Source organism: Streptomyces cupreus (genome assembly GCF_014257025.1).
GTDB classification, from domain to species: domain Bacteria; phylum Actinomycetota; class Actinomycetes; order Streptomycetales; family Streptomycetaceae; genus Streptomyces; species Streptomyces cupreus.
In genome coordinates this window covers 57,672-108,362 of sequence record NZ_JACMSF010000026.1, presented here as the reverse complement: position 1 = coordinate 108,362, position 50,691 = coordinate 57,672, and the positions used below count along the sequence as shown (strand labels likewise).

The window sequence follows — 50,691 nt, the reverse complement described above, 5'->3', positions numbered from 1 at the left end:
TGCCGAGGGCATGCCGCGTCGTTACGCGGACTACCTCGCGGCCGACGGCTTCACCGCCCTGAACACGATCTCGACGATCAGCTCGTTCGTCCTCGGTCTGTCGGTCCTGCCGTTCTTCTACAACATCTGGAAGACCGCCAAGTACGGCAAGAAGATCGAGGTCGACGACCCGTGGGGCTACGGCCGTTCGCTGGAGTGGGCGACGTCCTGCCCGCCGCCGCGGCACAACTTCCTCACCCTGCCGCGGATCCGCAGTGAATCCCCGGCATTCGACCTGCACCACCCTGAGATCGCCGCTCTCGACCAGCTTGAGAACGCCCCTCACGGTGAAAAGGCCCTGGCTGGTGGCAAGGAGGCCGGCAAGTGAAGATCCAAGGCAGGATGTTCATCTGGCTGAGCGTCTTCATCCTCGCCATGGCGATCGTCTATGGCGTGTGGTCGAAGGAGCCGGCCGGTACGACGGCTCTCTTCCTGGCGTTCGGTCTGGCCATCATGATCGGCTTCTACCTGGGCTTCACCGCCCGGCGGGTCGACGCGGGGGCACAGGACGACAAGAACGCGGATGTCGCGGACGACGCCGGCGAGGTCGGCTTCTTCAGCCCGCACAGCTGGCAGCCGCTCTCGCTGGCCGTGGGTGGCGCGCTCGCCTTCCTCGCGGTCGCCATCGGCTGGTGGCTGATGTACTTCTCGGCCCCGCTGATCCTGGTCGGCCTCTGGGGCTGGGTCTTCGAGTACTACCGCGGTGAGAATCGCACCCAGTAACACGCGCCGAGCGCTCGGGAGCCCGGACACTCCGTCAGGAGGGTCCGGGCTCCCTCTTTTGCCACGACTTTCGTCCCTCTTCCGGACTATTCGGCGCGCCGCGCTTGACGTGGCTCCCTAGCGTGAAGTCATGAACACAACTCCGCACACCCGCACCGTCGTCGGCTGCACCCTGCTGGTGATCGCGCTCGGCGCGAGCGTCACGGCGTGCGGTGGGGACGGCCACCCTCTGTCGGCCGCGCCGTACGACGCGGCGGGCCAGATCTCCTTCAACGGCCCCAAGGGCGACGGCAAGAAGGCCGACCCGGACAAGCCCCTTGAGGTCACCGCCGAGGACTCGGACAGCCGTATCACGGACGTCACGGCCGTGGACGGCACAGGGCGCTACGTCAGCGGCGAACTCTCCGCCGACGGCAGCCGCTGGCACAGCACCTCCCCGCTGGCCGCCAACGCCCGTTACACGGTCCGGGTGTCCACCGAGGACGAGGACGGCGCCCCCGGCCGCCGGGTCCTCAGCTTCGACACCGGCAAGCCGCTCACCAAGAAGCGTCTGGACGTCACCTTCGGCCCCAAGGCGGGCACGTACGGCGTCGGCCAGCCCATAACCGCCGAACTGAGCAAGCCGGTCAAGGACGAGGCCCAGCGCGCCATAGTGGAACGCGCCCTCAAGGTCGAATCCATGCCCGCCACCGAGGGCGCCTGGCACTGGGTGGACGACAAGAAGCTCCACTACCGCCCCAAGGACTACTGGCCCACCCACGCCACCATCCGGGTGCGCAGCAACCTGGAGGGCATCAAGGTCAGCGACCGCCTCTGGGGCGGCAAGGCCAAGCCGCTGAAGATCACCACGGGGGACCGGGTCATCGCGGTGACGGACGCCTCGTCCCACTCGATGACGGTCTACAAGAACGGCGAGAAGATCAACTCCATGCCGGTCACCACCGGCAAGCCCGGCTTCGAGACCCGCAACGGCGTCAAGGTGGTGCTGGGCAAGGAGTACTTCGTACGGATGCGCGGCACCAGCATCGGCATAGCGGAGGGCTCGGCGGAGTCGTACGACCTGCCCGTGTACTACGCCACCCGGGTCACCTGGAGCGGTGAGTACGTGCACGCCGCCCCCTGGTCCGTGGGCTCCCAGGGCTCCGCCAACGTCAGCCACGGCTGCACCGGAATGAGCACCGGCAACGCGGCCTGGTTCTTCGAGAACGTCCGAGAGGGCGACCTGGTCGAGGTCATCAACTCGTACGGCAACACGATGGAACCCTTCGGCAACGGCTTCGGGGACTGGAACGTCGCCTGGAAGAAGTGGCGCAAGGGCAGCGCCCTGGTCGCAGGAGAGCCCGAGGGCCCCCGGCCGGAAGAGGCGGCAAGGCTGCGACCCGCGGCGGTGTGACCGACCTGGGGCCCCCGAGCTCCTAGGCGCTCTGAAGCCTCTGGGTACGCAACAGGGAGGCCAAGGCGGCCGCGAACTCCACAGGATCCACCGGCAGGGTCACCGCGGCCTCGGCACGACTCCACGTCGCCAGCCAAGCATCCTGAGGGCGCCCGATCAGCAACAGCACCGGCGGACAATTGAAGACCTCGTCCTTGATCTGCCGGCACACCCCCATGCCCCCCATGGGCACGGCCTCACCGTCCAGCACACAGACGTCGATCCCGCCCTTGTCCAGCTCGCTGAGCACAGCCGCGGGTGTCGCGCACTCGACGAACTCGACCAACGGGACATCAGGGGCCGGCCGCCTGCCGGAGGCCATCCGCACCTGCTCGCGGGTGTTGGAATCGTCGCTGTACACCAGCACCGTAGCGGTCGGCTGCATTGTTCCTCCGTGACGTCAGCGTCGTAAGGACAGGCCCGTTGAGGCGGATGCTACTCCCTTGAACACCACGTCAACACTGGTATGGGGCAGGGAGACACTCCGAACGGCACCCCCCGGAGTGAGGGCGGGATAAGCGACCGACATAATGTCGGTCGTGGCGACAGCAACGACAGTAGAAACCGGGCACGCGCACCCGTCGGTCAATCGGCCGAACCTCACCAGTGTCGGAACCATCATCTGGTTGAGTTCCGAGCTGATGTTCTTCGCGGCCCTCTTCGCGATGTACTTCACCCTGCGATCGGTGACGGGTCCCGAGTTCTGGAAGGAGAAGGCAGACTTCCTGAACTTCCCGTTCTCGGCGACGAACACCACGATCCTGGTGCTCTCCTCCCTCACCTGCCAGCTCGGCGTCTTCGCCGCCGAGCGCGGTGACGTGAAGAAGCTCCGGGGCTGGTTCATCGTCACCTTCATCATGGGTGCGATCTTTATCGGCGGTCAGGTGTACGAGTACACCGAGCTGGTCAAGCACGAGGGCCTCTCGCTCTCGTCCGACCCCTACGGCTCGGTCTTCTACCTGACCACCGGCTTCCACGGCCTGCACGTGACGGGTGGCCTCATCGCCTTCCTGTTCGTCCTCGGACGCACCTACGCGGCCAGGAGGTTCACTCATGAGCAGGCGACCGCCGCCATCGTCGTGTCCTACTACTGGCACTTCGTCGATGTCGTCTGGATCGGCCTCTTCGCCACGATCTACATGATCAAGTAGCCGGGCCCGTTCCCGCGCGCTGCGAGCAGGCAAGCAAGCAAGCGCACATCCCAGAAGCATCGACGCAGAAGATCCTGACACCGGGGTAATCCGTGAAAAAGCTCTCCGCACGACGACGCCATCCGCTGGCGGCGGTCGTCGTCCTACTCCTCGCGCTGGCGGCCACTGGGGGGCTGTACGCCTTTGTCGCGCCCACGGGCAAGGCGCAGGCAGAGGAAACCGCCCAGTCTCTCGCCATCGACGAGGGTAAGAAGCTCTACGCCGTCGGCTGCGCCAGCTGCCACGGAACCGGCGGTCAGGGCACCTCCGACGGTCCGAGCCTGGTGGGCGTCGGCGCCGCGGCCGTGGACTTCCAGGTGGGCACCGGCCGTATGCCCGCCGCGACCTCCCAGGGCGCCCAGGCGCCGAAGAAGAAGGTCGTGTACACGCAGGCCGAGATCGACCAGCTCGCGGCGTACATCGCCTCGCTGGGCGCCGGTCCGAACATCCCGACCGAGGCGGAGTACGGCCCCGAGGGCGCCGACATCGCCAAGGGTGGCGAGCTGTTCCGCACCAACTGCGCGCAGTGCCACAACTTCACCGGCAAGGGCGGTGCGCTGACCCACGGCAAGTACGCGCCGGCTCTTGACGACGTGGACCCGAAGCACATCTACGAGGCCATGCAGACCGGCCCGCAGAACATGCCCTCCTTCCCCGACACCATCCTGTCGGAGCAGAACAAGAAGGACATCATCGCGTACCTCGACGCGGTCAACAGCGACGACACCGAGAACCCCGGTGGTCTTGAGCTGGGCGGACTCGGTCCGGTCAGCGAGGGCCTGTTCGCGTGGGTCTTCGGACTCGGCGCGCTGATCGCGGTCGCCGTCTGGGTCGCCGCTCGGACCGCAAAGGCCAAGAAGTCATGAGTAGCCAAGACATTCCAGAAGAGAACCTGCCCGCAGAGCAGGACGAACACGGCGCGGTGAGCGTCGCGGACGAGAAGGACCCGTTCGCGGACCCCGGCCTGCCGCCCCACGAGCACCGGATCCAGGACGTCGACGAGCGGGCCGCCAAGCGGTCCGAGCGTACGGTCGCCATGCTGTTCACGGTGTCGATGCTGGCCACCGTCGGTTTCATCGCCGCCTATGTGGCGATCCCGGTCGACAAGTCGGTCTACATCTTCCCGCTGGGTCACATCAGCGCGCTGAACTTCGCGCTGGGCATGACGCTGGGTGTCTCGCTGTTCTGCATCGGCGCGGGCGCGGTCCACTGGGCCCGCACCCTGATGTCGGACGTCGAGGTCGCCGAGGAGCGCCACGCCGTCCAGTCGCCGCCGGAGGTCAAGGCCAAGGTTCTGGCCGACTTCGCGGACGGCGCCAAGGAGTCCGCCCTCGGCCGTCGCAAGCTGATCCGGAACACGATGTTCGGTGCGCTGGCCCTGTTCCCGCTCTCCGGTGTCGTCCTCCTGCGTGACCTCGGCCCGCTGCCCGAGAACAAGCTCCGCCACACCCTGTGGTCCAAGGGCAAGCTGCTCGTCAACATGAACACCAACGAGCCGCTGCGTCCCTCGGACGTCGCGGTCGGCTCCCTCACCTTCGCCAAGCCGGAGGGCCTGGAGGAGCACGACCACGACTTCCAGACCGAGATCGCCAAGGCCGCCCTGATGATCGTCCGCATCCAGCCGGACAACATCAAGGACAAGCGCGAGCTTGAGTGGTCGCACGAGGGCATCGTGGCGTACTCGAAGATCTGCACCCACGTCGGTTGCCCGATCTCCCTGTACGAGCAGCAGACGCACCACGCGCTGTGCCCCTGCCACCAGTCCACCTTCGACCTCTCCGACGGTGCCCGAGTGATCTTCGGTCCCGCCGGTCACGCCCTGCCGCAGCTGCGGATCGGCGTGAACGACGAGGGCTACCTTGAGGCGCTCGGCGACTTCGAAGAGCCCGTCGGTCCTGCATTCTGGGAGCGCGGATGAGCACTACAGAGACCACCGAGTCCCGCTCGCGCGGGAAAGCGCCGGCCGGCGAGCGAGTCGCCGACTGGGCGGACGGCCGACTGGGCATCTACGGCCTGGCCAAGGCCAACATGCGCAAGATCTTCCCCGACCACTGGTCGTTCATGTTGGGTGAGGTCTGCCTCTACAGCTTCATCATCATCATCCTCACGGGTGTGTATCTGACGCTGTTCTTCCACCCGTCGATGAACGAGGTGGAGTACCACGGCAGTTACGTCCCGCTCCAGGGTCAGCTGATGTCGGAGGCGTTCAGCTCCACGCTGCACATCTCCTTCGACGTCCGCGGCGGTCTGCTCATCCGGCAGATCCACCACTGGGCCGCGCTGGTCTTCCTGGCCGGCATGTTCGTGCACATGATGCGCGTGTTCTTCACCGGCGCGTTCCGCAAGCCGCGTGAGATCAACTGGCTGTTCGGCTTCCTGCTGTTCGTCCTCGGCATGTTCACCGGTTTCACCGGTTACTCGCTCCCGGACGACCTGCTCTCCGGCACCGGTGTCCGCTTCATGGAGGGCGCGATCCTGTCCGTGCCGATCGTCGGCACGTACCTGTCGTTCTTCCTCTTCGGCGGGGAGTTCCCGGGCGGCGACTTCGTGGCCCGCTTCTACTCGGTCCACATCCTGCTGCTGCCGGGCATCATGCTCGGTCTGGTGGTCGGCCACCTGATCCTGGTCGTCTACCACAAGCACACCCAGTACGCGGGTCCCGGCAAGACCAACAAGAACGTCATCGGCATGCCGCTCATGCCGGTCTACATGGCCAAGGCCGGCGGCTTCTTCTTCCTGGTCTTCGGTGTCATCGCGGCCATCTCGGCGATCGCCACGATCAACCCGATCTGGGCCATGGGCCCCTACCGTCCGGACCAGGTGTCCACCGGCGCCCAGCCCGACTGGTACATGGGCTTCTCCGAGGGTCTGATCCGTGTCATGCCGGGCTGGGAGATCAACTTCTGGGGTCACACGCTCGTCCTGGGTGTGTTCATCCCGCTGATGATCTTCCCGCTGGTCCTGGTCGCCATCGCGGTGTACCCGTTCATCGAGTCCTGGGTCACCGGCGACAAGCGCGAGCACCACATCCTGGACCGCCCGCGCAACGCGCCGACCCGTACGGCCTTCGGTGTCGCCTGGATGACCTGGTACTTCGTGCTGCTGATCGGTGGTGGAAACGACCTGTGGGCCACCCACTTCCACCTGTCGATCAACGCCATCACCTGGTTCGTCCGGATCGCGTTCTTCGTCGGCCCGGTCCTCGCCTTCGTCATCACCAAGCGGATCTGCCTCGGCCTGCAGCGCCGGGACAAGGACAAGGTGCTGCACGGCCGCGAGTCGGGCATCATCAAGCGCCTGCCGCACGGTGAGTTCATCGAGGTGCACGAGCCGCTCAGCCAGGAGCAGTTGCACACCCTCACCGCGCACGAGCAGTACAAGCCGGCCGAGATCGGCCCGTTGGTCGACGAGAACGGTGTCGAGCGCAAGGTGAAGGGCTCCGAGAAGCTGCGCGTCAAGCTCAGCAAGGCGTACTACGGCGAGGAGTCCCAGATTCCGAAGCCGACCGTCGAGGAGTACAAGGAGATCACGAGCGGCCACGGCCACCACTGATCGCTGCGCTCGCCACGCGCGGTAGAAGGGCCCCCGTCCGGTCTTCGGACGGGGGCCCTTCTCCGTGCCCTGAGCTGGATAGGGTGGGGTCACACTCTCTTACGACACTCAGGAGCGGCCTTATGAGCGCTGTGACCCCCGCTGGAGGCGACACCGCGGCGGGCCGTTCCTGGCCCCTGCTGCTGAACGGCCTGCTGGAGGGGCGCGACCTGAGCGCCGACGACACGGCCTGGGCGATGGACCTGATCATGCGCGGCGAGGCCACCGACGCGCAGATCGCCGGGTTCGTGGTGGCCCTGCGGGCCAAGGGCGAGACGGTCGAGGAGATCACCGGTTTCGTCCGCACGATGTACGAGCACGCCAATGTGATCGAGGTTGCCGGCGACACCGTCGACATCGTCGGCACGGGCGGGGACGGCGCCAAGACCGTCAACATCTCCACGATGTCCGCGATCGTGGTGGCCGGCGCGGGCGCCAAGGTCGTCAAGCACGGCAACCGGGCCGCGTCCTCCGCCTCCGGCTCCTCGGACGTCCTGGAGAAGCTCGGGGTGAACCTGGAGCTGCCGGTGGCCCGGGTGCCACGGGTGGCCGAGGAGGCCGGGATCACCTTCTGCTTCGCGGCGAAGTTCCACCCCGCGATGCGGCACGCGGGCGCGGCGCGCGGGCAGTTGGGGATCAGGACGGTCTTCAACGTCCTCGGTCCGCTCACCAACCCGGCCCGGGTGCGGGCGCAGGCGGTCGGGGTCGCCGATCCGCGGATGGCGCCGATCGTGGCGGGCGTGTTCGCCGAGCGCGGCAACTCCTCGCTGGTCTTCCGCGGCGACGACGGCCTGGACGAGCTGACCACGACCTCGACCTCCCAGGTCTGGATCGTCCGCGACGGCAAGGTCACCGAGGAGTCCTTCGACCCGCGGGACGTCGGCATCGACCTCGTCCCGGTGGAGGCGCTGCGGGGCGCGGACGCGTCGTACAACGCGGACGTCGCGCGGCGCCTGCTGAACGGCGAGACGGGCCCCGTCCGGGACGCCGTACTCCTCAACTCGGCGGCGGCCCTGGTGGCCCTCCGGCCGACCGGGGCCCCCCTGACCGAGCAGATCCGCACCGGCATGGCGAAGGCGGCGGAGTCGATCGACTCCGGTGCGGCCAAGCGGACCCTGGAGCGCTGGGTGGCCGCCAGCAACGCCTAGGGCCTGGTCCGGCGGATCATGCCGGCGTCGCGGGGTCTGGCGGCACTCCCCCAGAGGGGGACCCCCAGCGGCGTGTCGTCGGTTGCCGACGCTCCGCGTCGTCGCCCTCCTCAACACGCCGCTTCTTGCAGCCGACCTGATCCGCCGGACAGGCACTGGCGGCTATCGGTCCTCGTCCCGCGATCCGGACACGGGTTGCGGGGCGGTGATCACTTCACATAGGTTCCTGTACCAGGTCATGAGTGACAGTCATGAGGCCCCGGCCGACTGTCCGGCAACCCTCCGTCCGTGGCGGGGTGCCCCGGGTGAAGACCAGGCCGTAGGCAACAAGGTCTACGGCAAGCGCGGACCCCTCGCGAAACCAGGGGTCCTGGGTCGTTCGAGGGAGTCTTCCGTGAGCAAGCGAATGCGATAGGGCCGCCGAGCCCCGCCTCCGCACACCCTTTTCGCTCTTTCCTTCTCCGTCTCTCACGGGAGTTCCGCCATGTCTGTCTCCACCGCTGCCATCGACCGGTCCGTTTGTGCCCCGCTGCCCGTTCTGGGCCGGGATGTCACCGTCCCGCTCGTCACCGGCGGCGAGGTCAGCTACGCCGCGCTCGACTACGCCGCCAGCGCCCCCGCGCTCCAGCGGGTCTGGGACGACGTGGCCGCCTACGCGCCGTACTACGGCAGCGTCCACCGGGGCGCCGGGTACCTCTCGCAGCTCTCCACCGACCTCTTCGAGAACGCCCGCAAGGCCGTCGCCGAGTTCCTCGACTGCCGCGCCGATGACCAGCTGATCTTCACCCGGTCCACCACGGACTCCCTGAACCTGCTCGCCGCCGCCCTCCCCGCCGACTGCCAGGTCTTCGTCTTCGAGACCGAGCACCACGCCTCCCTGCTGCCCTGGCAGGACGCCGAGGTCACCTACCTCAACGCCCCGCGCACCCCGGAGCAGGCCGTGGCGACCCTGGAGCGCGCCCTCGCCGACCGTGACCCGCACGGCCCGGCCCTGGTCTGCGTGACCGGCGCCTCGAACGTCACCGGCGAGCTGTGGCCGGTCCGCGAGCTGGCCGCCGCTGCCCACGCGCACGGCGCCCGGATCGTCCTCGATGCCGCCCAGCTCGCCCCGCACCACCCGGTGTCGGTCCAGGACCTGGACGTCGACTGGGTCGCCTTCTCCGGCCACAAGCTCTACGCCCCCTTCGGCTCCGGCGTCCTGGCCGGGCGCGCCGACTGGCTGATCGCGGCCGAGCCGTACCTCGCGGGCGGCGGCGCCAGCCGCAAGGTCACCCGGCGCGCGGACGGGGGAGTGGACGTGGAGTGGCACGAGAGCGCGGCCCGCCATGAGGCCGGCTCCCCGAACGTCATCGGTGCCTACTCCATCGCGTCGGCCTGCAAGGCGCTGACGGAGGCCGGTTTCGACACCCTCGTGGCCCGCGAGCAGTACCTCATCGGCAAGGTCCGCGAGGGCCTCGCCGAGGTCCCCGAAGTAAGGATCCTCTCCCTCTTCGGCGACGACGCCCCCCGCGTCGGCGTGATCAGCTTCGTCGTGGACGGCTGGAACAGCTCCCACTTCGCCGCCGCCCTCTCCGCCGAGTACGGCATCGGCGTCCGGGACGGCCTGTTCTGCGCCCACCCCCTGGTCCGCACCCTGCTCGGCAGCGACCCGCAGACCCAGGGCGAGTGCGGCGCCCCCGAGGCGGCACCCGGCGAGAAGTCCCTGAACGCCATCCGGGTCAGCTTCGGCGCGGGCACGCCGGACGAGCACGTGGAGCGTTTCGTGACCGCGGTGCGCGAGCTGGTCACCGACGGCGCGAAGTGGAACTACCGCACGGAGGACGGGCGCTGCGTTCCGGCCGTGTGACTAGTTGTCGAGCCCCAGCGCGAACGCGGCCTCAAGATCGTGCTGGGAGTACGTCCGGAACGCCACGTGCGTGTCCGTGCCCTCCACACCCGGGATCTTGCTGATGCGGCCGGGGATGACCTCGGCGAGGTCCTCGTGCTCCTTGACCCGGACCATCGCGATCAGGTCGTAGGTGCCGGTGACGGAGAAGACCTCGCTCACGCTGTCCAGCGAAGCGATCTGCTCCGCGATCTCGGGGATCCGGTCCACGCTGGTCTTGATGAGGACGATCGCGGTGATCACGGCTGGTTCTCTCCCTCGGGGGCGGGCGTCGCTGGGGTGGCCTTCACTCTAGTCGTACGGCCGAACCGCACCCAGGCGAAGCCGCACCCGAGGCCGAAGCCCACGAGATGGGCCAGATAGGCCACCCCGGGCCCGTTCGTGGCCCGTCCCGCCGCCAGCCATTGCAGGGCCGCCCAGAAGGGCAGCACCACCCAGGCAGGGAAGCGCAGCGGCAGGAAGAACAGGAACGGCAGCAGGCTCGTCACCCGGGCCCGTGGGAACAGCGCCAGGCAGGCGCCGAGGACCGCCGAGATCGCGCCGGACGCGCCGACCAGGGACTGCTCGGAGTCGGCGTTGGCGGCCGCGTAGCCCAGCAGGGCGAGATAGCCGCAGCCCAGATAGAAGAGGGTGAACTGAAGACGGCCCATGCGCTCCTCGGTCAGCACGCCGAAGACGTAGAGGAAGAGCATGTTGCCCAGCAGATGCACCCAGCTGCCGTGCACGAAGAGCGCGGTGGCCGGGGTGAGGGTGGCGCGCGCGTCGCCCTCGAACAGTACGGCCGGAACCACACCCCAGCGCCGGAAGTACGCCCGCTGCGCCGCGAGCAGCTCCTCGCCGGTGCCGTAGGCCGGATTCAGCCCCGAGGCCGGGCCGATCACGAAGATCAGCGTGCACAGGGCGATCAGTCCGTATGTCACCGGCGCGGACGGCGTCCGGATCGTTCTGACGGCCTTGGTACTCCAGTTGCTGATCATGAACACAGAGCATGACGTAATGGGACGCAGCCGAACAGACCGCCTCGCCGCTGTGGACGGCCGAGCGGCGAGTACCCGCCAGGCCGTAGGGTTACGAGCCACACGCACCGGGGATGCCGGTGAGTCACCGACACTGGAAGGAAAGAACGGTCGCGATGACGGTTCCCCTGCCGACCGCCACCACGCGGTGGCGCTGCACGCTCTGCGGCAACCTCACCCGTTTCGATGTGACCCGCTCGTCGAAGGTCGTCGAGTACGTCCACCTCGACCTCGCCGGTGAGCCCAAGGTCGAGGAGCGCGAGGTGGTCAGTGAGACCATCGAGTCGGTGCGCTGCCGCTGGTGCAACGCCGTGGACCAGGTGGAACTCGTGGACAGGCCGGGCGCCGGCTCCTGACAGGAGCGGGCCCCGCTCGGGCGATCCCCCAGGCCAGGGGGATCCCGCACAGGCATTGGGGTGAGACGGATGGTGGAGACCGCAGGCGGGGGGCCGGGCGACGGCGCCGCTGAGGTGCTCGACCGTCCGCTGCCCGACGGAGTGCGCAGAAGAGTCGTACAGATCGTCTCCGACGGGTTCGGCGGGCTGACCGTCGGTGAACTGCCCGCCCAGCTGAGGCAGTACGCCCGGTTCGCCCCGAACCGGCGCGCCAAGTTCGCCGGCAACGCCATGGCCGCCGCGCTGGAGACCGATACGCTCTTCCGCCAGCGCATCGGGGAGAAGCTGAGAGAGGCCCAGCCGGAACTCGTCGGCGCCCTCGACTCCGGCTCGCCGCCCCCGGCCGCGGATCCGCTCGATGTGGCGGCCGCGGCCTATGTGCTCCGGCCCACCGGCTGGGTCAAGCTGGTGACCGCGGCCGGCGAGGAGGCCCTGCGGGCCGATGCCGAGCGCGCCGACGAGGAGAGCCGGGCCGAGATTGAGCGGCTGCGCGCCGAACTCGCCCAGGCCAGGGAGCAGACCCGGACCGAGACCGAGCGGCTGCGCACCGAGCTGGACGCGTCCAAGAAGGAAGCGGAATCGCTTCACCGCAAGCTGCGGGCCGCCCTCAGCGACGTCAAGCGCGGCGAGGCCGCGCTGCGCAAGGCGCAGGGCGAGATCGAGGCCGTACGGGCGGAGGCGCACGGGCAGGTATCCGCCGCCGAGAGCGAGACCCGGCGGCTGAAGTCGCGGCTCGGAGAGGCGGAGGCCGCCCTGGAGGCGACCCGCCGGGCGGCGCGCGAGGGCCGCAGCGTCGAGGACATGCGGGTACGGCTGCTGCTGGACACCCTGCTGGACGCCACCCAAGGACTGCGCCGCGAGCTGGCGTTGCCGCCGGTGTCGGTGCGTCCGGCGGAGACCGTGGACGCGGTCGAACCGGGACGTATGACGCCGAAGGACATCGCCGCACGGGCGTTGTCCGAGAACGACCCCGCCATCATCGACCAGCTGCTCGCGCTGCCGCAGGCGCATCTGGTCGTCGACGGCTACAACGTCACCAAGACCGGCTATCCCCAGATGCCGCTGGAGAAGCAGCGCCTCAGGCTTCTCGGGCAGCTCTCCCAGCTCGCCGCGCAGACCGGCGCCGAGGTGACCTGTGTCTTCGACGGGGCCGAGCTGGCCGCGCCGGTGCTGCTGGCGCCGCCGCGCGGGGTGCGGGTGCTGTTCTCCAAGCCCGGGGTCACCGCGGATGAGTTGATCCGTCAGCTGGTGCGCGCCGAGCCGCCGGGGCGTCCGGTCATCGTCGTCTCGACCGACCGAGAGGTGGCCGACGGGGTCGCCCGGGCGGGCGCCCGGCCGGTGGCATCTGCGGTGCTTCTGAAGCGACTGTCCTGAAGGTCAACGTACAGATGCAATGCCCGAATTGACGGAAGCGTCACGCAACGTAGCGTCAAGTGGGTATCACTGCACGTGGGTTGATGGTAAAGAATGCGGACCGTAACCGGGATAAATCGCCCATGGGTTTGAACTGATCACAGCTGTATCACTAGGGTCTGCCTTCGAACCTTCGATCGTAAGATCACTCAGCAGAAGGAGTTCGCCTCCGTGGCGTCCCACCGTCGACCCAAGCAGCCGAGCCGCGCACGTGTGACCGTGCTGACCACCGCCGCTGCTGCCGCCGTGGCCATCAGCTCGCAGGCGGCCAACGCCGCGCCCAGCGAGAAGCCGAGCAAGGACGAGGTCAAGGCCAAGGTCGACAAGCTCTACGAAGAGGCCGAGCACGCCACCGAGAAGTACAACGGCGCCAAGGAGAAGCAGGAGAAGCTCCAGAAGGAGATCTCCACGATCCAGGACAACGTCGCGCGCGGTCAGGAAGACCTGAACGAGATGCGTGACTCCATAGGCCTGGCGGCCGCCGCCCAGTACCGCACCGGCTCCATAGACTCCTCGGTCCAGCTGTTCCTCTCCTCGGACCCGGACGACTACCTCGACAAGGCCTCCACGCTCGACCAGTTGAGCAGCCAGCAGGTCGAGGCGCTGAAGAAGATCCAGGACAAGCAGCGGGAACTCGCCCAGGACCGGGCCGAGGCGACCGAGAAGCTCAAGGACCTCGCCTCCACCCGGGCCGAACTGGGCAAGAACAAGAAGGAAGTTCAGGCCAAGCTCGCCGCGGCGCAGAAGCTCCTGAACTCCCTGACCGCCGCCGAGAAGGCCGCCCTCGCCGCCGAGGAGGAGCGCGCCAGCCGGTCCTCCGCCGACCGTGTCCAGCTCGGCGACGCGCCCACCGGCTCCGGCCGGGCCATGGCCGCCTACCAGGCCGCCCAGAGCAAGATCGGCTCGCCCTACGTCTACGGTGCCTCCGGCCCCTCCTCCTTCGACTGCTCGGGCCTGACCTCCTGGGCCTTCGCCCAGGCCGGCGTCTCCATCCCGCGCACCTCGCAGGCCCAGGCCAACGCCGGCACGCGCATCTACAGCCAGTCCGACCTCAAGGTCGGCGACCTGGTCATCTTCTACGGCGACCTGCACCACGTCGGTTTCTACGCGGGCAACGGCCAGATCCTGCACGCCCCGCGCACCGGCACGGTCGTCCGCTACGAGTCGATCAACAACATGCCGTTCCAGTTCGGCGTCCGCATCTGATCCCCTCCAAGATCAGGACACGGCGGCGCCCGTTCGGGCGAATCGCCGCGACGTGAACTGACCCCACGCCCCGCCCATGACCTGCGTCATAGGCGGGGCGTCACGCTGCGTGGCCGCGGCGGTCGTTGGTCGGTGGCCCGTCGCGGGGCTACTGTCTGGCGCGTTTCCCCCTCGCCGGGGAAGGTCCTTGTCCGCCAGCGAAGGGGTGCGGCTTCCTGTGGGGTCCCATCGTCGCCTTGTACCGTCCGGGTTCGACCGGGGCGCGAGTGCCGCGCTCTGCGTCATCTCAGCCGCCGCGGCCTTCGGAGCCGTACCGGCGTCGGCCGCGCCGCACGACGACACCCGGGCCGAGGTGGACCGCCTCTACGAGGAGGCCGAGAAGGCCACCGAGGCCTACAACAAGGCCGATGAGCGCGCCGACTCGCTGCGGGGGGAGGTCAACAGGGCGCAGGACCGGATCGCTCGGCAGCAGGAGCGCATCAACTCCATGCGGGAGGCGCTCGGTTCGCTGGCCGGGGCGCAGTACCGGTCCGGCGGGCTCGATCCCTCCCTCGCGCTGCTGTTCTCCGACGATCCGGACGACTACCTCGACAAGGCGGCCGTCCTTGACCGGATCAACGCCCATCAGGCGGGCGAGCTGAAGCACCTTCAGGACGCGATGCGCGAGCTCTCCCAGGAGCGCGCCGAGGCCTCCCGCAAGCTCGGTGAGCTGGAGAAGAGCCGCAAGGCCGTCGCCGCGCACAAGCGGACGGTGGAGGGGAAGCTGGCCAAGGCCCGGGAACTGCTCAACTCCCTGACGTCCGCCGAGCGCGCCGCCTACGACCGGGCCTCGCGCTCCGGCCGCTCCGACATGCCCTACCTCGGGGGCGCCGTCCCGACCTCGGGCCGCGCCGCCGCCGCGGTCGCCGCCGCCCGCTCCGCCCTCGGCAGGCCCTACGTCTGGGGCGCCAACGGCCCCAGCGGCTTCGACTGTTCGGGCCTGATGCAGTGGTCCTACGCCCAGGCCGGCGTCTCCCTGCCCCGCACCTCCCAGGGCCAGCGCTTCGCGGGCCGCCAGGTCCCCCTCTCCCAGGCCCAGCCCGGCGACCTGGTCACCTACCGCCCCGACGCCAGCCACGTAGGCATGTACATGGGTAACGGCCAGGTGATCCACGCCCCGTACCCGGGAGCCCCGGTGAGATACGACCCGGTGGGGATGATGCCGGGGGCGACGGTCACCAGGGTGTGACGGGGGCGGCTTCGGCGGGCTCTTGCGGCGGTGTGATCCGGTGGGCCGGGCCGTGGGGGCGACGGTTGCCGGGGGCGGAGGCGACCCGACCTCGGGGGGTCTGGTGCGCACTGAACCGGTGGGGATGGCGCCGGAATCGACCGTCACCAGGGTGTGACCGGGGTCTGACCTCCGTGGGCTGATCGCCGTACGATCGCGTCATGGCTGGTCGACGGCGGGCGTCCGGATCCGGTGTGGTGGTGGTGTGTCTGCTGCTCGTCTCGCTCGTGGGGTGCGGGGGGCGGTCGGTCACCGATGTGGCTCTGGAGTCGGTGCAGAGGGTCCTCGATCGGCGGGCCGAGGCGATCGTCGAGCAGGACGAGTCGGCCTTCGTGCGGACGGGCGCGCAGAGCGGGTTCGACGATCTGCGGGCGGTGCCGTTCGCCGAGTGGTCGTACCGGGTGACCGCGCTTCGGCGCGCCGGTGACACCGCGACCGCCGAGGCCGAGCTGCGCTATCGCATCGAGGGCAACGACCGGGCGCCGGTCACCGCCGCCCGCAGGCTTCGGCTCAGTCTGGACGCCGGCGGCGAGTGGTACGTCGAGTCCGAGCGGCCCGCCCAGAAGTCCGCCGAACAGCTGTGGGACCAGGGCCGCGTGGACGTGGTCCGCGGCGCGCGCAGCATCGTGCTCGGAGTCGGCCAGAGCGCCGAGCGGCTGAGCACCTTCGCCGATCTGGCCGACCGGGCCGTGCCCGCGGTGACGCAGGCCTGGGGCACCGAGTGGCCGCGCCGGGTCGTCGTCCTCGTACCGGAGTCCCTGGAGGGGATGGCGGGGCTGCTCGGCTCGCCCGCCTCCTCGTACCGCGGGATCGCCGCCGTGACCACCGGCGAGACCGGCGCCCCCGCCGGCGCGCCCGCGGACCGGATCATCCTCAACCCGGTCGCGTACGGCGTCCTCGGCCAGAGCGGCAAGCAGGTCGTGCTCACCCACGAGACCACCCATGTCGCCACCCGTGCCCACACCAGCGCCGCCACCCCGCTGTGGCTCTCCGAGGGTTACGCCGACTGGGTCGGCTACCTCGGCTCCGGGCGCACGCCCTCCGACGCCGCGCCGGAGCTGTGGCGGGCGGTGACCGAGGGCGAGATCCCGGCGGGGCTGCCGACCGACGAGGACTTCGGGTTCACCGGGGACTCGGCCGGGCTCGCGCAGGCCTACGAGAGCGGCTGGATGGCCTGCCGGATGATCGCGGACCGCTGGGGCGAGGTACGGCTCGGCGAGTTCTACCGGGCCGTCGGCGCGCACGAGAAGCGATCCGGCGCGGTCGAGGACGCGATGGCGAAGGTGCTCGGGACGACTCTGGCGGACTTCACCGCGCAGTGGCGGGAGTATTTGCGGAGTCAGTTCGCCTGACCTTCGCCGGGCGGATCGAGCAGCTCGATCGCCTCGGCCAGCCACGCCCGCTCCGCCGCACCGGTCGCCCGCGCCACCCGCAGCATGCCCTGCCGGAACAGATCGTCGGCCTCCTCCGCCCGCACCGGCTTTCCGCCCCGGTAGAAGAAGCTCGACGGCGCATCCAGGAACTCCAGTCGGCGGCGCAGTACGGCGGCCTGCTCACGCCGGTCGGGCAGGTGCCGTAGGAACGCGAGCACGGTGTTGAAGCGGACCTGGTCGGTGATCTCGACCTGCTTGGGATGGCGCAGCCGCTCCAGCAGGTCCTCGTGGCCCTTGTCGGTGAGGGAGAGGATCCGGCGCGGCGCGGCGCTCACGCCCGGCTCCGCGTGCTCGTCGAGCTTGCCGGCCTTGATGAGGCGCGTGATCGCCGGATAGAGCGCCCCGTCGCTGACCGGGCGGACGTGGCCGCTCAGCGACTTGATCCGTTCCTTCAACTCATAGCCGTGCAGCGGCTCTTCGGCCAGGAAGCCCAGGATCGACAGCTCCAGCACCGGTTCCTCCTTGCGGGTGTCGTGCCCACCATGCTACCTCTATCCGAGCTACCTCGAATCGATGTAGCTCGGATAGAGGGGGACCCATGGACGCTCACCGCAAGCAGCTCGTCTCGCTCGCCCACCCCGTCTACTTCTCGCTCCTCGCCTCCGTCGCCGCCGGGATCATCAACACCGTCTGGGTCTCCCGGCTCGGCGGCCCGGCCGTCGCCGCCGTGGCCGTCGCGACCAACACCGAGAACGTGCTGCTGGGCGTCGCGCTGGTCTTCGGCTCCGGTACGACCGTGCTGGTCGCGCACGCCAGGGGCGCCCGGGACCCCGCGGCGGTGCGGGCGGCGGTGCGCGGGGGCTGGGCGCTGTACGCGCTGGTCACGCCGGTGGTCGTGTTCGGCGGTCTGCTGCTGCGGGAGCCGCTCGCCCGCCTGGTCCTCGGCGGTGACGGCCCGGCCGTACCGCTCGCCACCGCCTACTTCGCGATCTCCCTGCCCGGCATCGCCGTCTTCTTCGCCCAGACCCTCGTCGACGGCATCCTCAAAGGCACCGGCGACACCCGCACCCCGATGCGCCTCGCCCTCCTGGCCAACGGCCTGATCCTGGTCCTGGACCCCTTCGCGATCCACTTCCACGGCGTCCAGGGCGCAGCCGCTGCCACTGTCCTGTGCCGTTGTGCGGCCCTGGGCGTCGGCCTGCTCGTTCTGCGCCGGGAGCCGTTGCTCCGGGGGCCGCGGGCCTCCTTCTCCCCGCGCCGGACCCTTGCCACCGGTCTGCCCATGGCCGCCGACTTCACCGTCCGTCAGGCGGGCGCGCTGGCACTGGTGGCGATCGTGGCCCGGCTCGGGGTGAGCGCGGTGGCCGCGTACTCGATCGCCTACAAGGTCCTGTACATCGCGACGATGGCCTTCTACGCCGTACGCCAGGCCGCCGCCATCCACACCGCGCACACCCGTGGCGCGGGGCGCGACGAGCGGCGGGCCATCGGGCGGCAGGCGGTGCTGGTGTCCGGGACGGCGGGGCTCGCGGCGGCCGTGCTGCTCGCCGTGACCGCGCCGTGGGTCATGGCGGCCTTCGGTGCCGGACCGGAGGTCGCCCACGAGGGAGTGCTGTTCCTGCGCTGCATCGGGCCGTACCTGCTGCTGATGGCCTGCTTCATCGCGCTCGGCGGGGTCTTCGAGGGCGGCGGCGGTGCGCCGGTGCTGCTGCGGGTGACGCTGCTCGGCACGGCCGTACAACTGCCGCTGGCGTACGGGCTGTCCGGGCTCGGGCTGCCGGGCGTGTGTCTGGCGCTGGCGCTCGCGATGGCGTTGCAGTGGGCCTTGCTCCGGTGGCTTCAGGAGGGGAGCGAGGTCTCCTTGCTGCGGGCGGCCTGAGCGGGCACCGGAGCCGGCTCGGCGGCGGAGACCGTGGAGCGCCACAGAGCGCGCGCGGCCAGGACCGTGGCCAGGACCAGCAGGCCGTTGCGGACGAACATAAGGGCGATGCCGAGGGTGTCGCTGGACACCACATGCGCGAACCAGACCGGGAACTCCAGCACCGTCACCAGACACGCCGCCAGCACCAGAGCGACCGGCCATCCCATCCGGCTGCCCCGGAAGCACAGGCACACCGCGGCCAGACCGACCAGCCACACCATGTACTGCGGGCTGATCACCCGGCTGCTCGTGGTGAACATCAGCACCGCCACCAGGGCCGCGTCCGCGAGCGTGTGCGGCAGGAACCGGGTCGCCCTGAACCGCCACAGCAGCAGCCAGCCGAAGGCGAGGGCGGTGAGCACCAGGGCGCCGGTGCTGACGACGTCCACGTACGGGCCGAGGAACTCCACCGAGCCGTAGTTCAGCAGCACCTGTCCGTCCCAGCCGAAGTGCCGGGCCACATGGAAGACCAGGGCGCCCAGCGACTCCACCTCGGTGCCGCGGTCCCGCTGGAAGGTCAGAAACGCGAACGCGCCCGGCATCATCACGGCGAACAGCGCCGCCAGCAGACCCGCGGTCACCGCGGCCGACACCCAGGCCGAGCGCTTACGGGCGGCGACCAGCAGCAGCACCGGCCACACCTTCAGCAGCGCCGCGAACGCCGTCAGCGCGCCCATCACCCGGGGGTGCCGGGCACCGGCCAGCAGCGCGGCCACCGCCACCGCGGTCACCATCACGTCGTAGCGGGCGTACACGGTCGGGCCGAGCAGTGGCACGCCCACCGTCCACACCCAGGTGCCCCGGGGGCTGCGGCCCGGGCGCAGGCCCGCGCAGAGGAGCAGGGCGAGGACGGCGAGGTCGGCGGTGAAGGCCAGCACGAAGAACGCGGAGGCGTAGTCCAGGTAGAACAGCAGCGCGGGGGAGAGGATCGCGAGCGCAGCGGCGGGCGGGTACTGCCAGGTGACGTCGTCCTGCGGGAACGTTCCGGTGCGCAGCACCTCGTACCAGCCCTGGTAGATCACGGACACGTCGCTGGTGACGTCCGGGCCGGGGAAGATGTACACCTTGAACACGAACAGGAGCAGGACCACCCTGGTCAGGGACCAGATGACGAGCAGACCCGCCAAGGACCGCCGTGTGCCCGTCGTCTCCACCTGGTCCCCTGCCGTTCGCATCCGCCTTGAGGGGAACATGATGTCCCCGGAAGCTGTGCGTCGGCCACCGGCACAGCCGTGACGCGCTGTGCACGACGCCTCCGATAGGGTCGGCCGCGATGCACAAGACGCTCATACTGACGAACGACTTCCCGCCCCGCCCCGGCGGCATCCAGGCCTTCCTGCACAACATGGCGCTACGGCTGGACCCGGAGCGGCTGGTCGTCTACGCCTCCACCTGGAAGCGCGGCCGGGAGGGCGTCGAGGCGACCGCCGCCTTCGACGCCGAACAGCCCTTCACCGTCGTCCGCGACTCCACGACGATGCTGCTTCCCACGCCCCGGGTGACCCGGCGGGCGGTCGGGCTGCTCCGGGAGCACGGCTGTACGTCGGTGTGGTTCGGGGCGGCGGCCCCGCTCGGCCTGATGGCACCGGCCCTGCGCAGGGCCGGTGCCCGGCGCCTGGTCGCCACGACCCACGGCCACGAGGCCGGCTGGGCCCAACTGCCCGCCTCGCGGCAGCTGCTGCGCCGGATCGGGGACTCGACGGACACGATCACCTACCTCGGCGAGTACACGCGCTCGCGGATCGCCACCGCCCTTTCGTCTTCCGCCGCTTCCCGGATGGTGCAGCTCCCGCCGGGCGTCGACGAGAAGACCTTCCACCCGGAGTCCGGCGGCACCGAGGTCCGCGCCCGCCTCGGCCTGACCGACCGTCCGGTGATCGTCTGCGTCTCCCGGCTGGTCCCGCGCAAGGGCCAGGACACCCTGATCCTGGCGATGCCCCGCATCCTGGCGAAGGAGCCGGACGCGGTCCTGCTGATCGTGGGCGGCGGCCCGTACGAGCAGGACCTGCGCAGGCTGGCCCACGAGACCGGGGTGGCCCGCTCCGTCCACTTCACGGGCGCGGTCCCCTGGTCCGAACTCCCCGCCCACTACGGCGCCGGCGACGTCTTCGCCATGCCCTGCCGCACGCGTCGGCGGGGCCTGGACGTGGAAGGCCTCGGCATCGTCTACCTGGAGGCCTCGGCGACGGGTCTGCCGGTGGTCGCGGGCGATTCCGGCGGGGCACCCGACGCGGTGCTCGACGGCGAGACGGGCTGGGTGGTGCGCGGCGGCTCGCCCGATCAGGCGGCCGACCGGATCGTCACCCTCCTCGGCGACGCGGAACTGCGCCGCAGGATGGGGGAGCGGGGCCGGGAGTGGGTCGAGGAGAAGTGGCGCTGGGACCTGCTGGCGGAGCGGCTCAAGGAGCTGCTGTAGGCACGGACGTCAAAGGCGCGGTGCCCTCGAAGAGGACACCGCGCCTTTACGACCCGGTCGGTCACTTCGCGTAGATCGCCTCGATCTCCTGCGCGAAGTCCTTCGCCACCACGTTCCGCTTGAGCTTCAGCGACGGCGTCAGATGGCCCGACTCCTCCGTGAACTGGGCGGGCAGAATCCGGAACTTGCGCACCGACTCCGCCTTGGACACCGCCGCGTTGCCGTCGTCGATCGCCGACTGGATCGCGGCCAGCAGATCCGCGTCCTCGCGCAGCGACGCGGCGGTGGCATCCGCGGGCTTGCCGTGCTCGGCGGCCCAGCGGCCCAGGAACTCCTCGTCGATGGTGACCAGCGCGCCCACGAACGGCCGCCCGTCGCCCACCACCATGCACTCCGCGACCAGCGCGTGCGCCCGGATCCGGTCCTCGATCACGGCCGGAGCGACGTTCTTGCCGCCCGCGGTCACGAGGATCTCCTTCTTGCGGCCGGTGATCCTCAGGTAGCCGTCCTCGTCGAGGGTGCCGATGTCACCGGAGTGGAACCAGCCGTCGGCCAGCGCCTCCTCGGTCGCGCCGGGGTTGTTCCAGTACTCCTTGAAGATGTGCTCGCCGTGCAGCAGCACCTCGCCGTCGTCGGCGATGCGCACCACCGAGCCGGGCAGCGGCTGGCCGACCGTGCCGATCTTCTGGCGGTCCCAGGGGTTGAAGGCGGTCGCCGCGCAGGACTCGGTCAGGCCGTAGCCCTCCAGGACCGTGAAGCCGATGCCGCGGAAGAAGTGACCGAGGCGCTCGCCCAGCGGGGCGCCGCCGGAGATGGCGTACTCGCCCCGGCCGCCGAGGACCGCGCGCAGCTTGCTGTAGACGAGTTTGTCGAAGACCTTGTGCTTGATCTTCAGGCCGACGGACGGACCCGAGGGGGTGTCCAGCGCCTTGCTGTAGGCGATGGCCGTGTCCGCCGCCTTGTCGAAGATCTTGCCCTTGCCGTCCGCCTGCGCCTTGGCGCGCGCCGAGTTGTAGACCTTCTCGAAGACGCGCGGCACACCGAGGATCAGCGTCGGCCGGAACTCGGCCAGTTCATCGGTGAGGTTCTTGATGTCCGGCAGACAGCCCAGCTTGATCGGCGCCATCATCGGGGCGATCTGCACCAGCCGGCCGAAGACGTGCGCGAGCGGCAGGAACAGCAGCACCGAGCACTCGCCGGTACGGAACAGCGGGCGCAGCCGCTCCACGACATTGCCGCACTCCGCGAAGAAGCTGCGGTGGGTGAGCACACAACCCTTGGGGCGGCCGGTCGTGCCGGAGGTGTAGACGATCGTCGCCGGGTCGTCGGCCTTCGCCAGCGAGCTGCGCTCCTCGACCGTCTCGTCGCTGACGTCCTTGCCGAGCCGGCCCAGCTCCTCGATGCCGCCGGCCTCGATCTGCCAGACGTGCTTGAGGGCGGGCAGCCGGTCGCGCACCGACTCCACGGCGGCCGTGTGGTTGTCCAGCTCGGTCAGACACGCGGTCGCGCCCGAGTCGCCGAGGATCCACTGCACCTGCTCCGGGGAGCTGGTCTCGTACACCGGCACGGTGATCGCGCCCGCCGACCAGATCGCGAAGTCCAGCAGGGTCCACTCGTAGCGGGTGCGGGACATCAGCGCGATCCGGTCGCCCGGCTGCACCCCGGCCGCGATGAGGCCCTTGGCCGCGGCGCGCACCTCGGCGAGGAAGGCGGTGGCCGTCACGTCCTGCCAGCTGCCGCCCACCTTGCGGGCGATGACGGCGACATCGGGATGCTGCGCGGCGTTTCTGCGGACGATGTCGGTCAGATTGCCGTCCGCGGGGACCTCGTACAAAGCCGGAAGGCTGAACTCGCGCAAGACTGCTGCTCCTCATAGGGCGCCGGCGCCACGACGTTGTGTGATGCGACGGTGCGGTCCAAGGCTCGGGCAGGTACCCAGGAATTCCGGTGGTTGAAATCCTGAGCACGACTGGACTGCCCGGACGTTACCCGCCGGTATGGCTTCTTCGACAGGGGGACCGGCGAGATGTTCGCTGCGTCACATGGATCGGTACCGCGATATGTCCTTCTGCGCGCACAGTAGTCGACGGCTCTGACGACTAGCCAGTAACCGCAGGTCCGGCCGCCACTGTTCACGCATGCCGCACACGCTTACGCTTGATCGCCATGGCATCCACACCAGCCGGTAACAGCAGGACGCGCGTTCACGTGGTCAGCGACGTACACGGCAACGTCCGTGACCTGGCCAGAGCCGGTGACGGCGCGGACGCCCTGATCTGCCTGGGTGACCTGGTCCTCTTCCTCGACTACGCCGACCACTCGCGCGGCATCTTCCCCGACCTCTTCGGCGCCGAGAACGCCGACCATATCGTCGAACTGCGCACCGCCCGCCGCTACGAGGAGGCCCGCGAGTTCGGCGCCCGGCTGTGGGCGGGGATCGGCTCGGACCGCGGCGCGGTGATCGAGAAGGCGGTACGCAAGCAGTACGCCGAGCTGTTCGCGGCGTTCCCGACGCCGACGTACGCGACCTACGGCAACGTCGACATGCCGCCCCTGTGGCCCGAGTACGCGGGCCCCGGCACGACCGTGCTGGACGGGGAGCGGGTGGAGATCGGCGGCCGGGTCTTCGGCTTCGTCGGCGGCGGACTGCGCACGCCGATGCGCACGCCGTACGAGATCAGCGACGAGGAGTACGCGGCGAAGATCGAGGCGGTGGGGGAGGTGGACGTGCTGTGCACCCACATCCCGCCGGAGGTGCCCGAACTGGTCTACGACACGGTGGCGCGGCGGTTCGAGCGGGGCAGCAGGGCGTTGCTGGACGCGATCCGGCGGACGCGGCCGCGCTACTCGCTCTTCGGCCATGTCCATCAGCCGCTGGCGCGACGGATGCGGGTCGGATCGACGGAGTGCGTGAACGTGGGGCACTTCGCCGGGACCGGGAAGCCATGGGCGCTGGAATGGTGACGTCGGGTGCGCGGTAGCCTTCACGCTGCACACACGTGCGCACGAGGACGACATACCGGCCCGCATCTGGAGGAGCCACGGCGATGGCGGAACACACCAGTTCGAGCATCACGATCGAGGCGGCACCGGCCGACGTGATGGGGGTGATCGCCGACTTCGCCCGCTACCCGGACTGGACCGGCGAGGTGAAGGAGGCGGAGGTCCTCGCGACGGACGGCCAGGGCCGTGCCGAGCAGGTACGCCTGGTGATGGACGCGGGCGCGATCAAGGACGACCAGGTGCTGGCGTACACCTGGACCGGCGAGCACGAGGTGTCCTGGACGCTGGTGAAGTCCCAGATGCTGCGCTCCCTGGACGGCTCGTACATCCTCAAGCCGGCCGGGTCGGGTTCGACCGAGGTCACATACGTCCTGACGGTCGACGTCAAGATCCCGATGCTCGGCATGATCAAGCGCAAGGCCGAGAAGGTCATCATCGACCGGGCACTGGCGGGGCTGAAGAAGCGCGTGGAGGCGGGTTCCAAGTAAGTCGCCGGGTGGGCCTCCGTTACCGTTCACCCTCATGCGCACCCTCTTGATCACCGGCCCCGGTGGCAGCGGTCGTACGACGATCGCTGCCGCCACCGCGCTTGCCGCCGCCCGGGACGGTGAGCGGGTTCTTGTGCTGAGCGCCGACCGTGACGACACCCTCGGTGCCGTGCTCGGGACGCCGACGGGGCCCGCGCCCGTGGAGGCCCGTGAGCGGCTCACCGCCTGGCGGCCCGACGCCGCCGCCGGATTCCGGGACGACCTCGCCGCCTTCCAGGAGCGCGCCACCGCCGCCCTCGACCTCCTCGGCGCATCCCGGCTCGACCCCGAGGAGGTCACCCCTCTTCCCGGTGCCGAAGAGCTCACCCTCCTGCGCGCCCTGCGCGACGCCGCCCTCTCCGAGCGGCACGACCTCCTCGTCGTCGACCTCCCGGCCACCCCGCACGCCCTCGCCCTCCTCGCCCTCCCCGAGGAACTCCGCCGCTACCTGCGCCGCCTGCTCCCGCCCGAGCGGCAGGCGGCCCGCGCCCTGCGGCCCGTGCTCGGACGGCTCGCCGGGGTCCCCATGCCGGCCGAGTGGCTGTACGAGACCGCGGCGCGCTGGGACGTCGAGCTGGCCGCCGTCGAGGCCGTCGTGGCCGACCGGCGCACCGCCGTACGACTCGTCGCCGAGCCCGGACCCGCCGGTGCCGACGCCGTGCGCGGCGCCGGCCTCGCCCTCGCCCTGCGCGGACTGCGCGCCGACATCCTGGTCGCCAACCGGGTCGCACCGGAGGACTGGCCCCCGGGGCTCGTCGCCCAGCAGCGCAAGATCCTGGCGGAGTGGCAGGAGTCGTACGACGTCCGGGCCGTCCCCCACCGCGGACACGATCCGCGCGGCGACGACGACCTCCGCGCCCTGGACGCCCCCGAGGCCGTCAACTCCGCGTGCTCCACCGTCGAGTGGCCCGTCACCGACCGCCTCGCCGACGACGGCGTGCTCGTCTGGAACATCCCGCTCCCCGGCGCCGTACGCGACGACCTCGACCTCGTCCGGCGCGGGGACGAACTCGTCGTCACCGCGGGCCCGTACCGCCGTATCGTCCCGCTGCCGTCCGCCCTGCGCCGCTGCACTGTCGACGGGGCCGCGCTGCGCGACGGCGTGCTGCGGATCCGGTTCGCGCCCGACCCCCGGTTGTGGCCCGTGACCCGGTGAACGCGGTACGCCCGTTCGGGTAACGTCGTAGGGACGAACCGTAGTCAGGAGTCCGTCATGAGCGAAGAGCTCCCCCCGTCCGACGCCGCCGGCCAAGAGGCGCTCGACGAGGTACGGGCGACCGACGCCGACGCGTGGGCGACGGCGTGCGCCGAGGACCTCGCCGCGGAACAGGCCCGCCACCGAGCCCAGTACGGCCCGCCGCCCGGCTCGGCCGCCGAGGAACTGCGCAAGCTCGTCGACGCCGTCAGCGACAAGCTGTCCTCGCTCCAGTCCCCGCTGCTCGGGGCGGTCGCCGGACCCGCCGCGCAGCAGATGGTCAAGCAGGTCGTGGAGCAGGCGAAGGCCGCCGTCGAGCCCGTCATCGAACGCAACCCGGACGTCTTCGACCACCTCGCGGCGGCCGGAAACGAACTCCTCGCCGCCTACCGCTCCGCCGTCCAGGCCCAGGAGCGCCGCTGGACCACCGGCGACGACCACGACCTGGAAGAGCGCCGCGACCGCGGCGACGACTCGGGTCCCGGCGAGCGCATCGACCTGGACTGACACTCCGGCCGATCCTCCAGGGACGCTCGAAGCCCGCGCTCGCAGGGCGGACGACTCGAACCTGACGGCAAGGCCTCGGGTACGGTTGGCCGTAGCGGGGCTCGACCGAAACTGAGGGATTCATGGGACTCACCATCGGCGTCGACATCGGCGGCACGAAGATCGCGGCCGGCGTGGTCGACGAGGAAGGCAACATCCTCTCGACCCACAAGGTGCCGACCCCGGGCACGCCCGAGGGCATCGTGGACGCCATCGCCTCCGCCGTCGAGGGCGCGCGCGCCGGGCACGAGATCGTCGGCGTGGGCATCGGTGCCGCCGGTTACGTCAACCGCCAGCGCTCGACGGTCTACTTCGCGCCGAACATCGACTGGCGCCAGGAGCCGCTGAAGGAGAAGGTCGAGGCCCGCGTGGGCCTGCCGGTCGTCGTGGAGAACGACGCCAACGCCGCGGCCTGGGGCGAGTACAAGTTCGGCGCCGGCAAGGGCCACCGCAACGTCATCTGCATCACCCTCGGCACCGGCCTCGGTGGCGGCATCATCATCGGCAACAAGCTGCGCCGCGGGCACTTCGGCGTGGCCGCCGAGTTCGGCCACATCCGCATGGTCCCGGACGGGCTGCTGTGCGGCTGCGGCTCGCAGGGCTGCTGGGAGCAGTACGCCTCCGGCCGCGCCCTCGTCCGGTACGCCAAGCAGCGCGCCAACGCCACCCCCGAGCGCGCCGAGGTGCTGCTCGCCCTGGGCGACGGCACCCCCGACGGTATCGAGGGCAAGCACATCTCCGTCGCCGCCCGGCAGGGCGACCCGGTCGCCGTCGACTCCTACCGCGAGCTCGCCCGCTGGGCCGGCGCGGGCCTGGCCGACCTGGCCTCCCTCTTCGACCCCTCCGCGTTCATCGTCGGCGGCGGCCTCTCCGACGAGGGCGAACTGGTCCTGGACCCGATCCGCAAGTCCTACAAGCGCTGGCTGGTGGGCGGCAACTGGCGCCCGGTGGCCGACGTGATCGCGGCTCAGCTCGGCAACAAGGCGGGCCTGGTGGGCGCGGCGGACCTGGCGCGGGAGCCGGACCCGATCATGTGACTCCCCGACGGGGCGCGAGGCGTACACCCCTCGCGCCCCGCCCCCTTGGGCGTACATTGATCCGCATGTCTGACGGTTCAGCCCTCGTCCGAGTCCTGAGCTACAACATCCGCTCCATGCGGGACGACACCGCCGCACTGGCCAAGGTGATCAGGGCCTGCGCACCGGATCTCGTGCTGGTGCAGGAAGCCCCCCGCTTCTTCCGCTGGCGCAAGAAACTGGCCCGCCTGGCCCGGGCGTCGGACCTGGTCATCCTCACCGGCGGCGCCACGGCAGCGGGACCCGCGATCCTCTGCGGCCTCCGCACCAAGGTCGAGCGCACCGAGGACGTCCTCCTCCCGCTCACGCCGGGACTACACAGGCGCGGCTTCGCCACCGCCGTCGTCCGGCTCGGCGGCGCCCGGCTCGGGGTGCTGAGCTGTCATCTCAGCCTCCACAAGGAGGAGCGGTACGAGCAGGCCGGAATGCTCCTCGACCGCCTGGCCGGAATGGGCGTGGACCATGCCGTCGCGGGCGGTGACCTCAATGAACGCCCGGGCGGCCGTTCCTTCTCCCGGCTGTCCGACACCCTCCAGGACTGCTGGGCCACGGCCCCCGAGGGCGGCGAGCACACCTGGACGCGGTCCGAGCCCCAGGGCCGTATCGACGCGATCTTCGCCACGAAGGGCATCGAGGTGATCGGCTGCGGAGTCCCGCTGGACCTCCCCGGTGTCACGGACGCAGACCTGAGGGCGGCCACGGACCACCTCCCGGTCCTGGCCGCCCTCAAGATCCCGTACTAGCTACGGCCGCTGCTTGGCCTTGTCGACGACGGCCCAGCTGTCCAGATACGAGAGCTGGGTGTACGTCTTCATGGCCGCGCCGTCCCGACGGATCGGGTTCCCTTTTCGCCCATGTGTGTCAGACGACCGCTCCACGCCCCGGGTCGTCGTCCTCGTCGTCCGGGCGCATGCGCATCACCAGCGTGGCGAAGCCGCCCAGGAAGCCCCCGATGCCCAGGGTCGTCAGCCACCAGGTCATGTCCCAGCCCAGCAGGACCGCGAGCAGCAGCAGTATCGGTCCGCCGAGGACCGCCAGCCAGGCGAACTTCGCCGTCGTGTCCGCCGCGGGCAGCGGCGGGGGCTCCGGAGGGACGAAGTGGCCCTCGTCGTCCTCGTCGAAGTCCTCGTCCGTCGGCTCGGGTGCGGTGTAGTCGCGCGGGCCGACGCCGGGCGCGAAGGCGACGGAGCCGCCGAGCGGCTTGACCGGCTCGGTCTTGGTGTCGCCGTCGGAGTTCTCGGCCTTGTCGGCCTCGTCGTCGTTGGTCTCGGCCTCCAGCAGCGCCAGGTCCTCGACGGACTTGAACGGCTTGGAACCCGGCGGGTCCGGCGGCTCCTCGCCGTACCCGGCGACGATGGCCGCCCATGCGGCGTCCTCGTCGAAACGGGCACCGTGGTCGTCCGGCTCGCGATCCTCACGGTCGGAGTCGTGCTCAGCCACCTACGGCCGTCCCTTCCTTGCCGAGACTTGGTGCGAGCCGGGTCATGAACGCGTGGCTCTCCTCGAAGATCCGGTCCGCGTCATGGTCCAACGTCGCCACGTGGTAGCTCTGTTCCAGCACGATCTCCGTCACGTCCGCCGACGAGACCCGACCAAGGACGCGGGCCGAGTCGGCCGGCGGCACCACATGGTCCTGCGGGCTGTGCAGAAGCAGCAGCGGCTGGGTGACCTGCGGCAGCTCGCCGTCGACCAGCCGGAAGAAGTGCCGCAGGGAGTGCGCCGCGTGCAGCGGCACCCGGGTGTAGCCGAGCTCCTGGCTGCCCTCCTTGGCGATGTCGCTGGCGATGCCCTTCGTCGTGCGGACGAGGTGCCGGGCCACCGGCAGGGCGTGCGCGGCCAGGCCGTGCACCTTGTTCGCGGGGTTGACCACGACCACGCCGTCGATCGCGTCGCCGTGCTTGGCGGCCAGCCGGAGGGCCAGGGCGCCGCCCATCGACAGACCGGCCACGAACACATGCGTGGAGCGCTCCCGCAGCGCGCGCAGCTCGCGGTCCACCTCCGCGTACCAGTCCTGCCAGCCGGTGAGCTGGAGGTCCTCCCAGCGCGTGCCGTGCCCGGGCAGCAGCGGCAGCGAGACGGTCAGACCGCGCTCGGCGAGATACTCCGCCCAGGGGCGCAGCGACTGCGGGGAACCGGTGAAGCCGTGGCAGAGGAGGACGGAGATCTCCCCGCCCTCATGGCGGTACGGCTCGGCTCCAGGAAGGACCGGCACCTTCGGTCTCCTGTTCATGAGGTCGGTTGCAGGTACTTCACCGTACGCGACCGCACTGACACCGACCAGGGTCGTCGGGCTCTTTGGCGGGCGCTCCGGGATAAGGTCTGATCGACAGACACAGGAGGCACTCGGTTGTTGTACGGCGCGATGAAGGTATCCATCGGGGGGCCGCTGAAGCTCGCCTTCAGGCCCTGGGTGGAAGGCCTGGAGAACGTTCCCGCCGAGGGCCCCGCGATCCTGGCGAGCAACCACCTCTCGTTCTCGGACTCGTTCTTCCTGCCCGCGGTCCTCGACCGCAAGGTCACCTTCATCGCGAAGGCCGAGTACTTCACGACCCCGGGCGTCAAGGGCCGGCTGACGGCCGCGTTCTTCAAGGGCGTCGGCCAGCTCCCGGTGGACCGCTCCGGAGCGCGCGGCGCGGGCGAGGCGGCCATCAAGAGCGGTATCGAGGTGCTGGAGCGCGGCGAGCTGTTCGGCATCTACCCGGAGGGCACGCGCTCGCCCGACGGCCGGCTGTACCGGGGCAAGCCCGGCGGCCTCGCGCGCGTGGCGCTCGCCACCGGCGCTCCGGTCATCCCGGTCGCCATGATCGACACGGAGAAGATCCAGCCGCCGGGCAAGGTCGTGCCCAAGCTGATGCGCCCGGGCATCCGGATCGGCAAGCCCCTGGACTTCAGCCGCTACCAGGGCATGGAGCACGACCGCTTCGTCCTGCGCGCGGTGACCGACGAGGTCATGTACGAGATCATGAAGCTCTCCGGCCAGGAGTACGTCGACATGTACGCCACCGCCGCCAAGCGCCGGATCGCGGAGGCGGCCAAGGCCGAGAAGGAAGCGGAGAAGGCGGCCAAGGCCGCCCTCGCGAAGGCCGACAAGGATCAGGCGAAGAAGGAAAAGTCCGAGTCGTAGACGCGGCAGCCCGGTTCGGGGGGTGGGGGAGTTGGCCAAGCGCGAGAAGGTCCTGAGGATGTCGGTCGAACAGCCGCTGTGGCGTGCGCTCAGGGGGTACCGGATCCTCACCCTGCTGTACGCGATCGGCTTGTTCATCAGCGCCTACGACGAGTTCGCCCGCCCCTGGGTCGCCATCGCCTACTTCGCCGTACTGACCGTGTGGACGTTCGCGACCCTGCCCAAGGTCGCGAACGCCGCCGCCTGCACCAAGCGTTTCCTCACCGCCGATCTGACGATCGCGATCGTCGGCATCCTGCTCACGCGCGTCGCCGACTCGGTCGCGCACATCGAGTCGGGCAGTCCGACGCTGCCGTCGATATGGACGGCCGGGTCGGTGCTGGCGTTCGCCATCAAGGGCGGCTGGCGCTGGGCGGCCTTCGCCTCCACGCTGGTCGCCGTCGCCAACCTCGTCCACCGCGGCTCCCCGACCCGCGACACCGTCCACGCGGTGGTCCTCGTCTGGGTCGCCTCCATCGCCATCGGCTACGTCGTCGAGGTCGCCCGCGCCTCCGAGCGCACCCTCGCCCGTGCCCTGGAGATCGAGGCCGCGACCAGGGAACGCGAGCGGCTCGCCCGGGACATCCACGACAGCGTCCTCCAGGTGCTCGCCATGGTGCAGCGGCGCGGCGCCGTCATCGGCGGCGAGGCGGCCGAACTGGGGCGCCTCGCAGGCGAGCAGGAGGTGGCGCTGCGCACGCTGGTCTCCGGCGGTCTGACACCCGTGTCGCGGGCGTCGGAGGACGAGGCCGCGGGCGCGGTCGTACGAGCCGTGGAGGAAGAGGCGGACGAGGGTGGGCCGCTCGATTTGCGGGCCCTGCTCGCCCCCTACGCCGGGTCCCGGGTCAGTCTCGCCGAGCCGGGGGCGCCTGTGGTGCTGGTGCCGGCCGCCGCTCGGGAACTGGCCGCGGCCGTCGGGGCCGCCCTGGACAATGTGCGCAAGCACGCGGGCGAGCAGGCGCGCGCGTGGATCCTGGTGGAGGACGAGCCGGACGCGGTCATCGTCACCGTCCGGGACGACGGACCGGGCATCCCCGAGGGGCGGCTCGCGCAGGCGGAGGGCGAGGGGCGGCTGGGGGTCGCCCTGTCGATCCGGGGGAGGCTGCGGGACATCGGGGGCAGCGCGGAGCTGATCTCGGTGCCCGGACAGGGCACGGAAGTCGAACTGAAGGTACCGAAGCAGATGTCCCGGGGGATGCGATGAGCGAGCAGAGCGCGCCGATCAAGGTCATGGTGGTCGACGACCACCCGATGTGGCGTGACGCCGTCGCCCGTGACCTGAGCGAGTCCGGGTTCGAGGTGGTCGCCACCGCGGGCGACGGCGAGCAGGCCGTGCGCCGCGCCAAGGCCGCGGGCCCCGACGTCCTCGTCCTCGACCTCAACCTGCCCGCCAAGCCCGGCGTCCAGGTCTGCAAGGAACTCGTCGGCCACAACCCGGCCCTGCGCGTCCTCGTCCTGTCCGCGAGCGGCGAGCACGCCGACGTCCTGGAGGCCGTGAAGTCCGGCGCCACCGGCTATCTGCTGAAGTCGGCGTCCACCGAGGAACTCCTCGACGCGGTCCGCCGTACCGCTGTCGGCGATCCGGTCTTCACTCCGGGCCTGGCCGGCCTTGTGCTCGGCGAGTACCGGCGCCTCGCCTCCGAGCCCGCGCCCGCCGACCGCGACGCCGACCAGCCGGGCGCCCCGCAGCTCACCGAGCGGGAGACCGAGGTGCTGCGCCTGGTCGCCAAGGGCCTGAGCTACAAGCAGATCGCCGAGCGCCTGGTCATCTCCCACCGCACCGTGCAGAACCACGTCCAGAACACCCTCGGCAAGCTCCAACTGCACAATCGCGTGGAACTCGTGCGGTACGCCATAGAGCGCGGACTTGACGACGCGTAAACCAACCGCCCGACGTTTCACCGGAATTGCCCTACCGACCCATCCCTGAGTGACCTGGATCACTATTAGCGTGGCCTCACCAGGCAACCGCGGCGAAGGGACATTTCCATGCGGGTCGGAGTACTGACCGGAGGCGGCGACTGCCCCGGTCTCAACGCCGTCATCCGGGCCATCGTCCGCAAGGGCGTTCAGGAGTACGGCTACGACTTCGTCGGCTTCCGGGACGGCTGGCGCGGTCCGCTCGACGGCGACACCGTGCGTCTCGACATCCCCGCCGTGCGCGGCATCCTGCCCCGCGGCGGCACCATCCTCGGCTCCTCGCGCACCAACCCCCTCAAGCACGAGGACGGCATCAAGAGGATCAAGGAGAACCTCACCAAGCAGGAGGTCGACGCGCTCATCGCGATCGGCGGCGAGGACACCCTCGGGGTGGCCGCGCGGCTGTCCGACGAGTACGGCGTGCCCTGCGTCGGCGTCCCCAAGACCATCGACAACGACCTCTCCGCCACCGACTACACCTTCGGCTTCGACACCGCCGTCGGCATCGCGACGGAGGCCATCGACCGGCTGCACACCACCGCCGAGTCCCATATGCGCGTCCTCGTCGTGGAGGTGATGGGCCGTCACGCCGGCTGGATCGCCATCCACTCCGGCCTCGCGGGCGGCGCCAACGTCATCCTCATCCCCGAACAGCGCTTCGACATCGAGAAGGTGTGCGCCTGGGTGACCTCCCGCTTCAAGGCGTCGTACGCCCCCATCGTGGTAGTCGCCGAGGGCGCCATGCCGAAGGACGGCGACATGGTGCTCAAGGACGAGTCGCTGGACTCCTTCGGGCACGTCCGGCTCTCCGGCGTCGGCGAGTGGCTGGCCAAGGAGATCGAGAAGCGCACCGGCAAGGAGGCCCGTACGACCGTCCTCGGGCACGTCCAGCGCGGTGGCACCCCCAGCGCCTTCGACCGCTGGCTCGCCACCCGCTTCGGCTTGCACGCCATCGAGGCCGTCCGCGACGGCGACTTCGGCAAGATGGTCGCCCTGCGCGGCACGGACATCGTCCGCGTCCCGATCGGGGAGGCGACGGCGAAGCTGAAGACGGTGGATCCGGAGCTGTACGAAGAGGTCGGGGTGTTCTTCGGCTGATCCGGCGGCACCCGGCTATGGGTCGTATATTCGGCCCATAGCCGAGCGGAACGGGAGCAGTCGTGGAGATTCTGGCCTTCGGTGTCCAGGCGGACGAGAAGCCTCTGATCGAGCACGCCTTCGCCGGTCACCACGACGTCCGGTGTCTGGACGTCTTCCTCAATGAGGACACCGCCCCGATCGCGGCCGGCTACGAGACCATCTCCACCAGCGTCAACGCCGACCTCGGCGCGCGCGTCCTGGAGATCCTCGCGGCCGGCGGCACGCGGATGGTCGCCCAGCGCTCCACCGGCTTCAACAACATCGACCTGGACGTCGCCGAGCGGCTCGGCATCACGGTCGCCCGGGTGTCGTACTACTCACCGTACGCGGTCGCCGAGTTCGCCTGGACCCTCGCCATGGCCGTCAACCGCCGTATCGTCCGCGCCTCCACCCGCACCCGGGACTTCGACTTCCGGCTCGACGGACTGATGGGGCGTGACATGCACGGCCGCACCGCCGGTGTCCTCGGCACCGGGAAGATCGGCGAGGCGTTCGCCCGGATCGCCCACGGCTTCGGCATGAAGCTGCTCGGCTGGGACATCGCCGAGAACCCCGCCTGTATGGAACTCGGCATGAAGTACGTCCCCAAGGAGCAGCTCCTCGCCGAGTCCGACCTGGTCAGCCTGCATGTCCCGCTGATGCCCGAGACACAGAACCTGATCGACGCGAGCGCCCTGAAGGGGATGCGGGACGACGCGATCCTGGTGAACTCCAGCCGCGGCGGCCTGATCGACACCGCGGCCCTCGTCACCGAACTGCGCGCCGGCCGCTTCACCGGCGTCGGCCTCGATGTGTACGAGGCGGAGGCGGGCCTGTTCTTCCTCGACAAGTCCCTGGAGGCTATCGAGGACGACATCCTGGCCCGCCTGGTCACCTTCCCGAACGTCCTGGTCACCTCGCACCAGGCGTACTACACCGTGGACGCCGTCGGCCAGATCATCGACGCCACGGTGAAGAACGTCCTGGACTACAAGGAGGGCCGCCGCTCGGAGAACGTGCTGGTGCCACGCAGCTGACCCACCAGCTCCCGGACGATCGCGGCACCGTTCAGCGTCAGCACCGACTCGGGGTGGAACTGCATCGACGCGAATCCGGGCCCCCGCAGCGCATGGACCTCGTACGACGCACTCCGGCTGACCTCGATCCCGTGCGCGGCCAACTCCCCGGCCGCCTCGTCGTCGCAGCGCGCCACGAAGCTGTTGTAGAAGCCGACGGTCTCCGACCGCCCGAACAGGTCCACGGTCGTCTGCGCCCCCTGATAAGGCACGTCCTTCCGTACGATCTCAAGACCCAGCTCCACCGCGATCAGCTCGTGCCCGAGGCAGACGCCGAGGACGCCGTGCCGGTTGTTCCGGATCACCTCGGCGGTCAGGTCCCGCAGGAACCGCATCTTGGGGTCTTCCAGGTCGGAGGGGTCGCCCGGACCGGGACCGAGGACGACCGGTCCCTCGTGCGCGAGGACCGTCTCTCGCAGCCCCAACTCGTCGTACCGCCGGACGGTGACCTCAAGGCCGCTGGAGCGCAGCACATGCGCCAGCATCGCGGTGAAGGTGTCCTCGCCGTCGACGACGAGGGCGTGTCCGGTGAGTTCGTCGGACCGCTCCTGCATCCGCAGCCAGAACGGCGCGAGGGAAGCCCGGCGTCCGTCGAGCGCGGCACGCACGCGTGGGTCGTCGGCGAGACGTACGCGCGCGTGCTCCTCACGCGGCCGTGACGGACGTACGCCCAGAGCCGCCAGCACTCCCGCCGCCTTGGCGTGTGTCTCCGCGACCTCGCTCTCCGGGTCCGAGCCGCGGACGAGGGTCGCGCCGACCGGCACGCGCAGATGGCCGTCGGCCGAGATGTCGGCGGTGCGGATGAGGATGGGGGAGTCGAGAGTCTGGGCCCCGACTGATTTCTCCCGCCCGCCACCCGCGTACCGGCCGAGCAGCGCCAGCGCCCCCGCGTAGTAGCCGCGCCCGCCGACCTCGTGCCGCTCGATGACCCGGCAGGCGTTCTGCACGGGCGAGCCGGTGACGGTGGCCGCGAACATGGTCTCGCGCAGGACGTCCCGCGCATCCAGCGAGGACTTCCCGCGCAACTCGTACTCCGTGTGCGCGAGATGGGCCATCTCCTTCAGCCGGGGCCCGACCACCACCCCGCCCATGTCCCCGACGGTGCACATCATCTTGAGCTCCTCGTCGACGACCATCGACAGCTCCTCGATCTCCTTGCCGTCGGCGAGGAAGTCCAGCAGATGCCCGGGGGTGGGGCCTTCGGCCGGATAGCGGTACGTCCCACTGATCGGGTTCATGACGACGGTGCCGCCGGACATCCGCACGTGCACCTCGGGGCTCGCCCCGACCAGCGTGCGCTCCCCGGTGTGCACGACGAAGGTCCAGTACGCGCCCCGCTCGCCCTCCAGCAGCCGCCGGAACAGCGCGAGCGCGTCGGCGCGTCCGAACCCCGGGATCTGTCCCTCGTACGTCCGCCGGATCACGAAGTTCGCGCCCTCGCCCCGCCCGATCTCCTCCCGCAGCACACGCCCGACGATCTCGGCGTACTCCTCGTCGCCGACGTCGAAGCCGCCGCCCTCGACGCGGACGTCATGGGCGGGGAGCTGCTCCAGCGCCTGGGCGAGCGGGATGTCGCAGCGCTCCTCGGGGATCAGCACCGTGAGCGGCGTTCCGTCGTCGCGGACGTCGAAGCCGCGCTCGCGGATCTGGCGGAAGGGGATGAGCGCGAGGCCCTCGTCGGGGAGGTCGGCGAGTCGGTCGTGGGAGCGGACCGGGCCGAGGAACACCTCCACGGTGTCCTCCTCGTGGCCCGGCGTGCGGCGGCGCAGCAGGGCGAACGGGCGGGGATCGTCGAGCAGGTCGAGCAGCTGCATGGGTCCGTTTCCTTCTCGGCTGGGGAGCTCGCGTGGAGTTCACTGAGAGGAACGGACCCCGGAAACGCCGAAGGCCGCCCCTCGGGCGGCCTTCGCGAAGTCTTGCGTACGCGCAGTCAGTGGGCCGCCGGATGAGCGGTCCACCACCAGTTCTGGGTCGAATGCGCGAACATGCGAGGCACCATACCCCATGTCCGAGGGGCGTACCCCGTGTCTCAATTGCTGGGCATGGGGCAGGGTGCCCGACACGACCCCGTAATGTTGACGTCGTGACCGTGAACGCTAAGACCAGCGCAAGCGCTGGCAACACCTGGCGAAACCTGCCCGCGGCGCAGCAGCCCGAGTACCCCGACACCGAGGCTCTGCGCGCAGTGATCGCGGACCTTGAGTCGTATCCGCCGCTCGTCTTCGCGGGCGAGTGCGACCAGCTGCGCGCCCGGATGGCGGCCGTCGCCAAGGGAGAGGCGTTCCTCCTCCAGGGCGGCGACTGTGCCGAGGCCTTCGACGCGGTGTCCGCGGACCAGATCCGCAACAAGCTCAAGACCCTGCTCCAGATGGGCGCCGTGCTGACGTACGCCGCCTCGGTGCCGGTCGTGAAGGTCGGCCGCATCGCCGGTCAGTACTCCAAGCCGCGCTCCAAGCCGACCGAGACCCGCGACGGCGTCACCCTGCCGACCTACCGCGGCGACTCCGTCAACGGCTTCGACTTCACCGAGGCCGCCCGCGTCCCGGACCCCGAGCGCCTGAAGCGGATGTACCACGCCTCCGCCTCCACGCTGAACCTGGTGCGCGCCTTCACCACGGGCGGTTACGCCGACCTGCGCCAGGTGCACGCCTGGAACCAGGACTTCGTGAAGTCGTCCCCGTCCGGCCAGCGCTACGAGCAGCTCGCCCGCGAGATCGACAACGCGCTCAGCTTCATGCACGCCTGCGGGGCCGACCCGGAGGAGTTCAAGACGGTCGAGTTCTACTCCTCGCACGAGGCGCTGCTGCTGGACTACGAGTCGGCGCTGACCAGGGTCGACTCCCGCACCGGCCGGCTCTACGACGTCTCCGCGCACATGGTGTGGATCGGTGAGCGCACCCGGCAGCTGGACCACGGGCACATCGAGTTCGCCTCGAAGATCCGCAACCCGATCGGCATCAAGCTCGGCCCGACGACGACGGCCGAAGAGGCGCTCCAGTACATCGAGCGCCTGGACCCGGAGCGCGAGCCCGGCCGGCTCACCTTCATCGTCCGCATGGGCGCCGACAAGGTCCGCGACAAGCTCCCGGAGCTGATCGAGAAGGTCACCGCCTCGGGTGCCACGGTCGCCTGGGTGACCGACCCGATGCACGGCAACACCTTCGAGGCGGCCTCCGGCCACAAGACCCGCCGCTTCGACGACGTGCTCGACGAGGTCAAGGGCTTCTTCGAGGTCCACAAGTCGCTGGGCACCCACCCGGGCGGCATCCATGTCGAGCTCACCGGTGACGATGTCACCGAGTGCGTGGGCGGCGGCGACGAGATCTTCGTCGACGATCTGCACCAGCGCTACGAGACGGCCTGCGACCCCCGTCTGAACCGCAGCCAGTCCCTTGACCTGGCCTTCCTGGTCGCGGAGATGTACAGGGACCAGTAACCGGTTCGGTTGTTACACCAGAGCGCATTGGGGCGCGGATCACATACGATCCGCGCCCCACGCCACTTTTGCGGCTCCCTTGTGCCGGGTAAGGTTAGGTTAGCCTCACCGATCAATCGGGCTCTCGGTACATCGGTACGGCACCACTTATCGATCCCGGCGGGAGGTGAACCGCGTGTACGTCTGCAGTTGCTTCGGCATCACCGAGCAGCAGGTGAAGAAGCACGCGGAGGACGGCGCCTGCACCCCGCGCCAGATAGCCTCGGCCTGCAAGGCGGGCACCGACTGCGGTTCGTGTGTACGCCGGATCCAGGCGCTGCTGGGCCGGGGCGCTTGCCCCCGCCGTGAGCTGGCCGAGCAGGGTCGGCCGGTGCTCGCCGAACTGGAAGAGCTGGAAGAGGCCGCCTAGCGGCTCCGCTCAGCTCGGCTGCTCGATCTGCTGGGCGATGTAGAGCGCCTCACCGAGCTTGTCGATGAGCTCCAGCTGGGTGTCCAGATAGTCGATGTGGTGCTCCTCGTCCTCCAGGATCGACTCGAAGATGTTCGCGGACGTGATGTCGCCCTTGGTGCGCATCACCTCGATCCCGCGCTTGAGGCGGTCGATCGCCTCCACCTCCACCTGCCGGTCCGCCTGGAACATCTCGGTGACCGTCTGGCCGACCCGGACATGGAAGAGCCGCTGATAGTTGGGCAGACCGTCCAGCATCAGGATGCGCTCGGTGATCTTGTCCGCGTGCTTCATCTCGTCGATGGATTCTTCACGCGTGTACTTGGCGAGCTTGGTCCAGCCCTTGTTGTCCTGGATCCGGTAGTGCAGCCAGTACTGGTTGATCGCCGTCAGCTCGCCGGTGAGCTGCTCGTTCAGGAATTCGATGACCTCGGGGTCGCCCTGCATCGCAGAGGCTCCTTCCAGGAGAACGGGGGAACTGGCAGGTTGTGCCGCATCCTCGCACCGGCAACGAAGATCGTCCAGTAAGTCTTCGCTTAGTAAGTAAGTGCATGCTTAGTTTGATTCCTTCGGTTTTGCCCGCTTTGAAGTGAGGCTGGTCAAGTGCACTGCCTCGGGTCTGTCAGGATGGAGACATGGGTCAGCCGGTGGAGAGTGAATCTGGAGGAGCGGTACAGCCGGAGCTCCCGCCGGGGCAGCGCCTGCAGCGCGGCTGGCCGGTCACCCACTACGGGCCGGTCCCCAAGTTCCGCCCCGAGCGCTGGGAGTTCAGGGTCTTCGGCGCCACCGCCGACGGTGAGAAGCACTGCTGGACTCATGAGGAGTTCGCGGCTCTGCCGTACACCACCGTCGTGGCCGATCTGCACTGCGTCACCAAGTTCAGCATGCTCGGCGCCGAGTGGGGCGGGATCCCCGCCCGGACCATTCTGGAGATCGCCCCGCCCGCTCCGGCCGTCACCCATGTGATGGTATGGGCCGAGTACGGCTTCAGCTCGAACCTGCGCCTTGAGGACTTCGCCGCCGAGCGCACCATCTTCGCCACCCACAAGGACGGTGAACTGCTCACCGCGGAACACGGCTTCCCGCTCCGGCTCGTGGTGCCTCATCTGTACGCCTGGAAGGGCCCCAAGTGGGTCCGGGGCGTGGAGTACATGACGGCCGACCGCCGCGGCTTCTGGGAGGAGCGCGGGTACCACAACATCGGCGACCCCTGGAAGGAACAGCGGTACTCCTACCAGGAGGGACCGGGGGACGGGCCCGAGCTGTAGCTTTTGGGTCAGCTGTCCCTGAGCTTCTTCAGGCGCTCCACGTCCGCCGCGTGCCCCTCCTTGCCGCCGGGCGTCTCGATGATCAGCGGTACGCCCTCGGTGGCGGGGTGGGTCATCAGCGCACGGAACGGGTCCTCGCCGATATGTCCTGAGCCAATGTTCTCGTGCCGGTCCCTGTGTGCGCCGACCATATCCTTGGAGTCGTTGGCGTGGATCAGCTTCAGCCGCCCCTCGCCGACGGTGTCCACCAGCAGGTCCAGGGTCTGGTGCATGCCGTTCGGGCCGGTCAGGTCGTGTCCGGCGGCGAAGATGTGGCAGGTGTCCAGGCAGACGCCCAGCTTCGGATGGGCGTCCAGCGCCTCGAAGTACGGCCCGAAGTCCCAGGTGCGCGAGCAGAGCGAGGAGCCCTGGCCCGCCGTCGACTCCAGCAGCAGGAACGGATCGTCGTCGTGGGTCAGCTCGTCGAGCAGCGGCAGCATGTACTCGCGCACCTGCCTCAGCGCCACCGAGCGGTCCCGGCCGCCGGTCGCGCTGCCGGTGTGCACGACCACGCCCAGCGCCCCGATCTCCCGCCCGCGCCGCAGCGAGTGGCGCAGCGACTCCACCGACTTCTCCACGGTCACCTCGGTGTGCGAGCCGAAGTTGATCAGGTACGGGGCATGGACGTACGCCGGGATCGACCCGTCCGCGCAGGCCGCGCGGAAGTCCTCGTCCTGCCGCGGGTTTCCGGCGGGCGTGGCCCAGCCGCGCGGGTTGGCGACGAAGACCTGCACGGTCTCGGCCTTGAGGTCACGGGCGTAGGCCAGGCCGACGGAGTTCAGGCCGCCGGCCACGGGGACATGGCCGCCGACGGGGTTGCGGAGCTGTTGGCCGGTCATGTGTGCGTGCGTCCCGTCAGCGGATCTCGATGGTGATCGTCGAGCCCTTGGGCGCGGTGTCGCCGCCCTCCACGGACTGGCTCTTGACCGTGTCGCCGAACAGCCCCAGCAGCCCGCGGTCCTCGTCGACCTCGAAGCCCGCGGCCTCCAGCTCGGCCTTGGCGTCGTCGACGTTGTCGCCGACCACGTCCGGGACCTCGACCATCTCCGGGCCCTTGGACAGCGTCAGCGTCACCGTGTCGCCCACGACGGCCTGGGTGTCGGCCTCCGGGGTCTGCTGGGCGACCCCGCCCTTGTCGACCTCGGACGAGGTGACCTCCTCCGAGGCGACCCGCACCTTCAGGCCCGCCTCCGCCAGCTCGGCCCTGGCGTCCTCCAGGCTCTCACCGGTGACGTCCGGGACGTCGACCGGGCGGCCCTTGCTGACGATCAGCGCGACGGCGGAGCCCGAGCGGCGCTCGGTGCCGGCCGTGGGGTTCGTGGACATCACGGAGCCCCTGGCCACGGAGTCGCTGAACTCCCGGGTCACCATGCCCGGCTCCAGGCCCGCCTCCTTGATCAGCTCCTTCGCCTTGTCCAGGCGGTAGCCCTCCAGGTCGGGGACCTTCACGACCTCCGGGCCCTTGGAGATCACCAGGTTCACCGAGTCGTTGTGCCGGATGCGGCTGCCGACGGCCGGGTCGGTGCTGATGACCTGGCCGCGCTTGACGGTGTCGCTGAAGGCGCGCTCGACCTTGCCGACCTCAAGACCGGCATCCTCAAGACGGTCCTCGGCCTTCGCCTCGGTCTGGGTCAGCAGTGCGGGGACGCGGGTGAACTGGCCGGAGTTGATGTACCAGACGCCGGCGCCGACGCCGAGGACGAGCAGAACGGCGACGACGAGGGCGAGGGGACCGCGCCCGGGCACCCGGCGTCTTGTGGGCGGTGGCGGTGGCGGGGTCTCGAAGCGGCTCGTGCGGTGGAAGCGGGCCTGGTCGTCCTCGTCCTCGTCGACCGGCAGGGGGCGTGGGACCGTCAGCGAACGCGGGATCACGCTCGTGCGGTCCTCGGCGCTGTCGTGCTCGGCGGAGAGCGCCTGCGGGGGCATCGCGTCCAGCTGGTCCGCGGTGAGCGCGGCCCGGGTGTCGCGGGCCTCGGCGAGCAGGGCGACCGCGTCGTGCGGACGGACGTCGGGGGTGCGCGCGGTGGCCGAGGCGACCAGGGCGTCCAGCTCGTACGCCAGCCCCGGCACGGCGGCCGAGGGCGGCGGGACGTCCTCGTGCAGATGCTTGTAGAGCACGATCGCGGGGGCGTCCCCGTCGTGCGGCTTGTCGCCGGTGAGCATCTCGTACAGGACGACACCACACGCGTATACGTCGACGCGGGCGTCGGCGGCGCCCGGCTGTTCGATCTGCTCGGGCGCGAGGTAGGAGACGGTGCCGAGGACGGCACCGGTGGTGCTGGTGACGGAGTCCACGGAGCGCACGAGCCCGAAGTCGGCGACCTTGACCCGCCCGTCGTCCCCTATGAGCACGTTCTCCGGCTTCATGTCCCGGTGCACGAACCCGGCGCGGTGCGCGGCGCCGAGCGCGGCCAGCACCGGCTCCAGGATGTCCAGGGCGGCACGGGGCTGGAGCGCCCCGCGGTCGCGCAGCACGTCACGCAGGGTGCAGCCGGCGACGTACTCCATGGCGAGATAGACGTACGCCCCGTCGGTCCCCTGATCGAAGACCTGCACGACGTTGGGGTGCGCGAGCCGGGCGACGGACTTGGCCTCCCGGATGAACCGCTCCACGAAGGTCCGGTCGGCCGCGAGTCCCGGGTGCATCACCTTCAGCGCGAGCACACGGTCGAGCCGGGTGTCCACTGCCCGATAAACCGTGGCCATCCCACCGACGGCGATCCGCGCCTCGACGCGATAACGGCCGTCGAGCACCTGCCCGACCAGCGGGTCCTGAAGGGTCGTATCCACGCAGGCGAGTGTACGAGCAGCGACTGACACGACCGCCGCTCAGCCCGAGTTCGGGGCGGTACTGAAGCCGACCTGTGACGCAACCCACGCGGTCGTTCAGAAGGCTGGACGCTCCGGATCCAGCACGGCCATCCCGTCCACCGGAGAAGACGCCTCCGCGAAGTGCCTCCGAGGGATCCGGCCCGCCCGGTACGCCAGCCGGCCCGCGTCCACCGCGTGGCGCATCGCGTCGGCCATGAGCACCGGCTCCTTCGCCCGCGTCACCGCCGAGGCGAGCATCACACCCGCGCACCCCAGCTCCATCGCCAGCGCCGCGTCCGAGGCCGTACCGGCCCCGGCGTCCAGGATCACCGGCACACGCGCGTGCTCCACGATCAGCTGGAAGTTGTGCGGGTTGCGGATCCCGAGCCCGGAGCCGATCGGAGAGCCCAGCGGCATGATCGCCGCGCACCCGACGTCCTCCAGCCTGCGGGCCAGCACCGGGTCGTCGTTCGTGTACGGCAGCACTGTGAAGCCGTCGTCCACCAGCGTCTCCGCCGCGTCCAGCAGCTCGATCGGATCCGGCAGCAGCGTCCGCTCGTCGGCGATGACCTCCAGCTTGATCAGATCCGTGCCGAGCGCCTCGCGCGCGAGGCGGGCCGTCAGCACTGCTTCCCCCGCCGTGAAGCACCCCGCCGTGTTCGGCAGCACCCGGATGCCCAGCTTCTCCAGCACCGACAGCACCGAGCCGTGCACCGAGGCGTCCACCCGCCGCATCGCGACCGTCGTCAGCTCCGTCCCGGACGCGACCAGCGCCCGCTCCAGCACCTCCAGGGAGGGCGCACCGCCCGTCCCCATGATCAGCCGGGACGAGAAGGACGTACCGCCGAGGACAAAGGGATCGTCGGCCATGGGTCAGCCTCCTTGGACGGCGGTGAGGACCTCGACCCGGTCCCCCTCGGAGAGGGACGTCGAGGACCACTGCGCGCGCGGGACGACGGTTTCGTTGAGCGCGGCGGCCACTCCGGAGGGCGCCGCGGTGAGGGACTTCACGAGCGTGTCGAGAGCCGTGCCCGGCTCGATCCGCCGACGCTCGCCGTTGACCGAGACGTTCATACGGGCTGCTCCGTGAGTGCGAACCGCTTCGGGCTGAACGGACGGGCCATGTCCGGGAGTTCACCGGTGACCAGGGCATGCGCGAGGGCGTCACCGGTGACCGGGGTCAGCAGCACGCCGTTGCGGTAGTGCCCGGTCGCCAGCAGCAGCCCTTCGAGTTCGGTCGGGCCCAGCAGCGGCGCGTTGTCGGGGGACCCGGGGCGCAGCCCCGCGCGGGTCTCCGTGAGCGGCAGCTCGGTGATGCCCGGCATCAGCTCGTGCGCGTCGCGCAGCAGCTCGTACACGCCTCCCGCGGTCACCGTCGTGTCCCAGCCCTGCTCCTCGCTGGTGGCCCCGACGACCAGCTCGCCGTTCTCCCGCGGCACCAGGTAGACCTGGCTGCCGCGCACCACCGCACGCACGGTCCGGCTCAGGAACGGCGCCTGCCGTTTCGGCACGGTCAGCCGCAGCACCTGTCCCTTCACGGGCCGTACGGGCGGCAGTACGTCCTCCGGGACGCCCGCGAGCCGCCCGCTGAGGCTGCCGGCCGCGAGCACCACCTGCCCGGCGCCGAGGGCGGTGCCGTCGTCGGTCACACACCCCGCGGCCCGCCCCTGGACGACGGACAGCGCGGACGCCCACGCCCGGTGGAAGACCACGCCCGCCCGCTCGCAGGCCGTCACCAGCGCCCGTGCGAGGCGCCGCGGGTCGATCTGGTGGTCGCCGTCCACCCGGAGCCCGCCGCGCACGCTCGGCGCGAGCATCGGCTCGAGGCGCCGGCAGTCCCGCCCGGAGAGCCACTCGGAGTCGAGCCCCGACTCCCGTTGCAGCGCGTGCAGTTCACGCAGGTGCGCCCGGTCGTCGGCGTCCAGCGCGACCGCGAGGGTGCCGCACTGCCGGTAACCGAGGTCCTGTCCGGTGAGGTCGGTGAGCTCGGCCGCGAACTCGGGGTAGCGGCGTGCCGAGGCCAGATTCAGGCCGAGCAGCGTCTGCTCGCCGTAGTGCAGTTCCGTGACGGCGGCCAGCATGCCGGCCGCCACCTGGGCGGCGCCGCCGCCCGGTTCGGGGTCGACCACGGCCGTGGCGAACCCGCGTTGTGCGGCCCGCCACGCCGTGACCAGGCCGATGATTCCGCCCCCGAGGACGAGGACGTCTGAAGAACGCGTAGGCGACATGGGCGTCCAGCCCCTCCCTTCGCCGGCATGACCCGGATCAGGTTCGTACGGTCGGAGGCCGCCAGCCTCCCTCTCAGCCCGGTGCGTCCGGGCTCCCGCGAGTATTTTTTGTGCTGGGGGTCCGGGGGTCGCCCCCCGGGAAATGCAGCACGCTGGCCACCCTAGCCCGTGGTTCCACGCCTCTGTAAGGGAGCCTTGTCCCATGCCCGTCTCGCTCGACGGCCTCGTCCTCGCCCCTGTCGCCGACCAGGCCCCAGGTCAGGTGGGTACGCGGACCCGCTTCACGTACCACGAGAAGGACGGCGAGATCTGGGCCGACTACGCGGGCGGCGATGTCGTACGCGGACATCTGGTGGGTACCCGGGAGGGCGACCGGCTGGACTTCCGGTACGTGCAGCTCAAGCGGGACGGCAGCACGTCGTCCGGGCACTGTGTGTCGACGGTCGTGGAGCTGCCCGACGGGCGGGTGCGCCTGGAGGAGACCTGGGAGTGGGAGTCCCAGCCGGGCAACGGGACCAGCGTTGTGGAGCAGGTCACGCGGCACGACGGCTGACTGACAAATTGTCAGTTGTCTATGGTGATCTATTGACGGAGCTGCGCCGAACGTGCTGCTACCAGCGGTTTTGCCGCCGGTAGCAGCGTTGCTCAGGCCGCCTGGGCCGTCTCTGGGCCGTCGTGAGCTTTCCCGGCCGCTTCGTACATGCCGTCCACGGCTGACCGGGTGCGGCTTTCGCTGCTCGGCATGAGGTGCGTGTAGACCTTCAGCGTGAATCCCGGATCACTGTGCCCGAGGTACTGGCTCAGGGCCTTGATGCTCTCTCCCGCGTCCAGCAGCACGGAGGCGTAGAAGTGCCTCAGCGCGTGCATGCCGTCCTCGCGGGACGCTTGGGCCCGCTTGCCCCGCTCAGGCTTAGGGATGACCCCTGCGGCCACGAGAGCAGGCTTCCAGACGCTGAGGTTGAAGGCGTTCCGGTGCAATGCCGAACCGTCCTCGTTGGTGAAGATCAGTTTCTTCGTCACCAGGGGGCCGTCCAGAGTGCGCCACGGCAGGGTGACATCCACGGGCGGGAATCGCTTGATGTGGGCAGCAAGGGCGGTGCTGACCTCCTGGGGGAGAGGTGCGTCACGCACCTTTCCGCCCTTCGGCGGTGCGAAGACCAGATTCTTGTTGATCGGCTTCACCTGGTAACCCACGTGCAGCCAACCCGTAAGGAAGTCCACCTCATCGACCGGCAGGCCGAAGATCTCGCCCTGCCGCAACCCGCAGCCTCCCCCGACGTCGACGGTTGCCCGGAAGCGTTCCGGGAGCGCTGCACGCATGGCGAACACACGGTCCACACTCCACGGCCGTACGCGGCCAGCGGCGGCCTTGGGGGCCCTGACCGACCCGGCGCGGCAGGGGTTCCGAGCAATGAGGCGATCATCCACGGCGGCCCTGAAGACGGACGAGACGTTGCCGAAGATGGCCCGTCGGTACGACGTGGCCAACCTAGACGATTCGAGAGTGTGGGACCACACTCGGATGTGCTCGGGATGGAACGAGCCGAGCGGGCGGGAGCCGATGTGCGGGAAGGCGTGCAGGCGTAGCCGCGTCCCGATGGTCGTGCGGGTTGCCACGTCCGTGGTCTGGGCTGCGATCCAGCGTTCTGCGTACTGCTGGAACGTGGTCCGGCTGGCGCGCGGGTCGATGTACTGGCCGCGCGTCATGTCGGCTTCAATCTGCGAGAGCCACTTCTCAGCGATGCGCTTCTGTCCATCAGGGAAGCTCTTGGACTTCTCGGTGCCGTCGGGGCTGACGTAGCGGGCCCGGTAGCGCAGGCCGGTCCCGTGGCGGTCGGCCTTGACGCGGACGGCCTTGCCGTTGGCGTCGGTCTCGGTCTTGTACCAGCGGTCTTGGATGTGGCCAGCCATGTGGGCTGACCTCCCTTCTCGGTAGCAGGGGGCGCTGCGGGGTCTGGTGGCGTCCGTCCGGCCGGTTTTGGGGTGTGCTGGGCCAGGCCCGCTACTTGCTAGGGGCCTGATCACTCGGGGTTTGGGGTGTTAGCGGGGGTGCTACCGGTAGCGGGTGGGGCCGCTACCGGTAGCAGCGCCGGGCGGTGCTTCAGGGAGGCTGAGACAGGGGGTATCGGGTGCCTTCAGGAGGGGGTTTTCGGGGGGTGCTGGCGCGTGCCTCCCTGCCTCCCTGAAGGGCCATTTGCGCTGATCAGGTAGAGGGATGTGGGCCAGGGAGAAAGGCAGGGAGTTCTCCCTGCCTCCCTGAGTCGGCGGGCCGTTCCTCCCTGCCGCGCGCGGTGTTCGCTGGGCCCCCGGCGGGGAGGCAGGGACGGGGGCTCCGAGGGGCTTCCCGGGGCGGTTTTCGGAGTGCTTCCGGCGGTGCCTCCCCGCCTCCCCGAAGCACGGTTTGCGCTGTTCAGTGCGGGGGATGCGGGCCGGGGAGGTGCTTGGGGAGTTCTCCCCGCTTCCCCGGCCCGGTGGGTGTTGCCTCCCCTGCCGCGCGGCGCGCGGTTCGTGCCGCGCAGTTGCCGCGCGCCGCGCGCTCAGGCCGCATCGTCCAGGGCGGTGCGTTCGGCCTCCCACGCCTGCACGGCGGCCGGGTTGAAGCGGATGTAGCGGCCGACGCGGAAGCCGGGCGGGCCGATGCGCTTGCGGCGCCACTGGTAAACGGTCTCGACGCTCGGGAGGCTGAACATGGTGACCAGGTCTTCGGGGGTCAGGTAGCGGTCCGGGAGGCCGCCGCGCAGGAGGGCGCGCGGGTCGGTGGGTTCTTCGGTGGCCATGGTTTTGGTGACTCCTCGTGTCCGTCGGGGCGGTGTGTGGGAGTGGTGCCGGTTGCCGTCCTAGAGAGTTGGTGTATTTCAGCGTCCGCAGCTTCCTAGCGTCCGCACGGCCGCGTTATCGCAGGTCAGTGGGGGTGAGGTGTGCGGACGCTAGTGCGGACGCTGCGGACGCTGGACGGCTGTAGCGTCCGCAGCTTCGACGTGTCCGGGCCGCTGGTGTGCGGCCCGGCCCGGCGGGCCTTCCGACTACGTCAGTGCTGTTCAGGCGGGGTTCTGCCGTGCCCCGTGGGGGCCACCTCCGGCCAGAGAGAGGCTTGTTCGGGTGCGGGCGCTGATGCGTCGTCATCGGGTGCGCGGGTCAGCGTGAGTAGCTTGTGCCGGGTCCGGTCACGGCTACGCTGCGTGTCGTCCACCATGATCCCGATGGACCGCAGCAGCGGGGCGAGCCGCTTGACCCGGCCGCCCGCGCGAGTGGGATCCACGGGCCAGTTCTTCGGCCGGACCGGCGGCGCGGGCAGCGCCTCCAATAGCTGCCCGGCGGTGCCTTGCCAGGTTCCCGCCTGCTCCACCAGGTGGGCGATGGCCATCGCGAACAGGTCGCCCTCCAGCGCGTCACTGGCGACGTTCTCCGACGTGGCGAGGTAGTCGCTAAGGGTGTTCCAACCCTGCGTCTGGTCAACGGCAGCCAGCACGCGGGCGAAGTCGGCCATGCGCGGCATCGACTCCAGCCGCACCCCGGGCAGCACCGCGAGCACGCAGGCCAGCACGTCGAATAGGGCCCCAAGCACGGCAGGCCGTACCGCCTCAAAAGTGGCGTCCAACTCCTCTTCGGAGCGGCGGTGTCCGGAGTCGATGAGCTGCAAGTCCAGCAACAGGACCCGTTCGGCGAGGTCGCCCGCGAGAGCTCCCGCGTCGATGGTGGTCATGGCGAGCACCCGCTTGAAGGTGAGCACCACCACGTCGTCATCGGTGTACAGGGCGCGGTCTACGACTCCGTCACCGGTCACGGCCTTGCACAGGGTGTCCGACAGCCACGGCGGGATGGTGGAGACGTTGTCCAGGCACAGCGCCCATGAGCTGAACGCCTGCCGCGACCACGCCTTTTCGTCGCGGGGCTGGCTGCGCTTGGCGGCCGGAGAGGGGTCGATGAGGTTGATGAACATCTGCGCGGCCTTGGACTTGCCCGTGCCCTGCTCGCCCTTGCAGACCAGCGCCGGGTGCGGGATGTCCGGGATCCAGGCCGCCACGAGCCACGCCACGAGCTGGTGGAACGACGGCTGGTCCATGTTCAGCAGCGCGTGCAGCTTGGCCAGTCCGTCACCGTCCAGGACGGGGGCGGGCATCGGGGCCATGGCTCCGGAGCGGCGGAAGAGCACCGGAGCGCGATCGACCACGTTCCAGCCGGTCGCGGTGACCACGACCGCGCGGCCGTCGGCGCTGCCGAGGTCGATCACGATTGCGCCGGCGGGGTCACGCCCCACCCGCAGGTGCACAGGTTCCGGGTCGTCGTCTTCCGCGATGCCTTCCAGGACGGTCATGGCGTCCGCGAGTGCGGACTGTGAGGCCACCTCGCCGGGGTAGGCGTCGGCGAACTGCCGGGCAAGACGCTGGCGTAGTCCGCCCTTGTTCCGCAGCGGCAGCGCGATGTTCGGACCCTCGATGGCGACCGCGTACGGGCGGCCGTCGGGCGACATCACGAACCGGTAATGCTCGCGCGCCATGGCCACGATCCGGGCAGCGGCGGGAGGCTTCTTGCCCCCGTCGTCGGCGCTGTGGTCGGGTCGGCGTCCGGCAGATCGGGTCGGGTCGACCGTGGGTCGACTCTTGCGGTGCGTGCGGGTGTTCACGGAGTCGGCCGACTCGTTCACGGTGGTGTTCATCGCGTTCACGGGCCGGGTCGATCCGTTCACGCGGCCGTTCATCGTGCTCACGCGGACACCGCCTCTCCGGTCGGGCCTACGCACGTGCGCACCGGTCGGGGCGCGCGTAGGCAGTCGGGCTGCACGATCGACCGCGAGGGAGCGTGACCGGTCGATTCGTGCAGGTTGGGGGTAGACCGCTCGCCGGTCGGGTCGGCCGTGTCGGCGGGTGTGACGGGGGTCGTCACGCTGGTCAGAGCCGACTCGTGAACAGCGGCGAGTCGGGCCAACAGGGGCCAGTCGTCCCGGCGGACGATCGGCTGAGTCGGGTCGGCCCATGCCAGCAACACCAGGGCGAGCGAGAGCGGGAGCCGGGCGGCCTTGGTCTGGTTGCAGTCGGCGCACGCCAGCAGGAGTGAGGTGACCGACCATGAACGCCACAGCGACTGCGGGGCGATGTGGTCGAGGGTGGCGTCCTTCAGGTCGGTGAACGGACGACGGCAGTACGCGCAGCGCTGCCCGTGGCGGCGCGCGAGCTGTTCTTTGCGCACGCGCCGCCGCGCGGAGTTGAGGGGGTGGCCGCGCCTCATGCCGCCTGCTCCATGTCATCGGCGGTCAGCGAGCGCAGCGCAGTCGCGCACGCACCCAGCACCGGAAGCACCTGGTAGCGCGGGACGTCCAGCCGCCGGGCAACCTCGGTGATGTTCAGGTCCTGGCCCACATGCAGCAGCAGGGCCCGACGCGAGATCTCGTCCATGCGCAGCAGGGCCGCACGCTGTGCCGCGCTCATGCGCGCCAGCTCCTCGCGCTCCCACCGCGGCAGCGACTCCAGCGGCACCGGGTCAGCCGACAACACGGGGTTCTCGATCTGGATCAGCAGCAGGGCCGTTTCCACGAGCCGGTTGGCGGTCGGGTAGCTGACCCCGACGCGTTCGGCCACCCGCCGCATGGGCATGCCCTCCAGGCGCAGCAGCAGCGCCGTCCGCTCCCGCTCCGGCAGCTTGGACACCATGGCGTCGAGGTAGGCGGGCAGCGTCGTACGCGCACAGCCACTGGACAGCACCGGGCACAGGGTGTTGCAGGTCACCGGGTCGGTCCAGTCGACCGGGAACTCCGATGTGGACCCACGGCGGAAGTACTGGTGAACCTCCGTCTTGACCCGGCCGAACAGGAAGATCCGGCGGT

Annotated in this window: 51 protein-coding genes, 1 pseudogene and 2 riboswitches (1 of these 54 cut by a window edge); of the genes and pseudogenes, 31 read left to right on the top strand and 21 right to left on the bottom strand. The window is 70.0% G+C overall.

Annotation, left to right across the window (positions count from 1 at the left end; translation table 11 throughout):
- From H4N64_RS23700 to H4N64_RS23690, 3 genes and pseudogenes are all read left to right on the top strand, one after another.
- Positions 1 to 367 (top strand): annotated as a pseudogene (locus H4N64_RS23700) (aa3-type cytochrome oxidase subunit I); the annotation flags it as partial.
- A complete protein-coding gene (locus H4N64_RS23695; protein ID WP_186284425.1) occupies positions 364 to 762 on the top strand; it encodes an aa3-type cytochrome oxidase subunit IV in 399 nt (132 codons plus the stop codon). The pseudogene H4N64_RS23700 and the gene H4N64_RS23695, both read left to right, overlap by 4 nt.
- A gap of 130 nt (positions 763 to 892) precedes the next feature.
- On the top strand, positions 893 to 2,155 hold the full coding sequence (locus H4N64_RS23690; protein WP_186284424.1) for a L,D-transpeptidase: 1,263 nt from the start codon (positions 893 to 895) through the stop codon (positions 2,153 to 2,155).
- Between the two features lie 22 nt (positions 2,156 to 2,177).
- Here the strand turns inward: H4N64_RS23690 and H4N64_RS23685 are convergent, their stop codons facing one another.
- Positions 2,178 to 2,579: a response regulator transcription factor gene (locus tag H4N64_RS23685; protein WP_186284423.1), complete on the bottom strand. Its 402-nt coding sequence runs from the start codon at positions 2,577 to 2,579 to the stop codon at positions 2,178 to 2,180.
- Positions 2,580 to 2,724: 145 nt separating this feature from the next.
- Here H4N64_RS23685 and ctaE point away from each other — a divergent pair, with 145 nt between their 5' ends.
- From ctaE to H4N64_RS23655, 6 genes are all read left to right on the top strand, one after another.
- Positions 2,725 to 3,345, top strand: coding sequence for an aa3-type cytochrome oxidase subunit III (gene ctaE / locus H4N64_RS23680; RefSeq protein WP_186284422.1), 621 nt, complete (start codon positions 2,725 to 2,727; stop codon positions 3,343 to 3,345).
- Positions 3,346 to 3,437: 92 nt separating this feature from the next.
- Positions 3,438 to 4,250, top strand: coding sequence for a cytochrome bc1 complex diheme cytochrome c subunit (qcrC, locus tag H4N64_RS23675; RefSeq protein ID WP_186284421.1), 813 nt, complete (start codon positions 3,438 to 3,440; stop codon positions 4,248 to 4,250).
- Complete coding sequence (qcrA, locus tag H4N64_RS23670; RefSeq protein ID WP_186284420.1) at positions 4,247 to 5,302, top strand: cytochrome bc1 complex Rieske iron-sulfur subunit; 1,056 nt, start codon at positions 4,247 to 4,249, stop codon at positions 5,300 to 5,302. The genes qcrC and qcrA overlap by 4 nt, the downstream gene beginning before the upstream one ends.
- The gene (gene qcrB / locus H4N64_RS23665) at positions 5,299 to 6,936 is read left to right on the top strand and encodes a cytochrome bc1 complex cytochrome b subunit (RefSeq protein WP_186284419.1); all 1,638 of its coding nucleotides are present in this window, start codon (positions 5,299 to 5,301) and stop codon (positions 6,934 to 6,936) included. Before qcrA ends, qcrB begins: the two co-directional genes overlap by 4 nt.
- Before the next feature lie 122 nt (positions 6,937 to 7,058).
- Positions 7,059 to 8,123 (top strand): anthranilate phosphoribosyltransferase, encoded by a 1,065-nt coding sequence (gene trpD, locus H4N64_RS23660; protein ID WP_186284418.1) that lies wholly within the window; start codon positions 7,059 to 7,061, stop codon positions 8,121 to 8,123.
- A gap of 234 nt (positions 8,124 to 8,357) precedes the next feature.
- Positions 8,358 to 8,474: riboswitch (SAM riboswitch) on the top strand.
- Positions 8,475 to 8,607: 133 nt separating this feature from the next.
- On the top strand, positions 8,608 to 9,969 hold the full coding sequence (locus H4N64_RS23655; protein ID WP_186284417.1) for an aminotransferase class V-fold PLP-dependent enzyme: 1,362 nt from the start codon (positions 8,608 to 8,610) through the stop codon (positions 9,967 to 9,969).
- Here the strand turns inward: H4N64_RS23655 and H4N64_RS23650 are convergent, their stop codons facing one another.
- The gene (locus H4N64_RS23650) at positions 9,970 to 10,251 is read right to left on the bottom strand and encodes an Lrp/AsnC ligand binding domain-containing protein (RefSeq protein ID WP_186284416.1); all 282 of its coding nucleotides are present in this window, start codon (positions 10,249 to 10,251) and stop codon (positions 9,970 to 9,972) included. It abuts the gene before it with no gap.
- The gene (locus H4N64_RS23645) at positions 10,248 to 10,985 is read right to left on the bottom strand and encodes a rhomboid family intramembrane serine protease (protein ID WP_186284415.1); all 738 of its coding nucleotides are present in this window, start codon (positions 10,983 to 10,985) and stop codon (positions 10,248 to 10,250) included. The genes H4N64_RS23650 and H4N64_RS23645 overlap by 4 nt, the downstream gene beginning before the upstream one ends.
- Before the next feature lie 155 nt (positions 10,986 to 11,140).
- Between H4N64_RS23645 and H4N64_RS23640 the strand changes: the two genes are divergently transcribed.
- The 5 genes from H4N64_RS23640 to H4N64_RS23620 all read left to right on the top strand — a co-directional run bounded on the left by H4N64_RS23640 (position 11,141) and on the right by H4N64_RS23620 (position 16,657).
- Complete coding sequence (locus tag H4N64_RS23640) at positions 11,141 to 11,380, top strand: hypothetical protein (protein ID WP_055541554.1); 240 nt, start codon at positions 11,141 to 11,143, stop codon at positions 11,378 to 11,380.
- Positions 11,381 to 11,449: 69 nt separating this feature from the next.
- Positions 11,450 to 12,793, top strand: coding sequence for an NYN domain-containing protein (locus H4N64_RS23635; RefSeq protein ID WP_186284414.1), 1,344 nt, complete (start codon positions 11,450 to 11,452; stop codon positions 12,791 to 12,793).
- A gap of 210 nt (positions 12,794 to 13,003) precedes the next feature.
- Entirely contained in the window at positions 13,004 to 14,038 is a 1,035-nt protein-coding gene (locus tag H4N64_RS23630; RefSeq protein WP_186284413.1) for an NlpC/P60 family protein, read from the top strand.
- Between the two features lie 217 nt (positions 14,039 to 14,255).
- A complete protein-coding gene (locus tag H4N64_RS23625) occupies positions 14,256 to 15,266 on the top strand; it encodes an NlpC/P60 family protein (RefSeq protein ID WP_186284412.1) in 1,011 nt (336 codons plus the stop codon).
- A 200-nt stretch (positions 15,267 to 15,466) separates the two neighbouring features.
- Positions 15,467 to 16,657 carry a hypothetical protein gene (locus H4N64_RS23620; RefSeq protein ID WP_186284411.1) on the top strand — a complete coding sequence of 397 codons (1,191 nt, stop codon included), beginning with the start codon at positions 15,467 to 15,469 and terminating at the stop codon, positions 16,655 to 16,657.
- Here the strand turns inward: H4N64_RS23620 and H4N64_RS23615 are convergent.
- Positions 16,645 to 17,190 carry a helix-turn-helix transcriptional regulator gene (locus tag H4N64_RS23615; protein WP_186284410.1) on the bottom strand — a complete coding sequence of 182 codons (546 nt, stop codon included), beginning with the start codon at positions 17,188 to 17,190 and terminating at the stop codon, positions 16,645 to 16,647. The two genes, H4N64_RS23620 and H4N64_RS23615, sit on opposite strands and share 13 nt — an antisense overlap.
- A gap of 86 nt (positions 17,191 to 17,276) precedes the next feature.
- Here H4N64_RS23615 and H4N64_RS23610 point away from each other — a divergent pair, with 86 nt between their 5' ends.
- Complete coding sequence (locus H4N64_RS23610; protein WP_186284409.1) at positions 17,277 to 18,557, top strand: MATE family efflux transporter; 1,281 nt, start codon at positions 17,277 to 17,279, stop codon at positions 18,555 to 18,557.
- Here the strand turns inward: H4N64_RS23610 and H4N64_RS23605 are convergent.
- Positions 18,518 to 19,753 carry a glycosyltransferase 87 family protein gene (locus H4N64_RS23605; protein ID WP_186284426.1) on the bottom strand — a complete coding sequence of 412 codons (1,236 nt, stop codon included), beginning with the start codon at positions 19,751 to 19,753 and terminating at the stop codon, positions 18,518 to 18,520. The two genes, H4N64_RS23610 and H4N64_RS23605, sit on opposite strands and share 40 nt — an antisense overlap.
- 119 nt (positions 19,754 to 19,872) lie before the next feature.
- On the opposite strand from H4N64_RS23605, the gene H4N64_RS23600 reads away from it, so the two are divergent.
- Positions 19,873 to 21,015, top strand: coding sequence for a glycosyltransferase family 4 protein (locus H4N64_RS23600; RefSeq protein ID WP_186284408.1), 1,143 nt, complete (start codon positions 19,873 to 19,875; stop codon positions 21,013 to 21,015).
- A 61-nt stretch (positions 21,016 to 21,076) separates the two neighbouring features.
- Here H4N64_RS23600 and H4N64_RS23595 read toward each other — a convergent pair whose 3' ends face one another.
- On the bottom strand, positions 21,077 to 22,873 hold the full coding sequence (locus H4N64_RS23595) for an AMP-dependent synthetase/ligase (RefSeq protein ID WP_186284407.1): 1,797 nt from the start codon (positions 22,871 to 22,873) through the stop codon (positions 21,077 to 21,079).
- Between the two features lie 350 nt (positions 22,874 to 23,223).
- Here H4N64_RS23595 and H4N64_RS23590 point away from each other — a divergent pair, with 350 nt between their 5' ends.
- From H4N64_RS23590 to H4N64_RS23565, 6 genes are all read left to right on the top strand, one after another.
- The gene (locus tag H4N64_RS23590) at positions 23,224 to 23,979 is read left to right on the top strand and encodes a metallophosphoesterase (protein WP_186284406.1); all 756 of its coding nucleotides are present in this window, start codon (positions 23,224 to 23,226) and stop codon (positions 23,977 to 23,979) included.
- Between the two features lie 83 nt (positions 23,980 to 24,062).
- Positions 24,063 to 24,506 (top strand): SRPBCC family protein, encoded by a 444-nt coding sequence (locus H4N64_RS23585; protein ID WP_186284405.1) that lies wholly within the window; start codon positions 24,063 to 24,065, stop codon positions 24,504 to 24,506.
- A 34-nt stretch (positions 24,507 to 24,540) separates the two neighbouring features.
- The gene (locus H4N64_RS23580; RefSeq protein WP_186284404.1) at positions 24,541 to 25,701 is read left to right on the top strand and encodes an ArsA family ATPase; all 1,161 of its coding nucleotides are present in this window, start codon (positions 24,541 to 24,543) and stop codon (positions 25,699 to 25,701) included.
- 57 nt (positions 25,702 to 25,758) lie between these two features.
- Positions 25,759 to 26,247, top strand: a complete 489-nt coding sequence (locus tag H4N64_RS23575; protein ID WP_186284403.1) for a DUF5304 domain-containing protein — start codon at positions 25,759 to 25,761, stop codon at positions 26,245 to 26,247.
- A gap of 122 nt (positions 26,248 to 26,369) precedes the next feature.
- On the top strand, positions 26,370 to 27,323 hold the full coding sequence (locus H4N64_RS23570; RefSeq protein WP_186284402.1) for an ROK family glucokinase: 954 nt from the start codon (positions 26,370 to 26,372) through the stop codon (positions 27,321 to 27,323).
- A 65-nt stretch (positions 27,324 to 27,388) separates the two neighbouring features.
- Positions 27,389 to 28,105: an endonuclease/exonuclease/phosphatase family protein gene (locus H4N64_RS23565; RefSeq protein ID WP_186284401.1), complete on the top strand. Its 717-nt coding sequence runs from the start codon at positions 27,389 to 27,391 to the stop codon at positions 28,103 to 28,105.
- A gap of 118 nt (positions 28,106 to 28,223) precedes the next feature.
- On the opposite strand, the gene H4N64_RS23560 is transcribed toward H4N64_RS23565, so the two are convergent.
- Both H4N64_RS23560 and H4N64_RS23555 read right to left on the bottom strand, forming a co-directional pair.
- Positions 28,224 to 28,802, bottom strand: coding sequence for a hypothetical protein (locus tag H4N64_RS23560; RefSeq protein WP_186284400.1), 579 nt, complete (start codon positions 28,800 to 28,802; stop codon positions 28,224 to 28,226).
- Entirely contained in the window at positions 28,795 to 29,574 is a 780-nt protein-coding gene (locus tag H4N64_RS23555; RefSeq protein WP_186284399.1) for an alpha/beta fold hydrolase, read from the bottom strand. Before H4N64_RS23555 ends, H4N64_RS23560 begins: the two co-directional genes overlap by 8 nt.
- Before the next feature lie 150 nt (positions 29,575 to 29,724).
- Between H4N64_RS23555 and H4N64_RS23550 the strand changes: the two genes are divergently transcribed.
- The 5 genes from H4N64_RS23550 to H4N64_RS23530 all read left to right on the top strand — a co-directional run bounded on the left by H4N64_RS23550 (position 29,725) and on the right by H4N64_RS23530 (position 34,601).
- Positions 29,725 to 30,486, top strand: coding sequence for a lysophospholipid acyltransferase family protein (locus H4N64_RS23550; protein WP_186284398.1), 762 nt, complete (start codon positions 29,725 to 29,727; stop codon positions 30,484 to 30,486).
- A 31-nt stretch (positions 30,487 to 30,517) separates the two neighbouring features.
- Entirely contained in the window at positions 30,518 to 31,729 is a 1,212-nt protein-coding gene (macS, locus tag H4N64_RS23545) for a MacS family sensor histidine kinase (RefSeq protein WP_186284397.1), read from the top strand.
- Positions 31,726 to 32,406, top strand: coding sequence for a response regulator (locus tag H4N64_RS23540; RefSeq protein ID WP_186284396.1), 681 nt, complete (start codon positions 31,726 to 31,728; stop codon positions 32,404 to 32,406). The genes macS and H4N64_RS23540 overlap by 4 nt, the downstream gene beginning before the upstream one ends.
- 108 nt (positions 32,407 to 32,514) lie before the next feature.
- Complete coding sequence (locus H4N64_RS23535) at positions 32,515 to 33,543, top strand: 6-phosphofructokinase (RefSeq protein WP_186284395.1); 1,029 nt, start codon at positions 32,515 to 32,517, stop codon at positions 33,541 to 33,543.
- Positions 33,544 to 33,605: 62 nt separating this feature from the next.
- A complete protein-coding gene (locus H4N64_RS23530) occupies positions 33,606 to 34,601 on the top strand; it encodes an NAD(P)-dependent oxidoreductase (protein WP_186284394.1) in 996 nt (331 codons plus the stop codon).
- Here the strand turns inward: H4N64_RS23530 and H4N64_RS23525 are convergent.
- Together H4N64_RS23525 and H4N64_RS46830 are read right to left on the bottom strand one after the other, a co-directional pair.
- Positions 34,553 to 36,454 (bottom strand): anthranilate synthase family protein, encoded by a 1,902-nt coding sequence (locus H4N64_RS23525; protein ID WP_186284393.1) that lies wholly within the window; start codon positions 36,452 to 36,454, stop codon positions 34,553 to 34,555. The two genes, H4N64_RS23530 and H4N64_RS23525, sit on opposite strands and share 49 nt — an antisense overlap.
- A 116-nt stretch (positions 36,455 to 36,570) precedes the next feature.
- Positions 36,571 to 36,627, bottom strand: coding sequence for a trp operon leader peptide (locus H4N64_RS46830; protein WP_071528813.1), 57 nt, complete (start codon positions 36,625 to 36,627; stop codon positions 36,571 to 36,573).
- Between the two features lie 96 nt (positions 36,628 to 36,723).
- Here H4N64_RS46830 and H4N64_RS23515 point away from each other — a divergent pair, with 96 nt between their 5' ends.
- The gene (locus H4N64_RS23515) at positions 36,724 to 38,076 is read left to right on the top strand and encodes a class II 3-deoxy-7-phosphoheptulonate synthase (protein WP_186284392.1); all 1,353 of its coding nucleotides are present in this window, start codon (positions 36,724 to 36,726) and stop codon (positions 38,074 to 38,076) included.
- Between the two features lie 175 nt (positions 38,077 to 38,251).
- Positions 38,252 to 38,485, top strand: coding sequence for a (2Fe-2S)-binding protein (locus H4N64_RS23510; RefSeq protein WP_186284391.1), 234 nt, complete (start codon positions 38,252 to 38,254; stop codon positions 38,483 to 38,485).
- 9 nt (positions 38,486 to 38,494) lie between these two features.
- Here H4N64_RS23510 and bfr read toward each other — a convergent pair whose 3' ends face one another.
- Positions 38,495 to 38,971 carry a bacterioferritin gene (gene bfr, locus H4N64_RS23505; protein WP_186284390.1) on the bottom strand — a complete coding sequence of 159 codons (477 nt, stop codon included), beginning with the start codon at positions 38,969 to 38,971 and terminating at the stop codon, positions 38,495 to 38,497.
- Between the two features lie 188 nt (positions 38,972 to 39,159).
- Between bfr and H4N64_RS23500 the strand changes: the two genes are divergently transcribed.
- Positions 39,160 to 39,792 (top strand): sulfite oxidase-like oxidoreductase, encoded by a 633-nt coding sequence (locus H4N64_RS23500; protein WP_186284389.1) that lies wholly within the window; start codon positions 39,160 to 39,162, stop codon positions 39,790 to 39,792.
- A gap of 8 nt (positions 39,793 to 39,800) precedes the next feature.
- Here the strand turns inward: H4N64_RS23500 and H4N64_RS23495 are convergent, their stop codons facing one another.
- From H4N64_RS23495 to thiO, 5 genes are all read right to left on the bottom strand, one after another.
- Complete coding sequence (locus H4N64_RS23495) at positions 39,801 to 40,670, bottom strand: deoxyribonuclease IV (RefSeq protein ID WP_186284388.1); 870 nt, start codon at positions 40,668 to 40,670, stop codon at positions 39,801 to 39,803.
- A gap of 16 nt (positions 40,671 to 40,686) precedes the next feature.
- Positions 40,687 to 42,621, bottom strand: a complete 1,935-nt coding sequence (pknB, locus tag H4N64_RS23490; protein WP_186284387.1) for a Stk1 family PASTA domain-containing Ser/Thr kinase — start codon at positions 42,619 to 42,621, stop codon at positions 40,687 to 40,689.
- A 96-nt stretch (positions 42,622 to 42,717) separates the two neighbouring features.
- A complete protein-coding gene (locus H4N64_RS23485) occupies positions 42,718 to 43,512 on the bottom strand; it encodes a thiazole synthase (protein WP_186284386.1) in 795 nt (264 codons plus the stop codon).
- A gap of 3 nt (positions 43,513 to 43,515) precedes the next feature.
- On the bottom strand, positions 43,516 to 43,716 hold the full coding sequence (gene thiS / locus H4N64_RS23480) for a sulfur carrier protein ThiS (protein ID WP_186284385.1): 201 nt from the start codon (positions 43,714 to 43,716) through the stop codon (positions 43,516 to 43,518).
- The gene (thiO, locus tag H4N64_RS23475) at positions 43,713 to 44,870 is read right to left on the bottom strand and encodes a glycine oxidase ThiO (RefSeq protein WP_186284384.1); all 1,158 of its coding nucleotides are present in this window, start codon (positions 44,868 to 44,870) and stop codon (positions 43,713 to 43,715) included. The genes thiS and thiO overlap by 4 nt, the downstream gene beginning before the upstream one ends.
- Positions 44,868 to 44,979: riboswitch (TPP riboswitch) on the bottom strand. (Overlaps the previous gene by 3 nt.)
- A gap of 93 nt (positions 44,980 to 45,072) precedes the next feature.
- Here thiO and H4N64_RS23470 point away from each other — a divergent pair.
- Complete coding sequence (locus H4N64_RS23470) at positions 45,073 to 45,423, top strand: avidin-fold protein (protein WP_186284383.1); 351 nt, start codon at positions 45,073 to 45,075, stop codon at positions 45,421 to 45,423.
- Positions 45,424 to 45,515: 92 nt separating this feature from the next.
- Here the strand turns inward: H4N64_RS23470 and H4N64_RS23465 are convergent, their stop codons facing one another.
- The 5 genes from H4N64_RS23465 to H4N64_RS23445 form a co-directional block, all read right to left on the bottom strand.
- Positions 45,516 to 46,781: a tyrosine-type recombinase/integrase gene (locus H4N64_RS23465; RefSeq protein WP_186284382.1), complete on the bottom strand. Its 1,266-nt coding sequence runs from the start codon at positions 46,779 to 46,781 to the stop codon at positions 45,516 to 45,518.
- Between the two features lie 626 nt (positions 46,782 to 47,407).
- Positions 47,408 to 47,647, bottom strand: a complete 240-nt coding sequence (locus H4N64_RS23460) for a helix-turn-helix transcriptional regulator (RefSeq protein ID WP_186284381.1) — start codon at positions 47,645 to 47,647, stop codon at positions 47,408 to 47,410.
- A gap of 251 nt (positions 47,648 to 47,898) precedes the next feature.
- Positions 47,899 to 49,569, bottom strand: coding sequence for an ATP-binding protein (locus tag H4N64_RS23455; RefSeq protein ID WP_260859928.1), 1,671 nt, complete (start codon positions 49,567 to 49,569; stop codon positions 47,899 to 47,901).
- Positions 49,570 to 49,574: 5 nt separating this feature from the next.
- Positions 49,575 to 50,096: an HNH endonuclease gene (locus H4N64_RS23450; RefSeq protein ID WP_186284379.1), complete on the bottom strand. Its 522-nt coding sequence runs from the start codon at positions 50,094 to 50,096 to the stop codon at positions 49,575 to 49,577.
- On the bottom strand, positions 50,093 to 50,691 hold the 3' portion of the coding sequence (locus H4N64_RS23445; protein WP_186284378.1) for a sigma-70 family RNA polymerase sigma factor. Its footprint extends 310 nt past the window's final position; only the last 599 of its 909 coding nucleotides appear in the window; the start codon falls outside the window, past its right edge; the stop codon is at positions 50,093 to 50,095. The genes H4N64_RS23450 and H4N64_RS23445 overlap by 4 nt, the downstream gene beginning before the upstream one ends.

Excerpts from the sequence above, each read along its gene's own strand:
- H4N64_RS23690 (WP_186284424.1), top strand. The coding sequence starts at position 893 with ATGAACACAACTCCGCACACCCGCACCGTCGTCGGCTGCACCCTGCTG.
- H4N64_RS23685 (WP_186284423.1), bottom strand. The coding sequence starts at position 2,579 with ATGCAGCCGACCGCTACGGTGCTGGTGTACAGCGACGATTCCAACACC.
- ctaE (WP_186284422.1), top strand. The coding sequence starts at position 2,725 with ATGTCGGTCGTGGCGACAGCAACGACAGTAGAAACCGGGCACGCGCAC.
- qcrA (WP_186284420.1), top strand. The coding sequence starts at position 4,247 with ATGAGTAGCCAAGACATTCCAGAAGAGAACCTGCCCGCAGAGCAGGAC.
- qcrB (WP_186284419.1), top strand. The coding sequence starts at position 5,299 with ATGAGCACTACAGAGACCACCGAGTCCCGCTCGCGCGGGAAAGCGCCG.
- trpD (WP_186284418.1), top strand. The coding sequence starts at position 7,059 with ATGAGCGCTGTGACCCCCGCTGGAGGCGACACCGCGGCGGGCCGTTCC.
- H4N64_RS23655 (WP_186284417.1), top strand. The coding sequence starts at position 8,608 with ATGTCTGTCTCCACCGCTGCCATCGACCGGTCCGTTTGTGCCCCGCTG.
- H4N64_RS23645 (WP_186284415.1), bottom strand. The coding sequence starts at position 10,985 with ATGATCAGCAACTGGAGTACCAAGGCCGTCAGAACGATCCGGACGCCG.
- H4N64_RS23640 (WP_055541554.1), top strand. The coding sequence starts at position 11,141 with ATGACGGTTCCCCTGCCGACCGCCACCACGCGGTGGCGCTGCACGCTC.
- H4N64_RS23635 (WP_186284414.1), top strand. The coding sequence starts at position 11,450 with ATGGTGGAGACCGCAGGCGGGGGGCCGGGCGACGGCGCCGCTGAGGTG.
- H4N64_RS23620 (WP_186284411.1), top strand. The coding sequence starts at position 15,467 with ATGGCTGGTCGACGGCGGGCGTCCGGATCCGGTGTGGTGGTGGTGTGT.
- H4N64_RS23610 (WP_186284409.1), top strand. The coding sequence starts at position 17,277 with ATGGACGCTCACCGCAAGCAGCTCGTCTCGCTCGCCCACCCCGTCTAC.
- H4N64_RS23600 (WP_186284408.1), top strand. The coding sequence starts at position 19,873 with ATGCACAAGACGCTCATACTGACGAACGACTTCCCGCCCCGCCCCGGC.
- H4N64_RS23585 (WP_186284405.1), top strand. The coding sequence starts at position 24,063 with ATGGCGGAACACACCAGTTCGAGCATCACGATCGAGGCGGCACCGGCC.
- H4N64_RS23580 (WP_186284404.1), top strand. The coding sequence starts at position 24,541 with ATGCGCACCCTCTTGATCACCGGCCCCGGTGGCAGCGGTCGTACGACG.
- H4N64_RS23575 (WP_186284403.1), top strand. The coding sequence starts at position 25,759 with ATGAGCGAAGAGCTCCCCCCGTCCGACGCCGCCGGCCAAGAGGCGCTC.
- H4N64_RS23570 (WP_186284402.1), top strand. The coding sequence starts at position 26,370 with ATGGGACTCACCATCGGCGTCGACATCGGCGGCACGAAGATCGCGGCC.
- H4N64_RS23565 (WP_186284401.1), top strand. The coding sequence starts at position 27,389 with ATGTCTGACGGTTCAGCCCTCGTCCGAGTCCTGAGCTACAACATCCGC.
- H4N64_RS23550 (WP_186284398.1), top strand. The coding sequence starts at position 29,725 with ATGAAGGTATCCATCGGGGGGCCGCTGAAGCTCGCCTTCAGGCCCTGG.
- H4N64_RS23540 (WP_186284396.1), top strand. The coding sequence starts at position 31,726 with ATGAGCGAGCAGAGCGCGCCGATCAAGGTCATGGTGGTCGACGACCAC.
- H4N64_RS23535 (WP_186284395.1), top strand. The coding sequence starts at position 32,515 with ATGCGGGTCGGAGTACTGACCGGAGGCGGCGACTGCCCCGGTCTCAAC.
- H4N64_RS23525 (WP_186284393.1), bottom strand. The coding sequence starts at position 36,454 with ATGCAGCTGCTCGACCTGCTCGACGATCCCCGCCCGTTCGCCCTGCTG.
- bfr (WP_186284390.1), bottom strand. The coding sequence starts at position 38,971 with ATGCAGGGCGACCCCGAGGTCATCGAATTCCTGAACGAGCAGCTCACC.
- H4N64_RS23500 (WP_186284389.1), top strand. The coding sequence starts at position 39,160 with ATGGGTCAGCCGGTGGAGAGTGAATCTGGAGGAGCGGTACAGCCGGAG.
- H4N64_RS23495 (WP_186284388.1), bottom strand. The coding sequence starts at position 40,670 with ATGACCGGCCAACAGCTCCGCAACCCCGTCGGCGGCCATGTCCCCGTG.
- H4N64_RS23485 (WP_186284386.1), bottom strand. The coding sequence starts at position 43,512 with ATGGCCGACGATCCCTTTGTCCTCGGCGGTACGTCCTTCTCGTCCCGG.
- thiS (WP_186284385.1), bottom strand. The coding sequence starts at position 43,716 with ATGAACGTCTCGGTCAACGGCGAGCGTCGGCGGATCGAGCCGGGCACG.
- thiO (WP_186284384.1), bottom strand. The coding sequence starts at position 44,870 with ATGTCGCCTACGCGTTCTTCAGACGTCCTCGTCCTCGGGGGCGGAATC.
- H4N64_RS23470 (WP_186284383.1), top strand. The coding sequence starts at position 45,073 with ATGCCCGTCTCGCTCGACGGCCTCGTCCTCGCCCCTGTCGCCGACCAG.
- H4N64_RS23465 (WP_186284382.1), bottom strand. The coding sequence starts at position 46,781 with ATGGCTGGCCACATCCAAGACCGCTGGTACAAGACCGAGACCGACGCC.
- H4N64_RS23460 (WP_186284381.1), bottom strand. The coding sequence starts at position 47,647 with ATGGCCACCGAAGAACCCACCGACCCGCGCGCCCTCCTGCGCGGCGGC.
- H4N64_RS23455 (WP_260859928.1), bottom strand. The coding sequence starts at position 49,569 with ATGAACGGCCGCGTGAACGGATCGACCCGGCCCGTGAACGCGATGAAC.
- H4N64_RS23450 (WP_186284379.1), bottom strand. The coding sequence starts at position 50,096 with ATGAGGCGCGGCCACCCCCTCAACTCCGCGCGGCGGCGCGTGCGCAAA.